Origin of the sequence: Cryptosporangium phraense, assembly GCF_006912135.1 — a bacterium.
In the GTDB taxonomy this organism is placed as follows: Bacteria; Actinomycetota; Actinomycetes; order Mycobacteriales; family Cryptosporangiaceae; genus Cryptosporangium; species Cryptosporangium phraense.
The window spans coordinates 115,344-171,673 of the sequence record NZ_VIRS01000009.1 but is presented as its reverse complement, the minus strand read 5'-3'; the positions used below and the strand labels follow the sequence as shown (position 1 = coordinate 171,673).

General features: G+C 71.0%; 54 protein-coding genes and 2 tRNA genes (2 of these 56 cut by a window edge). 21 read left to right on the top strand and 35 right to left on the bottom strand.

Features of this window, described 5'->3' with window-relative positions; genetic code table 11:
• On the top strand, positions 1-372 hold the 3' portion of the coding sequence (locus FL583_RS15095) for a DUF3515 family protein (protein WP_142705254.1). Its footprint begins 177 nt before the window's first position; 372 of the gene's 549 nt are visible here — the last part of the coding sequence; the start codon falls outside the window, past its left edge; the stop codon is at positions 370-372.
• A 3-nt stretch (positions 373-375) separates the two neighbouring features.
• On the opposite strand, the gene FL583_RS15090 is transcribed toward FL583_RS15095, so the two are convergent.
• The 4 genes from FL583_RS15090 to FL583_RS15075 are packed head-to-tail and all read right to left on the bottom strand — an operon-like array spanning position 376 to position 4,333.
• A complete protein-coding gene (locus FL583_RS15090) occupies positions 376-1,467 on the bottom strand; it encodes a D-alanine--D-alanine ligase family protein (protein ID WP_142705253.1) in 1,092 nt (363 codons plus the stop codon).
• A 33-nt stretch (positions 1,468-1,500) separates the two neighbouring features.
• Positions 1,501-2,610 (bottom strand): cystathionine gamma-lyase, encoded by a 1,110-nt coding sequence (locus FL583_RS15085; RefSeq protein WP_142705252.1) that lies wholly within the window; start codon positions 2,608-2,610, stop codon positions 1,501-1,503.
• Positions 2,607-3,623 carry an NAD(P)H-dependent glycerol-3-phosphate dehydrogenase gene (locus FL583_RS15080; protein ID WP_142705251.1) on the bottom strand — a complete coding sequence of 339 codons (1,017 nt, stop codon included), beginning with the start codon at positions 3,621-3,623 and terminating at the stop codon, positions 2,607-2,609. Before FL583_RS15080 ends, FL583_RS15085 begins: the two co-directional genes overlap by 4 nt.
• A complete protein-coding gene (locus FL583_RS15075; protein WP_205752153.1) occupies positions 3,620-4,333 on the bottom strand; it encodes a lysophospholipid acyltransferase family protein in 714 nt (237 codons plus the stop codon). Before FL583_RS15075 ends, FL583_RS15080 begins: the two co-directional genes overlap by 4 nt.
• Positions 4,334-4,429: 96 nt before the next feature.
• On the opposite strand from FL583_RS15075, the gene FL583_RS15070 reads away from it, so the two are divergent.
• From FL583_RS15070 to FL583_RS15050, 5 genes are all read left to right on the top strand, one after another.
• Positions 4,430-5,224 (top strand): CofC family guanylyltransferase, encoded by a 795-nt coding sequence (locus FL583_RS15070; protein ID WP_142705249.1) that lies wholly within the window; start codon positions 4,430-4,432, stop codon positions 5,222-5,224.
• Between the two features lie 19 nt (positions 5,225-5,243).
• Positions 5,244-5,444 carry a hypothetical protein gene (locus FL583_RS15065; RefSeq protein ID WP_142705379.1) on the top strand — a complete coding sequence of 67 codons (201 nt, stop codon included), beginning with the start codon at positions 5,244-5,246 and terminating at the stop codon, positions 5,442-5,444.
• Positions 5,445-5,605: 161 nt separating this feature from the next.
• Positions 5,606-8,035: an RNA degradosome polyphosphate kinase gene (locus FL583_RS15060; protein ID WP_420843145.1), complete on the top strand. Its 2,430-nt coding sequence runs from the start codon at positions 5,606-5,608 to the stop codon at positions 8,033-8,035.
• 15 nt (positions 8,036-8,050) lie between these two features.
• Positions 8,051-9,589 (top strand): CYTH and CHAD domain-containing protein, encoded by a 1,539-nt coding sequence (locus tag FL583_RS15055; protein WP_142705248.1) that lies wholly within the window; start codon positions 8,051-8,053, stop codon positions 9,587-9,589.
• Positions 9,586-10,527: an NUDIX hydrolase gene (locus FL583_RS15050; protein ID WP_142705247.1), complete on the top strand. Its 942-nt coding sequence runs from the start codon at positions 9,586-9,588 to the stop codon at positions 10,525-10,527. The genes FL583_RS15055 and FL583_RS15050 overlap by 4 nt, the downstream gene beginning before the upstream one ends.
• A 123-nt stretch (positions 10,528-10,650) precedes the next feature.
• On the opposite strand, the gene FL583_RS15045 is transcribed toward FL583_RS15050, so the two are convergent.
• The 3 genes from FL583_RS15045 to leuC all read right to left on the bottom strand — a co-directional run bounded on the left by FL583_RS15045 (position 10,651) and on the right by leuC (position 14,013).
• Positions 10,651-11,748, bottom strand: coding sequence for an HU family DNA-binding protein (locus FL583_RS15045; protein ID WP_142705246.1), 1,098 nt, complete (start codon positions 11,746-11,748; stop codon positions 10,651-10,653).
• A 244-nt stretch (positions 11,749-11,992) separates the two neighbouring features.
• Positions 11,993-12,592, bottom strand: coding sequence for a 3-isopropylmalate dehydratase small subunit (leuD, locus tag FL583_RS15040; RefSeq protein ID WP_142705245.1), 600 nt, complete (start codon positions 12,590-12,592; stop codon positions 11,993-11,995).
• Positions 12,593-12,600: 8 nt separating this feature from the next.
• Positions 12,601-14,013, bottom strand: a complete 1,413-nt coding sequence (gene leuC / locus FL583_RS15035; protein ID WP_142705244.1) for a 3-isopropylmalate dehydratase large subunit — start codon at positions 14,011-14,013, stop codon at positions 12,601-12,603.
• Between the two features lie 65 nt (positions 14,014-14,078).
• Between leuC and FL583_RS15030 the strand changes: the two genes are divergently transcribed.
• Positions 14,079-14,765, top strand: coding sequence for an IclR family transcriptional regulator (locus FL583_RS15030; protein ID WP_142705377.1), 687 nt, complete (start codon positions 14,079-14,081; stop codon positions 14,763-14,765).
• 207 nt (positions 14,766-14,972) lie between these two features.
• On the opposite strand, the gene FL583_RS15025 is transcribed toward FL583_RS15030, so the two are convergent.
• The 9 genes from FL583_RS15025 to FL583_RS14985 all read right to left on the bottom strand — a co-directional run bounded on the left by FL583_RS15025 (position 14,973) and on the right by FL583_RS14985 (position 23,952).
• The gene (locus FL583_RS15025) at positions 14,973-15,551 is read right to left on the bottom strand and encodes an LPXTG cell wall anchor domain-containing protein (protein ID WP_142705243.1); all 579 of its coding nucleotides are present in this window, start codon (positions 15,549-15,551) and stop codon (positions 14,973-14,975) included.
• Positions 15,552-16,507: 956 nt separating this feature from the next.
• A tRNA-Glu gene (locus FL583_RS15020) sits at positions 16,508-16,580 on the bottom strand.
• A 37-nt stretch (positions 16,581-16,617) separates the two neighbouring features.
• Positions 16,618-16,689, bottom strand: a tRNA-Gln gene (locus tag FL583_RS15015).
• Positions 16,690-16,798: 109 nt separating this feature from the next.
• Positions 16,799-18,295, bottom strand: a complete 1,497-nt coding sequence (gene gltX, locus FL583_RS15010; RefSeq protein WP_142705242.1) for a glutamate--tRNA ligase — start codon at positions 18,293-18,295, stop codon at positions 16,799-16,801.
• Complete coding sequence (locus FL583_RS15005; RefSeq protein WP_142705241.1) at positions 18,292-19,083, bottom strand: fumarylacetoacetate hydrolase family protein; 792 nt, start codon at positions 19,081-19,083, stop codon at positions 18,292-18,294. The genes gltX and FL583_RS15005 overlap by 4 nt, the downstream gene beginning before the upstream one ends.
• Positions 19,084-19,278: 195 nt before the next feature.
• The gene (locus tag FL583_RS15000; protein WP_142705240.1) at positions 19,279-20,892 is read right to left on the bottom strand and encodes a glycoside hydrolase family 43 protein; all 1,614 of its coding nucleotides are present in this window, start codon (positions 20,890-20,892) and stop codon (positions 19,279-19,281) included.
• Positions 20,893-20,900: 8 nt separating this feature from the next.
• Positions 20,901-21,785 (bottom strand): carbohydrate ABC transporter permease, encoded by an 885-nt coding sequence (locus FL583_RS14995; RefSeq protein ID WP_142705239.1) that lies wholly within the window; start codon positions 21,783-21,785, stop codon positions 20,901-20,903.
• The gene (locus tag FL583_RS14990) at positions 21,782-22,672 is read right to left on the bottom strand and encodes a carbohydrate ABC transporter permease (protein ID WP_142705238.1); all 891 of its coding nucleotides are present in this window, start codon (positions 22,670-22,672) and stop codon (positions 21,782-21,784) included. The genes FL583_RS14995 and FL583_RS14990 overlap by 4 nt, the downstream gene beginning before the upstream one ends.
• A complete protein-coding gene (locus tag FL583_RS14985; RefSeq protein ID WP_142705237.1) occupies positions 22,669-23,952 on the bottom strand; it encodes an ABC transporter substrate-binding protein in 1,284 nt (427 codons plus the stop codon). The genes FL583_RS14990 and FL583_RS14985 overlap by 4 nt, the downstream gene beginning before the upstream one ends.
• Positions 23,953-24,114: 162 nt before the next feature.
• On the opposite strand from FL583_RS14985, the gene FL583_RS14980 reads away from it, so the two are divergent.
• The 4 genes from FL583_RS14980 to FL583_RS14965 are packed head-to-tail and all read left to right on the top strand — an operon-like array spanning position 24,115 to position 26,685.
• Positions 24,115-25,128: a LacI family DNA-binding transcriptional regulator gene (locus FL583_RS14980; protein WP_142705236.1), complete on the top strand. Its 1,014-nt coding sequence runs from the start codon at positions 24,115-24,117 to the stop codon at positions 25,126-25,128.
• Positions 25,125-25,985 (top strand): RNA-binding protein, encoded by an 861-nt coding sequence (locus tag FL583_RS14975; protein WP_142705235.1) that lies wholly within the window; start codon positions 25,125-25,127, stop codon positions 25,983-25,985. The genes FL583_RS14980 and FL583_RS14975 overlap by 4 nt, the downstream gene beginning before the upstream one ends.
• A 23-nt stretch (positions 25,986-26,008) precedes the next feature.
• The gene (locus FL583_RS14970; RefSeq protein WP_142705234.1) at positions 26,009-26,296 is read left to right on the top strand and encodes a type II toxin-antitoxin system Phd/YefM family antitoxin; all 288 of its coding nucleotides are present in this window, start codon (positions 26,009-26,011) and stop codon (positions 26,294-26,296) included.
• On the top strand, positions 26,293-26,685 hold the full coding sequence (locus FL583_RS14965) for a type II toxin-antitoxin system VapC family toxin (RefSeq protein WP_142705233.1): 393 nt from the start codon (positions 26,293-26,295) through the stop codon (positions 26,683-26,685). Before FL583_RS14970 ends, FL583_RS14965 begins: the two co-directional genes overlap by 4 nt.
• 19 nt (positions 26,686-26,704) lie before the next feature.
• Here FL583_RS14965 and cimA read toward each other — a convergent pair whose 3' ends face one another.
• Positions 26,705-28,300, bottom strand: a complete 1,596-nt coding sequence (gene cimA / locus FL583_RS14960; protein ID WP_142705232.1) for a citramalate synthase — start codon at positions 28,298-28,300, stop codon at positions 26,705-26,707.
• Positions 28,301-28,540: 240 nt separating this feature from the next.
• Here cimA and FL583_RS14955 point away from each other — a divergent pair, with 240 nt between their 5' ends.
• From FL583_RS14955 to FL583_RS14940, 4 genes are all read left to right on the top strand, one after another.
• Positions 28,541-29,230, top strand: a complete 690-nt coding sequence (locus FL583_RS14955) for a PadR family transcriptional regulator (protein ID WP_142705231.1) — start codon at positions 28,541-28,543, stop codon at positions 29,228-29,230.
• Between the two features lie 155 nt (positions 29,231-29,385).
• Positions 29,386-30,324, top strand: a complete 939-nt coding sequence (locus FL583_RS14950; RefSeq protein ID WP_142705230.1) for an ABC transporter ATP-binding protein — start codon at positions 29,386-29,388, stop codon at positions 30,322-30,324.
• Positions 30,321-31,091 carry an ABC transporter permease gene (locus FL583_RS14945; protein ID WP_142705229.1) on the top strand — a complete coding sequence of 257 codons (771 nt, stop codon included), beginning with the start codon at positions 30,321-30,323 and terminating at the stop codon, positions 31,089-31,091. Before FL583_RS14950 ends, FL583_RS14945 begins: the two co-directional genes overlap by 4 nt.
• Positions 31,092-31,218: 127 nt before the next feature.
• Positions 31,219-31,794, top strand: coding sequence for a Uma2 family endonuclease (locus FL583_RS14940; RefSeq protein WP_205752150.1), 576 nt, complete (start codon positions 31,219-31,221; stop codon positions 31,792-31,794).
• On the opposite strand, the gene FL583_RS14935 is transcribed toward FL583_RS14940, so the two are convergent.
• The 9 genes from FL583_RS14935 to serA all read right to left on the bottom strand — a co-directional run bounded on the left by FL583_RS14935 (position 31,791) and on the right by serA (position 43,181).
• The gene (locus tag FL583_RS14935) at positions 31,791-32,555 is read right to left on the bottom strand and encodes a 3-oxoacyl-ACP reductase (protein ID WP_142705228.1); all 765 of its coding nucleotides are present in this window, start codon (positions 32,553-32,555) and stop codon (positions 31,791-31,793) included. The two genes, FL583_RS14940 and FL583_RS14935, sit on opposite strands and share 4 nt — an antisense overlap.
• Complete coding sequence (locus FL583_RS14930; RefSeq protein WP_240746693.1) at positions 32,556-33,941, bottom strand: aldehyde dehydrogenase family protein; 1,386 nt, start codon at positions 33,939-33,941, stop codon at positions 32,556-32,558.
• A gap of 16 nt (positions 33,942-33,957) precedes the next feature.
• Positions 33,958-35,298, bottom strand: a complete 1,341-nt coding sequence (locus FL583_RS14925; RefSeq protein ID WP_142705227.1) for a glutamine synthetase family protein — start codon at positions 35,296-35,298, stop codon at positions 33,958-33,960.
• A 115-nt stretch (positions 35,299-35,413) separates the two neighbouring features.
• Positions 35,414-36,130, bottom strand: a complete 717-nt coding sequence (locus FL583_RS14920; protein ID WP_170323653.1) for a FadR/GntR family transcriptional regulator — start codon at positions 36,128-36,130, stop codon at positions 35,414-35,416.
• Positions 36,114-37,457, bottom strand: coding sequence for a DUF2252 domain-containing protein (locus tag FL583_RS14915; RefSeq protein WP_142705373.1), 1,344 nt, complete (start codon positions 37,455-37,457; stop codon positions 36,114-36,116). The genes FL583_RS14920 and FL583_RS14915 overlap by 17 nt, the downstream gene beginning before the upstream one ends.
• Positions 37,458-37,504: 47 nt before the next feature.
• Positions 37,505-39,232: a gamma-glutamyltransferase family protein gene (locus FL583_RS14910; protein ID WP_142705372.1), complete on the bottom strand. Its 1,728-nt coding sequence runs from the start codon at positions 39,230-39,232 to the stop codon at positions 37,505-37,507.
• Positions 39,232-40,320: a branched-chain amino acid aminotransferase gene (locus tag FL583_RS14905; RefSeq protein ID WP_142705226.1), complete on the bottom strand. Its 1,089-nt coding sequence runs from the start codon at positions 40,318-40,320 to the stop codon at positions 39,232-39,234. Before FL583_RS14905 ends, FL583_RS14910 begins: the two co-directional genes overlap by 1 nt.
• A 175-nt stretch (positions 40,321-40,495) precedes the next feature.
• Positions 40,496-41,524, bottom strand: a complete 1,029-nt coding sequence (locus FL583_RS14900; protein ID WP_142705225.1) for a 3-isopropylmalate dehydrogenase — start codon at positions 41,522-41,524, stop codon at positions 40,496-40,498.
• Between the two features lie 10 nt (positions 41,525-41,534).
• Complete coding sequence (gene serA / locus FL583_RS14895) at positions 41,535-43,181, bottom strand: phosphoglycerate dehydrogenase (RefSeq protein ID WP_142705224.1); 1,647 nt, start codon at positions 43,179-43,181, stop codon at positions 41,535-41,537.
• Between the two features lie 75 nt (positions 43,182-43,256).
• On the opposite strand from serA, the gene FL583_RS14890 reads away from it, so the two are divergent.
• Positions 43,257-43,685, top strand: a complete 429-nt coding sequence (locus FL583_RS14890) for a hypothetical protein (RefSeq protein ID WP_142705223.1) — start codon at positions 43,257-43,259, stop codon at positions 43,683-43,685.
• Positions 43,686-43,726: 41 nt separating this feature from the next.
• Here FL583_RS14890 and ilvC read toward each other — a convergent pair whose 3' ends face one another.
• The 6 genes from ilvC to ilvD form a co-directional block, all read right to left on the bottom strand.
• On the bottom strand, positions 43,727-44,755 hold the full coding sequence (gene ilvC / locus FL583_RS14885; RefSeq protein WP_142705222.1) for a ketol-acid reductoisomerase: 1,029 nt from the start codon (positions 44,753-44,755) through the stop codon (positions 43,727-43,729).
• A gap of 29 nt (positions 44,756-44,784) precedes the next feature.
• Positions 44,785-45,315 (bottom strand): acetolactate synthase small subunit, encoded by a 531-nt coding sequence (gene ilvN, locus FL583_RS14880; protein WP_142705221.1) that lies wholly within the window; start codon positions 45,313-45,315, stop codon positions 44,785-44,787.
• Between the two features lie 18 nt (positions 45,316-45,333).
• Entirely contained in the window at positions 45,334-47,109 is a 1,776-nt protein-coding gene (locus tag FL583_RS14875; protein ID WP_142705220.1) for an acetolactate synthase large subunit, read from the bottom strand.
• Positions 47,110-47,359: 250 nt separating this feature from the next.
• The gene (locus FL583_RS14870; protein ID WP_142705219.1) at positions 47,360-47,617 is read right to left on the bottom strand and encodes a Txe/YoeB family addiction module toxin; all 258 of its coding nucleotides are present in this window, start codon (positions 47,615-47,617) and stop codon (positions 47,360-47,362) included.
• The gene (locus FL583_RS14865) at positions 47,614-47,865 is read right to left on the bottom strand and encodes a type II toxin-antitoxin system Phd/YefM family antitoxin (RefSeq protein ID WP_142705218.1); all 252 of its coding nucleotides are present in this window, start codon (positions 47,863-47,865) and stop codon (positions 47,614-47,616) included. The genes FL583_RS14870 and FL583_RS14865 overlap by 4 nt, the downstream gene beginning before the upstream one ends.
• Positions 47,866-48,011: 146 nt before the next feature.
• Positions 48,012-49,694, bottom strand: coding sequence for a dihydroxy-acid dehydratase (ilvD, locus tag FL583_RS14860; protein WP_142705217.1), 1,683 nt, complete (start codon positions 49,692-49,694; stop codon positions 48,012-48,014).
• Positions 49,695-49,906: 212 nt separating this feature from the next.
• Here ilvD and FL583_RS14855 point away from each other — a divergent pair, with 212 nt between their 5' ends.
• The 3 genes from FL583_RS14855 to FL583_RS14845 all read left to right on the top strand — a co-directional run bounded on the left by FL583_RS14855 (position 49,907) and on the right by FL583_RS14845 (position 53,264).
• Positions 49,907-50,326, top strand: coding sequence for a PH domain-containing protein (locus FL583_RS14855; protein ID WP_142705216.1), 420 nt, complete (start codon positions 49,907-49,909; stop codon positions 50,324-50,326).
• Between the two features lie 37 nt (positions 50,327-50,363).
• The gene (locus FL583_RS14850) at positions 50,364-51,512 is read left to right on the top strand and encodes a PQQ-dependent sugar dehydrogenase (protein ID WP_142705215.1); all 1,149 of its coding nucleotides are present in this window, start codon (positions 50,364-50,366) and stop codon (positions 51,510-51,512) included.
• A gap of 228 nt (positions 51,513-51,740) precedes the next feature.
• Entirely contained in the window at positions 51,741-53,264 is a 1,524-nt protein-coding gene (locus tag FL583_RS14845) for a metallophosphoesterase family protein (RefSeq protein WP_142705214.1), read from the top strand.
• Here FL583_RS14845 and FL583_RS14840 read toward each other — a convergent pair.
• From FL583_RS14840 to FL583_RS14830, 3 genes are read right to left on the bottom strand one after another with little or no spacing between them, the layout of a single operon-like run.
• Positions 53,236-53,955 (bottom strand): hypothetical protein, encoded by a 720-nt coding sequence (locus tag FL583_RS14840; RefSeq protein WP_142705213.1) that lies wholly within the window; start codon positions 53,953-53,955, stop codon positions 53,236-53,238. The two genes, FL583_RS14845 and FL583_RS14840, sit on opposite strands and share 29 nt — an antisense overlap.
• Positions 53,945-54,454 carry an RNA polymerase sigma factor gene (locus FL583_RS14835; RefSeq protein ID WP_205752149.1) on the bottom strand — a complete coding sequence of 170 codons (510 nt, stop codon included), beginning with the start codon at positions 54,452-54,454 and terminating at the stop codon, positions 53,945-53,947. The genes FL583_RS14840 and FL583_RS14835 overlap by 11 nt, the downstream gene beginning before the upstream one ends.
• A complete protein-coding gene (locus FL583_RS14830) occupies positions 54,451-54,807 on the bottom strand; it encodes a winged helix-turn-helix transcriptional regulator (RefSeq protein ID WP_142705211.1) in 357 nt (118 codons plus the stop codon). The genes FL583_RS14835 and FL583_RS14830 overlap by 4 nt, the downstream gene beginning before the upstream one ends.
• A 49-nt stretch (positions 54,808-54,856) precedes the next feature.
• Between FL583_RS14830 and FL583_RS14825 the strand changes: the two genes are divergently transcribed.
• Positions 54,857-55,408: a carboxymuconolactone decarboxylase family protein gene (locus FL583_RS14825; RefSeq protein ID WP_142705210.1), complete on the top strand. Its 552-nt coding sequence runs from the start codon at positions 54,857-54,859 to the stop codon at positions 55,406-55,408.
• A 32-nt stretch (positions 55,409-55,440) separates the two neighbouring features.
• Positions 55,441-56,330 carry the 5' portion of an aminotransferase class V-fold PLP-dependent enzyme gene (locus FL583_RS14820; RefSeq protein ID WP_205752148.1) on the top strand. Its footprint extends 145 nt past the window's final position, so 890 of the gene's 1,035 nt are visible here — the first part of the coding sequence; it begins with the start codon at positions 55,441-55,443; its stop codon lies beyond the right edge, outside the window.

The following is a 56,330-nucleotide window of genomic DNA, read 5'->3' as shown; positions in this document are numbered from 1 at the left end:
ACCGAGCAGACCGAGACCGTCTGCCGGGCGCTGCTCGCGAACCTGCCTACGACGCTGGGCGAGCACGCCAGCCGCCCGGTGAACCCGAAGTCGGCGGTCGAGCGGGCCGCGGTCTGGGGCGACCCGGCGATCGTGCTGCGCTGCGGCGTCGGCAAGCCGGCGACGACGGCCGGCAGCGCCGGCCAGGTGCTCACCATCAACGGCGTGTCCTGGCTGGTCACCGAGGGGAACAAGGTGACCTGGCTGCGCGCGCTGAACCTCAGCGTGGCGATCGACGTCCGGCTGCCCGCCCCGTACAACGTCGGGCAGCCCCAGTCGCTGGTGGGCCCCCTGAGCGCGCCGATCACCGACTCCGTCCCCGCCGCCAAGTAGTCGTCAGCGCAGCCCGGAGCCGCGGGCGACCGCGGTCCGCACCAGGCGGCCGACCAGCTTGTCGAACGGGAGACCGGTCTCGGCCCACATGCGGGGGAACATCGAGATCGGCGTGAAGCCCGGCATCGTGTTGATCTCGTTGACGATCAGCCCGCCGTCGGGCGTCACGAAGAAGTCGACGCGAGCCAGCCCGGCACAGCCGAGGGCCGTGAACGCCCGCCCGGCCGCGTTCCGCAGCGCGGCCGTCACGTCGGACGGCAGGCCGGCCGGGATGTCGAACTCGCAGGCGTCGTCGAGGTACTTGGCCTCGAAGTCGTACCAGTCGTGATCCGGGCTCACCAGGCGGATCTCGGCCGGGAGCGACGCCTCGGGCGGCCCGCCGAACTCGCCCTCGAGCACGCCGCACTCGACCTCGCGCCCGACGACCGCGGCCTCGACCAGCACCTTCGGGTCGGTGGCGCGCGCCGCGTCGAGCGCCGCGTCGAGCTGCGACCAGTCGGTGACCCGGGTGATGCCGATGCTCGACCCGCCGCGGGCGGGCTTCACGAACACCGGCAGCCCGAGGCGGTTCTTCTGCTCGTCGGAGAGCGAGCCGCCGTCGCGGAGCACCACGTAGTCGCCGACCGCCAGACCCTCGGCCGCGAGCAGCTTCTTCGTGTACTCCTTGTCCATCGCCGCGGCCGACGCGAAGACGCCCGACCCGACGTACGGCAGCCCGGCCATCTCGAGCAGGCCCTGGATCGTGCCGTCTTCCCCGTACGGCCCGTGCAGCACCGGGAACACGACGTCGACGCCTTCGAGCACCTCGCCACCGCGCGACGGCTCGGCGACGATCAGGCCGCCCCGGGTCGGGTCGCCGGGCAGCACCACGTCGGCGCCGTCCTTGACCGTGGGTAGCTCCCGGCCGGAGGCGCGCAGCGCGGCCGGGTCGTCGGGGGCCAGCACCCAGCGGCCCTCTCGCGTGATGCCGACCGGGATCACGTCGAACTCGTCCCGGTCGAGGCCGGCCAGCACGGCTCCCCCGCTCACGCAGGAGATTTCGTGCTCGGTACTGCGTCCGCCGAAGACCACGGCGACGCGGAGCTTGCTCGTCACCCGGCAGACCCTACCGGTCGGGCGCCAGCGGTATCACCCGGCGAGAGCGGCGTCCAAGGCGACCGTGAGGTCGGCCACCAGATCGGCCGTGTCCTCGATTCCACAAGAGATCCGGACGAATCCCTCCGGAACGACGTCACCGCCCCACTGCGCCCGCCGATCGATGCCGGTGCGGACGTCCCCGAAGCTCGTCACCGCGGCGGCGAGCCGGGACGCGGCCAGCATCCGCTCGACGAACGCCGCATCGGGCAGCACGGCCGAGAGCACGCCCCCGAACCGGCGCATCTGCTTCGACGCGACCGGATGGGCGGGGTCGTCCGGAAGCCCTGGGTAGCGCACCGCGGACACCTCGGGCCGCGCGGCCAGCAGCGACGCCACCGCCAACGCGTTCGACGCCTGCCGCTCGAGACGCAGATCCAGCGTCGCCAGCGACCGCAGCGCCAGCCAGGCCTCGAACGGCCCGGGGATCGCGCCGGTCCACGACCGCCACTGCCGGATCCGCCCGGCGAGCGCTTCGTCCCGGGTGCTGACGTGGCCGATCAGCAGATCACCGTGCCCGGAGAGCGCCTTGGTGTCGCTGGCCAGCACCAGGTCGGCGCCGAAGTCGAGCGGACGTTGCCCGAGGGGCGTCGCCGTGGTGTTGTCGACCGCGACCAGCGCACCGGCCGCGTGGGCCTCGGCACAGACGGCGGCCAGGTCGCAGACGTCCATACCGGGGTTGCTGGGCGTCTCCAGCAGCACCAGGGCCGCGCCGTCGAGCGAGTACGGCCCGGGGGTCGGCGCCTGCCGGACGGTCACGCCGAGCGCGTCCAACCGGTCGAGGGCCAGCGGCCGGGTCGCGTAGTAGCCGTCCGACGGGATCACGACCGTGTCGCCGGCCGTCAGCAGTCCGAACAGGACCGCGGAGATCGCCGCCATGCCGGACGCGAACGCGGTCGTGTAGACGCCACCGCCCTCGAGCTCGCCGATCGCCCGCTCGAGGTCGCGGTAGGTCGGGTTGTCGGCCCGGCCGTAGCTGTCGCTGGCCCCGGGCCCGAGGTGGAAGATCGAGGACAGCACCGGCCCGGGCCGGGCCGGCTCCCCCGCCACCGCGTCCCGCTCTCCGGCGTGCGACGCGAGCGTTCCGTCGCCGGGGACGCTCACGACCGGCGCTCCGGCTTCGGCTCGCGTCGCATCAGGTACTTCATGGCGACGGCGGGCGCGATGCCCTCGTGGCACACCTGCACGACCTGCTCGGTGATCGGCATCTCCACCCCGGCCGCGGCGGCCAGCTCGGAGATCGACAGGCACGACTTCACGCCCTCGGCGGTCTGCTTGGTGTGCGCCACCGCCTGCTCGAGCGTCTCGCCCCGGCCCAGCCGCTCGCCCAGCGTCCGGTTGCGGGAGAGCGGGGACGTGCAGGTCGCGACCAGGTCGCCGAGCCCGGCCAGCCCGGCGAACGTCAGCGGGTCGGCCCCGAGCGCGACGCCGAGCCGCGCGGTCTCGGCCAGCCCGCGGGTGATCAGCGAGGCCTTGGTGTTGTCGCCGAACCCCATCCCCTCGGCCATCCCGGCGGCCAGCGCGATGACGTTCTTCACCGCGCCGCCGAGCTCGCACCCGACGACGTCGGAGTTCGTGTACGGCCGCAGGTACCACGTCGTCGACGCCCGCTGCAGCAGCTCGGCCCGGGCCGTGTCGGTCGACGCGACGACGGTCGCGGCCGGCTGCTCGGACGCGATCTCCTTGGCCAGGTTCGGCCCCGACACCACCGCGACCCGGCCCGCCGGCACCCCGGTGACCTCGACGATCACCTCGGTCATCCGCTTGTGCGTGCCGAGCTCGACGCCCTTGGCCAGGCTGACCAGCGTCGAGTCGTCGCCCAGGGCGTCGACCCAGTGCTCCAGGTTGGCCCGGAGCGACTGCGAGGGGACCGCGAGGATCACCAGGTCGGCGCCGGACAGCGCCTCCTCGTGGTCGGCGGTGGCGGTGAGCCGGTCGGGCAGCCGGACGCCGGGCAGGTAGTCGCCGTTCTCCCGGGTCGCGTTGAGCGACTCGGCCAGCTCGGGGCGGCGGGCCCAGACCTTCACCTCGCACCCGGCGTCGGCCAGCACCTTGCCGTACGCGGTGCCCCACGACCCGGCGCCGAGGACCGCGGCCCGCACCGCGTCCGCGCTCACTGGGCCAGACCCTGGGCGGCCTCGGGGTCGTACAGCGGGCCGGTCGGCGCCGGTTCGCCGCGGACTTCGGCCAGGTCGTCCCGCAACCGCCGCATGATCACGTCGGTGATCTCCTTCAGTACCGCGCCGCTCGGCGGCGCGCCCTCGTACGCGGACAGGTCGACCGGCGGGCCCGCCGACACGGTGACCGGGGTGCGCGGCCGGAGCCGGATCTTCCCGTTGCGGTAGTCGTGCAGCGCGTGCGCGCCCCACTGCACGATCGGGATCACCGGGGCCCCGGTGTCCAGGAACAGCCGGGCCGCGCCGGTCTTGCCCTGCATCGGCCACAGATCGGGGTCGCGGGTGACGGTGCCCTCCGGATAGATCAGCGGGGCTTCCCCGGCGCGGATGCGGGCGGCGGCGGTCTGCAGCGCCTCGCCCGCGTTACGGGTCTTCCGGTACACCGGGATCTGGCCGGACGACCGGAGCACGGTGCCGACCAGCGGCACCGAGAACAGGCTCGACTTCACCAGCACCCGCATCTCGCGCGGCCGGTCGTACAGGAAGTGGGCGATGACCAGCGGGTCGGCCAACGAGGTGTGGTTCGCGACGAAGATCGCCGGCCCGGTGGCCGGGACGTTCTCGTACCCGAGCCACGTCCGCTTGGTGAACAGGAGAAGCAGGGGTCGAAGGATGACCTCCGCGAAACGAAGCCAAAATCCCCGGCGCACCGCAGTGCCGCCTCCTCGCCCTCTGCCGCACCCTGCAAGAAACCTCACCCTACGCCGCACGCGGGCCTTATTTCTGAATGGTGTGAGGATGGAGCTGTGACGGGATGGTCGATCGTGACGCCGGTCAAGCCTCTGGGTCTGGCCAAGAGCCGGCTGCGTGCGACGCTCCCGGCGGCCGCCGCGCTGTCCGCCTACTACCTCAGCGGCCCGGACCCGTTCGGCGCGCTGGACGGCGATTTCGGCCTGCCCGGCGACGGTGACGCCGACTGGCACGCGGCGATCGCGCTCGCGATGGCGCTCGACACGGTCACGGCCCTGCTCGGCGCCGTCCGCGTCGACCGCGTCGTCGTGGTGACCGACGATCCGGTGGCGACGGCCGCGCTCGGCGACCTCGGCGCGGTCTGCGTCCGCGACGCACCGGCCGACGGCCTCAACGCCGCACTGCGGCAGGGGGCCTCGGTCGCGGCCCTGTTGAGCGCGACCGACGGTCGCGGCCGGGCCGGCACCGCGTCCGTCGGCGCGGACCTGCCCGCCCTGAAAAGCACAGATCTGGACGCCGCCCTGCGCGCGGCCGAGCGCCTGGGCGCCCGCGCGTTCGTCCCCGACGCCACCGGCACCGGCACGACGCTGCTGGCCGCTCCGGGGCGGCTCGCGCTGGAGCCCGCCTACGGCCCCGGGTCGGCGCTGCTCCACGCCCGGGACGGCGCGCTCGACCTGACGAGCTCGCTGGTCGTCCCGTCGCTCCGGCAGGACGTCGACACCGCAGCCGACCTCGACGCAGTCCGGAGCCTCGGTTTGGGCCCTCGAACCGCGGCGCTGCTCGAAATCGGGGTCTCATCAGACGGACAGAAGGCACCAACCCCGGCGCGGACCGCACCGATCCACATTTAGAGTGAACACCGTGACGAGTATCCAGGGCACTGTGCGCCACTTCGCCCCGGATAGCCGGGACGGCAGCGTCCTGCTCGACGACGGCAGCGACGTTCCGTTCAGCACGGCGGCGTTCGACGCCGGCGGGCTGCGATTGCTCCGGCCGGGCCAGCGGGTCCGGCTGGAACGGGACGCCACCGGCGACGTGATCGCGGTGACGATCGTTACGTTCCCGAGCTGATTGGGATTTCTGGACAGGAAGCACCCGACAACGGGAAGGATGGGACCGTGAGCGCTCCGACCGACAGCACCGCGACCACCAGCGCCTCGGCGGCCCGGACGGCCCGTCAGCGAGACGCCAACGGCCGCTTCACCCCCCGCGGCCGCACCGCCTCCCCGTCCATCCCGAACGGCAGCACCCCGACCGAGGCCCCGGCCGAAGCCCCGGCCGGGGCCCCGGCCGAACCGCCGGCCGAGCAGGTGTCGGCCGCCGAGCGGGCGGCCGCCGGCGTGGCCCCGGCCGACCCGGAACCCGACCCGGGTGAGCTCGATGCGGGCACCCTGGGCGAGCCCGGCAACGGCCTGGCCGGCGTGAGCGCGGTCACCGCGTCGACCGCGGCCGCGGTCGCCGGGGACGCGACCGCGTCCGGCGTCGAGTCGGTGGCCGACAGCGACCCGACCTGGGACGTGCCGCCGGAGACGTTCCCGGTGCCACCGGCGGCCGAGCTCGCCGAGGAGATCGAACAGCTGGCCGAGGAAGATCCCTCGATCGACCAGCCGCTCCCCGACGGCCGGTTCCTCAACCGCGAGCTGTCCTGGCTCGACTTCAACGCCCGCGTGCTTGCGCTGGCCGAGGACCCGGCGGTGCCGCTGCTCGAGCGGGCCAAGTTCCTGGCGATCTTCGCCTCGAACCTCGACGAGTTCTACATGGTCCGGGTGGCCGGCCTGAAGCGCCGCCAGTCCACCGGCCTCTCGGTCCGGTCGGTCGACGGGCTCTCGGCGGGCGACCAGCTCGCGCTGATCGCCCAGCGCGGCGCCGAGCTGGTCGAGCGCCACGCCCGCTGCTTCTCCGACGACGTCCAGCCCGCGCTCGAGGCGGCCGGCGTCAAGATCCTGCACTGGGCCGAGCTCAACGACGACGAGCAGCACCGCCTGCACCGGTTCTTCCGCGAGCTGATCTTCCCGGTGCTCACGCCGCTGGCGGTCGACCCGGCGCACCCGTTCCCGTACATCAGCGGGCTCTCGCTGAACCTCGCGGTGGTCGTCCGCGACCCCGAGGGCGGGCAGGCCTCGGAGCGTTTCGCCCGGGTCAAGGTGCCCGACAACGTGCCCCGGTTCGTCGCCGTGCAGGGTGGGTTCCTGCCGGTCGAAGACCTGATCGCGGTCCACCTGTCGCAGCTGTTCCCGGGCATGCAGGTGGTCGAGCACCACCTGTTCCGGGTCACCCGCAACGCCGACCTGGAGGTCGAGGAAGACCGGGACGAGGACCTGCTCCAGGCCCTCGAACGCGAGCTGGCCCGGCGCCGGTTCGGGCCGGTCGTCCGGCTCGAGGTGGCCGCGAACGTCAGCGAGCACGTGCTCGAGCTGCTGGTCCGCGAGCTCGACGTCGCCGAGCAGGACGTGCTCCGGGTGCCCGGCCTGCTCGACCTCTCCGGGCTGTTCGCGCTGGCCGGCGTCGACCGGCCGGACCTGAAGTACGAGCCGTTCGTGCCCGCGACCCACCCGCGCTTCGCCGAGGGTGAGACCCCGCGCAGCGTGTTCGCGACGCTGCGCGAGGGCGACGTGCTCGTGCACCACCCGTACCACTCGTTCGCGACCAGCGTGCAGCGCTTCATCGAGCAGGCCGCGGCCGACCCGAACGTGCTGGCGATCAAGCAGACGCTCTACCGCACGTCCGGCGACTCGCCGATCGTCGATGCGCTGATCGACGCGGCCAGCGCCGGCAAGCAGGTCGTCGTCCTGGTCGAGATCAAGGCGCGCTTCGACGAGCAGGCCAACATCTCCTGGGCCAAGGCGCTGGAGCGGGCGGGCTGCCACGTCGTCTACGGCCTGGTGGGGCTGAAGACGCACTGCAAGACGTCGCTGGTCGTCCGCAACGAGAACGGGCGGATCCGTCGGTACGCGCACATCGGCACCGGCAACTACAACCCGAAGACCGCCCGGCTCTACGAGGACCTCGGCCTGTTCACGGCCGACCCGGACGTCGGCCGCGACCTGACCGACCTGTTCAACGTCCTCACCGGCTACTCGCGCCAGACCGACTACCGGACGCTGATGGTGGCGCCGTACGGCGTCCGCCGCGGGATCGTCGAGCGCGTCGAGCGCGAGATCGAGCACGTGAAGGCCGGCCGGCCGGGCCTGATGCAGCTGAAGGCGAACTCGATCGTCGACGAGGGCATCATCGACGCGCTGTACCGGGCGTCCCGGGCCGGTGTCCGGGTCGACCTGGTCATCCGCGGGATCTGCGCGCTGCGCCCGGGCGTGCCGGGGCTGTCGGAGAACATCCGGGTCCGGTCGATCCTGGGCCGGTTCCTCGAGCACTCCCGGGTCATCCGGTTCGGCAACGGCGCTCCCGGCACCGAGGCCGAGGAGTTCTGGATCGGCTCGGCCGACATGATGCACCGCAACCTCGACCGGCGCGTCGAGGCGATGGTGCGGGTCTCCGACGACCAGGCCAGGCGCATGCTCCGGTCGACGCTCGACACGTCGCTGGCCGCGTCGGCCGCCGGCTTCGACCTCGGGCCCGACGGCGCCTGGACCCGCCGCCAGGGGACGCCCGACCGCCCGCTGCGTGACGTCCAGGAAACTCTGCTGACCCGGATCATCGGCTGACGGGAACGGATTCCATTGCGCGAAGAAGAGCTGAAGTTCGGCGTCCACGGTCGTTTCGTCCTTCCGGACCTGACGGCGGCACTCGGCGACGGGCACCGGGTGGAGCCCCAGGGTCGCCAGACCCTCACCGCCGTTTACTACGACACCGCCGACCTTCGCCTGGCGCGCCTCGGGATCACGCTGCGCCACCGCACCGGGGAAGACGGGCCGCCCTGGCACCTGAAGCTGCCCAAGGGGGCCACCGCGGCCGGGGCGACCGTCCGCGAGGAGATCGCGGTCGACGGCCCGGCCGACACTCCCCCGCTGGAGCTGACCAGCCTGGTCACCGCCTGGGTCCGCACCGAGCCGCTGGTCGCGGTGGCGACGCTGCGCACCGACCGCGACCGGTACCTGATCCGCGACAAGAAGGGCACGCTGGCCGAGCTGGTCGACGACACCGTCGAGGTGTCCGAGGGCCGCGGGCTGCTCGCCGACTCCTCCGGCGTCCGCACGACGTTCCGCGAGCTCGAGGTCGAGCGGAAGTCCTCGCGCGGCGGCGCGGACGTCGTGATGGGCAAGACGGCCGAGGCGCTCGCCGCGGCCGGCGCCGCCGGTGGCGCGACGACGCCGAAGCTGGTGCGTGCGCTCGGCCGCCGGGCCACCGCACCGCCCGACCTGCCGGTCGCCGGTGAGCTCACCCCGAAGTCCTCGGCCGCCGACGCGATCGCGTTCGTGATGCGCCGGTCCGCCCGACGGCTGCTCGACTACGACGTCCGCGTGCGCCGGAACGAGAAGGACGCGGTGCACCAGGCGCGCGTCGCGTGCCGACGGATGCGCAGCGACCTCCGGACGTTCGGCCCGCTGGTCGACCCGGACTGGGCGGCGCCGCTCGACGCCGAACTGAAGTGGCTGGCCGCGGCCCTGGGCGGCCCCCGGGACGCCGAAGTCCTGCGGGCCCGGCTACGGTCGACGGCTGACACCGACCCACTCGCGCCCGTGGACGAGACGGCCATCCGACGGATCGACGCGATCCTCGAGACCCGCCAGCGTCGGGCGCTGGAGAATCTGGACGCCGCATTGAGTTCGGACCGCTATCCGGCCCTGCTTGACCTGTTGATCGACACCGTGCGCACCCCCCAGACCCACGACCTGGCCGAGCAGCGTGCGGTCTGGGTGCTGCCGTCGATGGTCGAGGTGGTCTGGGACAAGCTCGCGTCCAAGGCGGGCAAGCTGACGCTCGACGACCCGGACGAGACCTGGCACAACGCGCGGATCCGGGCCAAGCGCGCCCGCTACGCGGCCGAGGCCGTCGCTCCCGCGGTCGGGGCGCCCGCGACCCGGCTGGCCAAGGCCTGCGCGGAGGTCCAGGAGGTGCTCGGCGAGCACCAGGACGCCGCGATCGCCGCCGACGAGTGGCACGACATCGCGACCGCCCATCCGGACGACACCGACGTGGTGCTCACCTGCGGCCGGCTGATCGAGCGCGAGCGGGCGGCGGTGCGCGAGTCACGCGTCCACTTCCCGCCGGTCTGGGAACGCACCGACCGGCCGAAACTCACGTCCTGGTTGCGATGAGTACGGAGATCCGCGCGGCGGGGGGCGTCGTCTGGCGGACGGCGCCGGGCGGGCTCGAACTGGTGCTCGTGCACCGGCCGCGGTACGACGACTGGTCGCTGCCGAAGGGCAAGCTCGACGGCAACGAGCACGTGCTGGCCGCGGCCTGCCGCGAGGTGATCGAGGAGACCGGGCTGCAGCCGGTCGTCGGCCCGCGGCTGCCGTCGACGTCGTACCTGGTGTCGCCGCGGGGTCAGCACGACGGCCCGGCCGTGGTGCCGAAGGTCGTCGACTACTGGGCCATGCGGGCCGCCGGCGGTGAGTTCGCCCGCAACGACGAGGTCGACGGCCTGGAGTGGATGAGCCCGTCGCAGGCGGTCGAGCGGGTGACGCACGAACACGACGCGACCGTGATCCGCGCGTTCGCCGCGCTACCCCCGATCACCGGTTCGGTGCTGCTGGTGCGGCACGCGAAGGCCGGCGACAAGAAGACCTGGACCGGGCCCGACGCCGAGCGTCCGCTGGAGCCCAGCGGGCAGGCCCAGGCGGTCTGGCTGGGCGAGCTGCTGCCCTGGTTCTCGCCGGAGCGCGTGCACTCGGCCGACAAGGTCCGCTGCCGCCAGACGATCGAGCCGCTCGCGGCCGTTCTGGGCCTCGACGTCGTCACCGACCCGGTGTTCGACGAGGAGGCGTTCTGGGACGACTCGTCGGTGGTCGTCGCCCGGATCCGCGAGCTCGCGCTCAAGGGCGGGGTGACCGCGGTGTGCAGCCAGGGCGGGCTCATTCCCGGCGTGGTCTCCGAGCTCGCCGAGATCGACGACGCGGTGGTCGACGCCAATCCGGCCGCCCATCGCGACGGCGATCTGCGTAGCCGGAAAGGCAGCATCTGGGCGCTGCATTTCGCCGGCGAGCGGCTCGTGCGCGCCGATTACCTGGCGTCGATTCGTCCGGAGAGCTGAAAACGACGAACCGGGGTGTGAACCCCGGTTCGTCGTAGATCCCGGCTCGCGCGACCGGAAACGTCGCTTCCCCGCGACGTCTCGAAGGTCGCGCGCCCGGGTGTCCCGGTCGGATTCCGCGAATTACTTCTTCTTCTTGCCGGCCGGCTTCGCCTTCTTGCTGGTCGCCTTCGGCGCGGCGGCCTTGGCGGTCGCGGTCTTCGCCGGTGCGGCGGCGGGGCTCGTCTTCGTGGCCTTGGCCGGCGTGGACTTGGCCGTGGCCTTGGTGGCGGTGGCGGTGGCCTTGGCCGCGGTCGACTTGGCCGCGGTCGCCTTGGCCGCCGTGGACTTGGCCGCCGTGGCCTTGGCCGCGGTGGTCTTGGCCGCCGCCTTGGTCGCGGTGGTCTTGGCCGCGGTCGCCCTGGTCGCGGCGCTCTTGGCCGCGGTGTTCGCGCGCGCGGTCGTCGCCTTGGCCGCGGACGCCTTCGTCGCGGTGGACTTGGCGGCCGTCGCCTTGGTGGCGGTCGACTTCGCCGCGGTGGACTTCGCGGCGGTGGACTTCGCGGCGGTGGCCTTGGTGGCGGTCGACTTGGCCGCCGTCGCCTTCGCGGCCGTCGTCTTCGTCGCGGTGCGGGCCGGAGCCTTGGTGGCGGTGGCCTTCGCCGTCGACTTCGTGGCCGTCGATCGCGTCGCGGTCTTGGCCGGGGCCGCCTTCGTGGCGGTCGCGGTCGCCTTGGTCGCGCGGGTCGGGGTGCCGTTGACCGAGCGGGTGGCGGTCGTCCGGGCCGACGCCGGACGGGCCGCGCCGTTGCGGGCGGCCGTGGTGCTGCGGGTCGCGGTGGCGCGGGCGGTGGTGCCGGTGCTGCGGGTCGCGGCCGCGACCGGAGCGGACGTCGAGCCGGAGACCGCGGTCGACCCGGTGGACCCCGCCGACGCGGCCGGAGCCACCGGCGCCTTCGTCATCTTCTTGGTGCCGGTCACGATGTCCTTGAAGCCCTGCCCGGCCTTGAACGCCGGGGTGAAAGTCTTCTTGACCTTCACGGTCTCACCGGTACGGGGGTTGCGCGCGGTCCGCGCGTTCCGCACCCGCTTCTCGAAAGTCCCGAAGCCGGTGATCGCTACTCGGTCGCCACGGGCGACCGCCCGCTGGATCTCCTCGATCACGCCGTCGAGGGCCGCGGTCGCGGAACGACGGTCGCCGAGGCGCTGCACGAGCGTCTCGATCAGTTCGGTCTTGTTCACTAGTTCCCCCTCGAAGTGCGCATCCTAGGACGAATGCGCGCAGGCCGGACGCCTCGGCGCGAACGTTAGGCCCGCTTTCGAGAATGCACAATGACCATTGAGGGACGAATTTCGTTGTGTCGTAACGGTTTCGGGCGGTTGGGAGCTGATTTACGCGTGAGAAGCGCTGTTCGCCGTCGAAAAAGATTCGGCCGGAATCCGTTGCGAACAACGGATTCCGGCCGTGTCGAACCGGTTGAAGGCCTTACTTCGCCGACGTCAGCGTGCGCGGCAACCAGGCCGGACGCTTCTCTTCGAAGGCATCGACGGCATCCGCGTGCCGCAGTGTGAGGCCGATGTCGTCGAGTCCTTCGAGCAGCCGCCAACGGCTGTAGTCGTCGAACTCGAATTCCTCGACGCGGTCGCCGACTCGCACCTGCTTGGCTTCCAGATCGACGGTCACCGGGGTCGTCGGATCGGCCTCGATCGTCTTCCAGAGCGACTCGACGGTCTCTTCCGGGAGAACGACGGTCAACAGACCGGCTTTGAGCGAGTTCCCCCGGAAGATATCGGCGAACCGGGGCGAGATCACGACCTTGAAGCCGTAGTCCATCAACGCCCACACCGCGTGCTCACGCGAGGATCCGGTACCGAACTCCGGGCCCGCGACCAGCACGGTCGCGTTCGCGTATTGGGGCTGATTGAGCACGAAATCGGGGTCAGCGCGCCAGGCCGAGAACAATCCGTCCTCGAAACCGGTGCGGGTGACCCGCTTCAGGTAGACCGCCGGGATGATCTGGTCCGTGTCGACGTTGGACCGGCGCAGCGGCACCGCGGTGCCGGTGTGCGTGGTGAATTGCTCCATCGTTCTTCTCAGCTCCTCGTCGGCGGCAGGTCAGCGGGCGCGCTCAGGTGCCCGGTGATCGCGGTCGCGGCGGCCACCAGCGGCGACACCAGGTGGGTGCGACCGCCCTTGCCCTGGCGTCCCTCGAAGTTGCGGTTGGAGGTGGAGGCGGAGCGCTCGCCGGGCGAGAGCGTGTCCGGGTTCATGCCCAGGCACATCGAACAACCGGCCTGCCGCCACTCCGCGCCGGCCTCGTTGAAGACCTTGTCCAGGCCTTCGGCCTCGGCCTGCTGCTTCACCTGCATCGACCCCGGTACGACCAGCATGCGGACGCCGTTGGCGACGTGCCGCCCGTCGAGGACCTTGGCCGCGGCCCGGAGGTCTTCGATGCGGCCGTTCGTGCAGGAACCGAGGAAGACCGTGTCGACCGTGATGTCGCGCAGCGGAGTGCCCGCGGTGAGGCCCATGTACTCGAGCGCGCGCTCGGCCGCGGTGCGGGCGACCGGGTCGGTGATCGCGGCCGGGTCGGGCACGTTCTCGCCCAGCGGCAGCCCCTGGCCGGGGTTCGTCCCCCAGGTGACGAACGGCGTGAGCGCGTCGGCGTCGATCTCCACCTCGACGTCGAACGTGGCGTCCTCGTCGGTGGGGAGGCTGTTCCAGTACTCGACCGCGGCGTCCCAGTCCTGACCCTGGGGCGCGTGGTCGCGGCCCTTCAGGTAGGCGAACGTGGTCTCGTCGGGCGCGATCATGCCCGCGCGGGCGCCGGCCTCGATCGACATGTTGCAGATCGTCATCCGGCCCTCCATCGAGAGGTTCCGGATCGCCTCGCCCCGGTACTCCAGGACGTGGCCCTGGCCGCCGCCGGTGCCGATCTTGGCGATCACCGCGAGGATGATGTCCTTCGGCGTCACGCCCTCGTTCAGGCTGCCCTTGACGTTGATGGCCATCGTCTTGAACGGGCGCAGCGGCAGCGTCTGGGTCGCCAGCACGTGCTCGACCTCGCTGGTGCCGATGCCGAACGCCAGCGCCCCGAAAGCGCCGTGCGTCGACGTGTGGCTGTCGCCGCAGACGACGGTCATGCCCGGCTGGGTCAGGCCCAACTGCGGGCCGATGACGTGGACGATGCCCTGGCTGGCGTCGCCCATCGGGTGCAGCCGGACGCCGAACTCGGCGCAGTTCTTCCGCAACGTCTCGACCTGGGTGCGGCTCACCGGGTCGGCGATCGGCTTGTCGATGTCGACCGTCGGGACGTTGTGGTCCTCGGTTGCGATCGTGAGGTCCGGGCGGCGGACCGGCCGGCCGGCGAGGCGAAGACCCTCGAACGCCTGCGGGCTGGTCACCTCGTGGACGAGGTGCAGGTCGATGTAGAGCAGATCCGGTTCGCCCGGCTGCGAACGCACGACGTGTGCGTCCCAGACTTTCTCCGCAAGCGTTCGGCCCATGTCAGGCTCCCAACCTCATGACTTCCTGCGATGTGGGATGGTAGTTTCGTCTTGTGGGACAGACTATCAGCGGTGTCGGGGTACTCGACAAGGCCGTGGCAATCCTCGAGGCCACCGTCGACGGCGCCAGCCTGGCCGAGCTCGTCGAGCGGTCCGGCCTGCCCCGCGCGACCGCGCACCGGCTCGCGCAGGCCCTCGAGGCGCACCGGTTGCTGGTGCGCGACGAGGCCGGGCGCTGGCGTCCGGGCCCGCGGCTCGCGGAGCTGGCGAACGCGGCGCCGGACGCGTTGCTGACCGCGGCCGCCCCGGTGCTCTCGCAGCTGCGGGACGCGACCGGCGAGAGCACACAGCTCTACCTGCGGAGGGCCGACGAGCGGATCTGCGTGGCCGCGGCCGAGCGGTCGAGCGGCCTACGTGACACGGTGCCGGTCGGTACCGCGCTGCCGATCACCGCCGGGTCCGGCGCGCAGGTGCTGCTCGCCTGGGAGCCGCCGGAGTCGGTGCTTCCCTTGCTGCCCCGGTGCCGGTTTTCCGGGCGGACGCTGGCCGAAGTGCGGCGTCGCGGGTGGGCGTCGAGTGTCGCGGAGCGCGAGCCGGGGGTGGCGTCGGTGTCGGCGCCGGTGCGTGATCGTCAGGGGCGGGTGATCGCGGCGATCTCGATCTCGGGGCCGATCGAGCGCCTGGGCCGCCGTCCGGGCGAACGTCACGCGGTACAAGTCATCCGCGCCGGCCAACGGTTGTCGGGACTTTAAGGCCGAGCGCGTCCAGAACGACGCTGGCAGGCGAGCGCGCCTCCTTATGGCGCTTCGCTGATGCCACGGCGTCGGCGCGCTCGACTGCCAGCGCCGCCCTGGACGCGCTAGGTGGCACCACCGTTGTTGGGAAGACGAAGGGCCTCGGCTTCGCCGAGGCCCTTCGTCGTACGTGCGGGTGAGTTCGTGCGGTTCAGTTCGTGCGGGTCAGTTTGTGCGGCGACGGCGGCGGGCGGCCGCTACCAGGCCGGCGCCGGCTAGGACGGTCGCGCCGCCGATGGCGCCCAGGGCGGCGCCGTCCTTGCGGCCGGTGACCGGCAGCTGCGGCTGGTTCTCTCCTCCGGTCGGGCCGGCCGGCGGCGAGCTGCTGGGGACCTGCGGCTGGTTCCCGCTCTCCTCACCCGGCGTCTCGCTCGGCGAGGACGACGGCGACTCCGGCGTCACCGGCTGCGTGCCGGTCTCCTCCGGCGGGGTGGTCTCCGGCACCTCCGGCGGCGTGGACGCCTGCGGCTGCACCGGGTTGGCTCCCGACTCCTCGCCCGGCGTCTCGGGCACCTCGGGGCCGGTCGACGATCCCGGCTGCACGGGGTTGGCTCCGGACTCCTCGGCCGGTGGGCTGGCCTCGTTCGGCGTGGCCGCGAGCGGAGCGCCCGGCCGCCCCACCAGCGCGGCCGCCTGGGCCGCCGTCGTGCATTCGGCAGCGAGAGCCGTTCGGGTGGAGGAGCACTCGTCCGCGTTCGCGGTCGGCCCTCCCGCCAGAACGAATGCGACGACCCCCGCTCCCACGGTCGCAGCGCCTGCATATGCGAGACGTCGGAACCTGGGCTTCATATCAACACCTACCTGTCCACAATCGGGCCGGCCGGACGGCCTTGCTCAAACCTGTACATGGCTCTGTCATGGCCCATTTAACAGGATGAATCGGACACAGTTGATGTCAGCGAGCCGGACGGGGCAGGAAACTCCACCTGGGGCGAATCGACCCCTATTCGCCCGGCGTGTCACGAAACGACACGCGGACCCCTCAGCACCGAGGCGAGTGATCCCCATGCCTGTTCCGGGGCACCGGAAAGCCCTGGGCCCATTGGAAAGCGCTGCGCCGCTGGCCGCTGCCGAGCGAAGAGGCCCGCCCGGTCGAGCCGTTCGATCGCCCGAACCACCACCGAGGCGTGCCGGCAATCGGGTTTCAGCCGCAGTCGGCGACCGCCGCGCGCCGGGCACCCGGCCATCCCGGAGTTGCTGTCCCGCTCGGCGGACCCATCGGTCCAGCGAAGCTGCCCACCGTTGCTCGACCAGCATCGCGGCCAACAAGAACCGCGCATCGGCCAAGGTTCGCGCCCACCGTTGCCCGCCCCGGGCGAGCAGCCGCCGGGCGCTGCCGCCACCGGGACCGTGCTCCCGGAGCCGGCCCGATTCCCGTGACCGCGCCCGGAGCCGGCCCTCCAAGTCGAGGACCACCCGCTCGAATGAGTCCTGCCCTCGATGCTCAACTTCGGTGTCACGACCGCCCCCGAGTCCCGCCCGAAGTCGACGACGGCACCGCCTCACGAACCTCGAACGAGTGCTCTTCCGTCAGCCCCGCCAGCACCATCCGTCGAGCCCGTCATGCGGGCTACCCAGCCCCACGCCGGAGCGATGTCTCCGCGGGGCCCCGACCGCGATCTGGATCAGCGCCGGGCCTCGAACCACGCGCCGGCAACGACGAAGGGCAGGTCGCTCGGCGACCTGCCCTTCGTACTGCGTAGCCCCGACCGGATTCGAACCGGCGCTACCGCCTTGAGAGGGCGGCGTCCTAGGCCGCTAGACGACGGGGCCCTAGGACAACGTTCGGGACGGTCCGAACGCTGCTGAGCTGGGGTACCAGGACTCGAACCTAGACTAACGGAACCAGAAACCGTCGGGCTGCCAATTACCCCATACCCCAATGGCGCTGCTCGCGTCTGCTTGGCTGTCATCCGCTCGCAACGTCAGTAACTCTAGCCGAGGATGCGGGCCGGTCCCAAATCGGCCCCGGCCCACCCCTCGGGCGGCGTTCAGGCGGCGACGAGTTCGCGCGCGGCCCGGAGCCGGGCGAGCGACCGCTCCGACCCCAGCAGCTCCATCGACTCGTAGAGCGGCGGCGACACCGTCCGGCCCGTGATAGCCGCCCGGACCGGCGCAAACGCCTTCCTCGGCTTCAACCCCAGCCCGTCCACCAGGGCACCCTTCAGGGCCCCTTCGATGTCCGCCGCGGTCCACGACGCCAGCCCGGAGAGGGCCGAAACCGTAGCGTCCAGAATCGGCCCGGCGTCGGCTCCCAGGACCTTCGCCTGCACGTCGTCGTCGACAGTGATGTCTTTCACGAACAGGAACCCGAGCATCCCGGGAGCCTGACCGAGCACCGGCATCCGCTCCTGCACCAGCGGCGCAGCCGCGGTGAGCAACTTCTGCTCGGACGGCGTCGGCTCCGACGCCACCAACCCCGCTCCGGCCAGGAACGGCACCAGCCGCGAGGCGAAGTCGTCGGGCGCCAGCAGACGAAGGTGCGCCGCGTTGATCGCCTCGCACTTCTTCGCGTCGAAGCGGGCCGGGTTCGGGCTCACCCGGCGGACGTCGAACGCCTCGGCCATCTCGCGCAGCGTGAAGATGTCGCGGTCCTCGGCGATCGACCAGCCGAGCAGCGCGAGGTAGTTCAGCAGGCCCTCGGGGAGGTAGCCGGCGTCCCGGTAGTGCAGCAGGTTCGCCTGGGGATCGCGCTTGGAGAGCTTCTTGTTGCCCTCCCCCATCACGTACGGCAGGTGGCCGAACTCCGGCACCCGCTCGGAGACGCCGACGTCGATCAGCGCGCGGTGCAGCGCGATCTGACGCGGGGTGCTCGGCAGCAGGTCCTCGCCCCGGAGGACGTGGGTGATCCGCATCATCGCGTCGTCGACCGGGTTGACCAGCGGGTACAGCGGGTCGCCGTTACCGCGCACGACGACGTAGTCGGGCACCGTGCCGGGGGCGAACACGACGTCGCCGCGCACCAGGTCGGTCCAGCCGATCGAGTCGTCGGGCATGCGGAACCGCAGCACCGGAGAACGACCGTCGGCGCGGAACGCCTCCTTCTGAGCCTCGGTCAGCGACCGGTCGTGGTTGTCGTACCCGAGCTTCGGGTCGCGGCCCGCTGCGCGGTGCCGCGCCTCGATCTCCTCCGCCGACGAGAACGACTCGTAGAGATAGCCGGCCTCCTGCAGCTTCGAGACGACGTCGACGTAGATCGAACGGCGCTCGGACTGGCGATAGGGACCGTACGAGCCCCCGACCTCCGGACCCTCGTCCCAGTCCAGGCCGAGCCAGCGCAGCGAGTCCAGCAGCTGCTGGTACGACTCCTGGGAGTCGCGGGCGGCGTCGGTGTCTTCGATCCGGAAGACGAACGTCCCGCCGTGGTGCCGGGCGTAGGCCCAGTTGAACAGGCAGGTCCGGACCAGTCCGACGTGCGGGTTGCCGGTCGGCGACGGACAGAATCGGACCCGGACGGACGGATCGCGGGACACGGATGTTCCCTTCATGCGCGGTTGGCGACGGGGTTGGTGAGGGTGCCCAGGCCCTCGATGCGGACGCTGACCGCGTCACCGGCGACGATCGGGCCGACGCCGGCCGGCGTGCCGGTGAGGATCACGTCGCCGGGCAGCAGCGTCATGACGTGCGAGACGTACGAGACCAGCGTCGGCACGTCGAAGATCATGTCCTTCGTGCGGCCGTCCTGCTTGACGACGTCGTTGACGAGCGCCTGCACCCCGGCGTCGGCGTAGTCGAAATCGGTCTCGATCCACGGGCCCAGCGGGCAGAACGAGTCGTAGCCCTTGGCCCGGGTGAACTGGACGTCGGAGCGCTGCTGGTCGCGCGCGGTGACGTCGTTGGCGCAGGTGTAGCCGAAGATCGACTTGAGCGCGTCCTCGCGGGAGACCTGGCGGGCGCCGCGGCCGCCGATCACGATCGCCAGCTCGGCCTCGTGCTCGACCTGCTTGGAGTCGATCGGCAGCCGGATCGGGGCGCCCGGGCCGATGATCGACGTCGGCGGCTTGAGGAACAGCAGCGGCGCGGACGGGACCTCGTTGCCGAGCTCGCTGGCGTGGGCGGCGTAGTTGCGCCCGACGCCGACGACCTTGCTCGGCAGGATCGGCGGCAGGAGTTCGACGTCGGCCAGCGCCCAGCGCTCGCCGGTGTAGCGGATGCCGCTGAACGGCACCCCTTCGAGCTCGGCGATCGTCAGCGCTTCCGGATCGTCGGTTCCGGCCGGCCCCTCCACAGCGCCGAAGGCCCGGCCGCCGGGGTGAGCGAAGAGCGCGATGCGCACGGTTGAACTCCTCGGGTCGTTGTTGCCGCAACCCTAACCCCGAGTAGGCGCGCCGATTTTTGCAGCGGCCCCGACCCACCGCCTGGGTCGGGGCCCTGCGCGCGCCACGGCGGGGCACCACTGCCGCAGCGACGATCGCGACCGGCCCGGAGGCATGGCGGTAGCACCCCGGGCCGGCGCGGGCCTGGAAACCTTTCAGCGAGCTTCGTACGACGCGTACGCGAAATCGGCCGGCAGACCGCCACCGGTCAGGTCCTGGGCCCACAGCACGAAGAACGCCCCGGTGAAGCCCTGCACCCGCTCGACCGAGTCGAGCATCTCCAGCGCGTACTCGTCCGAGAGCACGCTGGCGTCGTGCGTCTCCGGCCACCAGCGCAGCTCTCCGCCGTCGATCGCGTACCCGAACCGCAGGCCGGCCCCGTCCAGCTCGGCCCGGAGCGTCACGCCGGCACCCGGGTCGGTGACCGGTACCGGCGCCGACGCCTGCAGCAGACGCCCCCGGTTGGACGCCAGTACGTCGACGACCGTCCCCAGGCCGTCGTGATGGGTCAGCCGGGCGTAGATCCAGTTGAGCGTGTTGTAGTACGCGGCGATCCCGGACATCTGGTTGTAGCTGCCCGGCGTCGACGTGACCCGGGTCTCGAACGCGCTCGTCGAGTGCTGCACCCGGCGTCCGACCAGGCTGGATCCGCGCAGCGACACCGGCGACTCGCCGCCGATCAACCGCAGCCGGCCGTCGGACAGCTGCAGCCAGTCGTCCGACGGCGGCCGGCGCAGCGTGCTCCACTGCGGGCCGAGGACGGACCCGTCGAACTCGTCGCACTCCGGCTCGGCCGGCCAGGGGTGCGGCTCCAGCCTCGGCGCGACCACCGAGTCGAGCGGCACGCCGCCGGGCACGCGCGGCCACCCGTCGGCACTCCATTCGACGCGCTGCAGCGCGGTCTCGCGTCCCAGAATGCATCGGCCGCGCTCGGTGATCGGCCGTCCGACGAGGTGGGCCAGGTACCACTCCCCCTCGGGGGTCGCGACGAGCGACCCGTGACCGGCCCGCTGCAGGGTGAGCGTCGGATCGCCCCAGGAGCTGAGCATCGCTCCCTCCGGGTCGGCCTCGTAGGGACCCTCGATCGTGCGGGAGCGCGCGACCGTCACCTGGTGCTTCCAGAACGTGCCGCCCTCGGCCGTGACCAGGTAGTACCAGCCGTCGTGCCGGTAGAGGTGCGGCGCCTCGACCAGCCCGGCCGAGGTGCCGGTGAAGATGTTCACCGGCTCGCCGACCAGGGCCGCGGCCGACCGGTCGTACTCCTGCAGCGCGATGCCCGCGAACGCCTCCCGGCCCGGCCGGTGGTCGGCGATCATGCTCAGCATCCAGCTGCGGCCGTCGTCGTCGTGGAACATCGACGCGTCGAAGCCGAGCGAGTGCAGGCGCACCGGCGCCGACCACGGACCGGTGATGTCCGGGGCCGTCGTCAGGTAGTTGGGCGTGTCCCAGAACCCGCCACCGTACGTGCCGACGTTCGAGTAGACGAGGTGGAACAGCCCGTCCACGTACGACAAGCAGGGCGCCCAGACCCCTCCCGAGTCCCGGACGCCCCGCAGCTCGAGTAGTTCCTCCCGGTCCAGTGCCCCGCCCAGCGAGCGCCAGTGCACGAGGTCGCGCGAGTGGTGCAGCGTCACACCCGGGAACCACTCGAACGTCGAGGTGGCGACGTAGTAGTCGTCTCCGACGCGGAGGATCGAGGGGTCCGGGTAGAAGCCGGTGAGGACCGGGTTGGTGATGACGGTCGGCGGGGCAGCGACTTCGATTGCCATGGAGATCCTTATTTGCCGAATCCGGCGGCCAGGCCGCTGAGTAGCTGGCGTCGGCCGAACAGGTAGAGGGCCAGAACCGGGAGCGCGGACAGCACGACGGCCGCGAGCAGGCCCGGAACATCGGTGCCGTACTGGCTCTGGAAGTTCCAGAGGCCGAGCGGGAGCACCCGCTGGCTCTCGCTCTGGGTGAGCACCAGCGGGAACAGGAAGCCGTTCCAGGCGTTCAGGCCGGAGAAGATGCCGACGCTGGCCAGCGCCGGCCGCGACAGCGGCAGCACCAGCCGCCGGAACAGCACCGCCGGGCTGGCTCCGTCGACGGTCATCGCCTCGTACAACTCGTTCGGCACGTCCCGCAGTGCGCTGGTCAGCACCAGCACGGCCATCGGCAGCGAGAACGCCGCGGTGGGCAGGATGATCGCGGTGAGGCTGTCGTAGAGGTGCAGGCGGGTGATGATCAGGAAGATCGGGATGATCACCGCCTGCGCCGGGATCGCCAGCCCGAGCAGGAACAGGTTGAACGCGTTGCGCACCCACCGGCTCTGTCCGCGCACGATCGCGTACGAGGCCGGCAGCGCGAGCCCGAGCGTCACGATCACCGTCGCCGCGGCGGCGATGACGCTGTTGCGCAGGAACGTCCCGAACCCGAGGTCGAGCACGTTCGCGTAGTTGTGCAGCGTGAACTTCGTCGGCAGGTCGAGCGGCCCGTCGGCGACGTACGCGTCCTGGGTGCGGACGCTGGTCACCACGATGAAGTACAGCGGCACCGCGACGATCAGGAACCAGAAACTCGCGGCGATCCCGGCCGGGACGTTGGCCCGGAACCGGCGCCGGCGGCGGGGCGGCGGCGAGGACGCGGTCTCCGTCTTCGGGCGGGACAGAACTGAGGTACTCACAGGCCCTCCCGGTCACTCGTCATCCGGTGGTAACCGGTCGCTCGCACGACGACGATCGAGAGGATCGTGCCGATGATCACGAGCAGCACCGCGAGCACGCTCGCGTAGCCCATGTCGAACGCGATGAAGCCGTCCTTGTACATCTCCAGCGGCACGACCTGGGTCGCGGTGCCCGGGCCACCGTTGGTCAGCAGCAGCACCGACTCGAAGTACGTGACCGAGCCGACCAGCATCATCACCGAGGACGCGACGATCGTGTTCCGCAGCTGCGGGAGCGTGATCGAGAAGAACTGCCGCACGGTGTCGGCCCCGTCGAGCTGGGCGGCCTCGTACAGCTGGGTCGGGATCTGCCGGGTCGCGGCTTGGTACAGCAGCGTGTGGAACGGTACGAACTGCCAGGCCAGCACGAAGATCACGGTGGGCAGGGCCCGTCCCGAGTCGCCCAGGAAGTTGCCGTCCGGGACGCCGAGGAACTTGCCCCACGTCGCCGCCAACCCGAAGTTCGGGTCGAGCAGGCAGACGAACACCAGCGCGATCGCCGCCGTCGAGAGCAGCAACGGCAGGAAGAACACGGTCGAGAGCACCGCGCGGAACCGCTGCTGCCCGGCCGACCAGACGCCCAGCAGCAGCGCCAGCGGCGTCTGCACGAGCCAGGTGCCGACCGTGAGCAGGATCGTCGTGCGTAGCGCGGGGAGGAACTCGCCGTCGTCGAGCAGTGCGGACCAGTTCGCCGACCCCACCCACTGCGGGGTGCCGAGCCCGTTCCACTTCGTCCCCGACAGGTAGATCACGACGACGATCGGCACCACGCCGAACAGTGCGAAGAAGAGTGCCGCGGGAGCGGCCCAGACGAATCCGGGCCGCTCCTTTGCGGCAACACTGCTCACTTGCGCTTGGCCATGTCGTCGACGAAGGCCTGTGGGGTGATCTGCTGGAGGAACAGCTTCTGCAGGTTGGTCAGCAGCTCCTTGGCGATGTCCGGCGCGATCGCCTGGTCCCACGACTGCGCGAACGACGGCGCGGTCGAGACCATCTTGAAGACGTCGCCGTTGAACTCGGCGTTCGGCTTACCGGCCAGCTTGGACTCGGCGTTCTTGGTCGCCGGGACCGCACCGCTCTTGATCAGGTCGTCGATGTAGCCGTCGGACGACACCGTGTTGATCAGGTAGTCGATCGCCGCGTCCTTGTTCTTCGAGTTCCCGTTCACCGAGAAGTAGTTGCTCGGGTTGCCGACCAGGTTGCCCGGCTGACCCTTGCCACCGGCGATCGACGGGAACTGGAACCAGCCCAGGTCCTTCTTGGCGAAGTCCGGGTTGTTGGTCAGCTGGGTCGGGTACTCCCAGGTGCCCATCAGGAACATCGCCGACTTACCGGTGGCGAGCAGCTTGCCCGCGCCGGCGTTGTCGTAGTTGATCGACGCGAAGTTCGTGCCGAAGGCGCCCTTCTTGGCGAGGTCCTGGCACATCTGCAGTGCCTTGACGACGTCGGGGTCCTTCCAGGCCGCCGGGTCCTTCTGGATCGCGTCGAACTTCTCCGGGCCGCCGATGCGGTCGAGGAAGTACTCGGCGTACATCAGCTCGGTCCAGCCCTGGGAGCCGGGCAGCGCGATCGGCGTGACCTTCTTCGACTTGAACAGGTCGACGAGCTTGAGGAAGTCGTCGTAGGTCTTCGGCGGCTGCGCGCCGGCCGCGGTGAAGACCTTCTTGTTGTAGAAGAAGATCACCGGCTGGGTACCGGTCATCGGGAGGCCGTACTGCTTCCCGTCGAGGTTCGCGGTCTTCAGCACCGCGGGCAGGAACGCGTCCTTGACCTCGGGCTTCTTCGCCAGCGCGTCGTCGAGCGGCGCGACCTGGTTGGCGTCGACGAACTGCTTGAGGTTTCCGCCGCCCCAGTTGTAGAAGACGTCCGGCGCGTTGGGCGAGCCCATCGCGACCTGGATCTTCTGCTTGTACGCGTCGTTGATGTACGTGGACAGCGACGCTTTGTTGTCGCCGTCCTTGTTGTAGCGGGTGATCGATGCCTTGACGACCGGCGTCAGACCGGCGTCCTGCAGGGACCAGACATGAACTTCACCGGACTTGGTGTCACCCGGTCCGGAGCTGCCACAAGCAGCGGTTAATGCGAGTGCGATGCCGGTGACTGCGGCGAGAAGCGCGCGTCGGCGCATGTTCCGCACCTGTCCTTCCCCACGTCATTGGGTTCGAAAGGTTTCGAGCGGGCTGAGGTGCGAGGAAATTAGGGGAAGCGCTTTCACAGGTCAAGCAAACCGCAAATCACGATCTCATAACGTTGACTTAGTTTCGAAAAGTTTCGGCCCTACGCTGCCCGCATGACCGGTCGTACGACTATTGCGGAGATCGCGCGGACCGCCGCCGTCTCGGTATCCACCGTCTCCAAAGTGCTCAACGGCCACACCGACGTCGCCGAGGACACCCGTCGGCGCGTCCAGCGGCTGCTGGACGAGCGCGGGTACCGCCGTCGGCGGGCCGCCCACCACCAGCGCTCGGGCGACCTGCTCGACCTGGTGATCAACGACCTCGACACCCCCTGGGGCCTGGCGCTGCTCACCGGCATCGAGGAGGTCGTCGAGTCGGCCGGCATCGGGCTGGTGATCTCGGCCGTGCACAGCCGGGCCGCGCTGACCCGTCGCTGGCTGGAGTCGCTGCTGGCCCGCGGTTCCCAGGGCGCGATCCTGGTGCTGTCGGACCTGGACGACGCCCAGCGCGAGCAGCTGCGGCGCCACGGCACGCCGATCGTCGTCATCGACGGGGTCTCCCAACCGCCGCCGGACGTCCCGTCGGTCGGAGCCACGAACTTCTCCGGGGCCTACTCGGCCACCGAGCACCTGCTGCAGCTCGGGCACCGGCGGATCGCGGTCATCGGCGGGCCCGAGCAGCTCGCCTGCACCCGGGCGCGGATCGCCGGCTACCGGGCCGCGTTCGACGCGGCCGATCTGGTGGCCCCGCGTGGGCTGCTGCGATACGGCAACTTCTACCACGACGGCGGGTTCCGGGCCGCGCGCTCGCTGCTCGAGGACGACGACCCGCCGACGGCCATCTTCGCCGGCAGCGACATGCACGCGATGGGCGTCTACGAGGCCGCGAGGAAGTCCGGCCGGACCGTTCCCGACGACCTGTCGGTGGTCGGGTTCGACGACCTGAACTTCGCGTCCTGGACCGCGCCCGGGCTCACCACCGTGCGCCAGCCCCTGCACGAGATGGGCGCGACCGCGGCCAGGACCCTGCTGCGCCTGGTGGCGGGCGAGGCGCTCGACTCGACCAGCATCGAGCTCGCGACGAGCTTGGTCGTCCGCGACAGCACGGCCGTACCCTCGGGCACGTGAGGTTTCTGGCGCGCGAGGAGTGGAGCGCGCTGCGCGCTGCCCACGAGACGGCGGTCGACGCGCTGCTGCGCGACCACCTGGAGCGCCGCCGCCGCGGACGCAAGCACCCGGTCGAGGACTTCCTCTTCGAGTACTACTCGTTCCGCCCCGGTCAGCTGCGCCGGTGGCACCCCGGCGCCGGGGTGGTGCTCCAGGATGCTCCCCCGGAGGCTGGGTACACCGCCGTCGAGGGCGGCGTCGTGCTTGATCTGGACGCCTTCCTGGCGCGCCGTTCGGCCACCGTGGATTTCGTCCGGAGCCTGTTGACGGCCACCGCGTCGCGCCCGGCCCAGCTCGGCTGCTTCGGGCTGCACGAGTGGGCGATGGTGTACCGGTCGCCGGAGACCCGGCACGAGTGGCCGCTGCGGCTGGGCGGCGCGGCCACCGACGCCGTCGTCGAGGGGCGCGGGGTCCGCTGCAGCCACTTCGACGCGTTCCGGTTCTTCACGTCGCCGGCCCGCCCGCTGAACGTGCTGCAGCCGTCGCGCGAGACGCAGGTCCAGCTCGAACAACCCGGGTGTCTGCACGCGACGATGGACCTCTACAAGTGGGCCTACAAACTCTCGCCGCTCACGCCGTCGAGCCTGGTTCTCGAGTGTTTCCGGCTGGCCAAGAACGTCCGTGAGCTGGACATGCGGGCGAGCCCGTACGACTTCGCCGCGCTCGGCTACGAACCGGTCCGAATCGAGACGCCCGAGGGCCGCGCGGAGTACGCCGCCACCCAGCGAGGCTTCGCCGAGCGCGGCGCCCGGCTACGCACAGCCCTCCTCGACGTCTGCGCGCACGCCGCCGATGTGGGTACAATCGCTCCGATGTAAGTACAGCGATCGGAGGCCCAGTCATGAGCACTGTCTCGATCCGCGAGTTCTCCCACAATCCCAGCGCGATGTTCGCCCGGGCCGAAAAGGGCGAAACCATCGAGGTGACGCGTCACGGCAACGTGATCGCGATCCTCGTTCCCGGCGACGGTTGGCATCACGACCGCTACGCGTCGCTGATCGCCGACGGCACCCTCCGGCTCGGGTCCATGTCGACGAGCGACATCGACCAGATCACCACCTTCGAGGTCCCGCCCGGCGTCGAGCCGCTCGACATCCTGCTCGCCGCTCGCGAGGAAGAGGATCGGTGATCTATCTGGATTCCAGCGCGCTCGTCACGCTGATCGCCGAGCGGACGTACGCCGCCGAGCTCCGGCACTTCCTCGGCCTCAGACCCCACCGGCCGCAGGGAACGAGCACGGTCGGGTTCGTCGAGACCGTGCGGGCGCTGGACCGGATCGGCGACTTCCCCTCGGCGATGCGCACCCTCACTACCGAGTACACCGAGGTGGAGGTCACCGCCCGCGTCCGAGACCGGGCCGCTCGCCTACCGGCCCGAGTCCGCACCCTCGACGCCATCCACATCGCGAGCGCGCAGGTCCTCGGCCCGGCGCTCGACTGCCTGGTCACCTACGACAAGCGGCTGCTCGAGGTGGCCCGGTCGGTGGGGCTGCCCGCCGAGGCGCCCGGCCTGGCCTGACGCCTCGGCGGCTCGCCGGTCACACCAGGGTGGCCGCTCCGGCGCGGCGCAGGCCGTAGTTGAGCGCGTCGATCAGCGCCCGCCAGGACGCCTCGATCACGTTGCCGTGCACGCCCACCGTGGTCCATTCGCCCTTGTGGTCGGTGGTGTCGATGAGCACCCGGGTCACCGCGTCGGTGCCGAACCGGCCGTCGAGGATGCGGACCTTGTAGTCGGCCAGCTCGACGTCGGCCAGCGACGGGTAGAACGTCGTCAGCGCCTGGCGCAGCGCACGGTCGAGCGCGCTCACCGGGCCGTTGCCCTCGGCGGTCGCGATGACCCGCTCGCCGTCGACCGCGAGCTTCACGGTCGCCTCGCTGATCGCCTCGCCACCGTCGTGCTGCTCGACCAGCACCCGGTACGACTCGAGCCGGAAGAACGTCGGGCCGTTCTCGCCCTCGAGCTCCGACCGGACCAGCAGCTCGAACGACGCGTCGGCGGCCTCGAAACTCGAGCCCCCGGCCTCCAGCTCCTTCACCTTGGCGACGACCCGCCCGACGGCCTCGGGCTCGTCGGTGAGGTCGATGCCCAGCTCCTTGGCCTTCAGCTCGATCGACGCCCGACCGGCCATCTCGGTGACGAGGATGCGCATGTCGTTGCCGACGACCGCCGGCTCCATGTGGTTGTAGAGCTCGGGCGACACCTTGATCGCGCTGGCGTGCAGGCCGGCCTTGTGCGCAAACGCGCTGGCCCCGACGTAGGGCTGGTGGGTGTCGGGCGCGATGTTGGCGATCTCGGCGATCGCGTGCGAGACCCGGACGAGCTCGGGCAGGCACTCCTCGGGGACCACCTGGCGGTTCATCTTCGTCACCAGGCCTCCGATGACCGCGAACAGGTCGGCGTTGCCGGCCCGCTCGCCGTAGCCGTTCGCGGTGCCCTGCACGTGGGTGGCGCCGGCCTCGACCGCGGCCAGCGTGTTGGCGACCGCGCAGGCCGTGTCGTCCTGGGCGTGCATGCCGACGCGGAACCCGGTGCGCTCGATGACCTCGGAGACCACCCGCCCGACGCCCATCGGCAGCATCCCGCCGTTGGTGTCGCACAGCACGCCGACGTCGGCCCCGGCCTCGAAGGCGCTGGCCAGCACCCGGACCCCGTAGTCCCGGTCGTGGGCGTAGCCGTCGAAGAAGTGCTCGCAGTCGAGGAACACCCGGCGGCCCTCGCCGACCAGGTACGCGACGGTGTCACGCACCATCGCCAGGTTCTCCTCGTACGTCGTCCGGAGCGCGTCGGTGACGTGCCGGACGTCGGACTTCGCGACCAGGCAGACGACGGGGGTCTGCGCGGCCAGCAGGGCGGCGACCTGCTTGTCGTCCTGCACGCGTACGCCGGCCTTGCGCGTCGCGCCGAACGCCACCAGCTGCGCGTTCTTCAGCGCGAGCTCGCCGGCCGCGGCCCGGGCGAAGAACTCCGTGTCGGTCGGCAACGCGCCCGGCCAGCCACCCTCGATGAACCCGACCCCGACGTCGTCCAACAGCCGGGCCACGGCGATCTTGTCGGTGGCGGAGTACGAAATGCCCTCGCGCTGGCCCCCGTCCCGCAACGTGGTGTCGAAGACGTGGAACGTGTCATCCAGCATGTCGAAGACCTTTCCTCAGCAGGGTTCCGGGGCCTGTGCGGGGCCACAAAAAAGACCCCCCACCGAAGCGTGGGAGGTCTGCGCGTCAGCGACGAGCTGACGCGCTAGCTGGTAATGCAGAACCCAGTCATGAGCCGATACTGACACATCGAGGCCGTTCCTGGGACCTCACGTCCACATGCTGGACCTCTTGCGGTGCCGAGTACTCTGAGTCGAGTATTCGCCCTCGGAGGTGATCGCATGGCGCGGCGACGGGTCTCCAATCCGCTCGCGCTGGCCGCGTTGACGCTGCTGCAGGAGCGTCCGATGCACCCGTACGAGATCTCGTCGAACCTGCGCGAGCGGCGCAAGGACGAGAGCATCAAGCTCAATTACGGGTCGCTGTACTCGGTCGTCGAGTCGCTGGCCCGGCACGGGCTGATCGAGGCCCTGGAGACGACCCGCGAGGGCCGTCGCCCCGAGCGCACGGTCTACGCGATCACCGACGCCGGCCAGCGCGAGGTCGAAGACTGGCTGAGCGAGCTGATCAGCCGCCCGGTCAAGGAGTTCACGCAGTTCGAGGCCGGGTTGTCGCTGCTCGGCGCCCTGCCGGTCGACGACGCGATCCGCCTGCTCCGGCTCCGCCTGGCCTCGCTGACGATGGCCGCGCGGTCGGCGGCGGCGATCCAGGAGGCGGTCGCCGGGTTCCCCCGCATCTTCATGCTCGAGAGCGAGTACGAGGCCGCGGTCCGCGACGCCGAGATCCGGTTCGTCACCGGCCTGCTGCGCGACATCGAGGACGGCACGCTGAGCGGCCTCGACGGCTGGCGCCGGATTCACGAGCTGCGTGCGTCCGGGCTCTCGCCCGAGGAGGTCGACGCGAAGCTCGCGGCCGAGTTCCCGGTCGTCTTCACCGGCCCGCCGGAGGTGAGGCCACCGGAGAGCCGCTGAGCGGACGGCCCCCGAACTCGGCGCGCCAACGCCGGGCCGAGGGCCGTCCCGAATCCCCGAACCGAACCCGTTTCGCTCTCGCTGAGCGGGCGACGATCCCGAGGGTCGCAACTTCAGGGTATCCGTCGCCGGCTCGGCGTCCCTGGAGGATCGACATGACCGTCATCCGTGCCACCGACCTGACCAAGTCCTACGGACGCGTCCAGGCGCTGAAGGGCCTCAGCCTGGAGGTGCCGGCCGGCACCGTCTTCGCGCTGCTGGGCCCGAACGGCGCAGGCAAGTCCACCACCGTCAAGATTCTCAGCACGCTCAGCCGTCCCGACGGCGGCACCGCCGAGGTGGCCGGCTTCGACGTGCTGCGCCGACCGGCCGCGGTCCGGGCCGCGATCGGCTACGTCTCCCAGCGGCCGGGCTTCGACCCGATCGCGACCGGGCGGGAGAACCTGGTGCTCACCGCGCGGCTCCGGGGCATCCCCCGGCGGGCCGCGGCGGCCCGGGCCCGCGAGCTGCTGGCCACGTTCGACCTCGAGGAGCCCGCCGACCGGCAGGCCGGGCGGTGGTCGGGCGGAATGCAGCGCAAGCTCGACGTCGCCATGGGCCTGGTGCACGCACCGGAGGTGCTGTTCCTCGACGAGCCGACCACCGGGCTGGACCCCGAGGCGCGGACCCAGCTCTGGGCCACGGTGTCGACGCTGACCCGCACCACCGGGCTCACCGTCGTCCTCACCACGCATTATCTCGACGAGGCCGACCAGATGGCCGATCACCTCCTGATCGTCGACCGCGGTCAGGCCGTGGCCGAGGGAGCGCCGGAGGCGCTCAAGGCCGACCTGGGTGGGGACACCGTGCAGATCGACCTGCGGTCGGCCGAGGACGGTGGCCGGGCCGCCCGCGTGCTGGAGGCCCTGCCGGACGTGGTGCACGTCCGGCGCGACGGGCTCCGGCTGCGGGCTCAGGCCCGCGACGGCGCGCGTGTCCTCCTCGAGCTCCGGAACGCGGGCGTCCCGACGGTCGCCGCGAGCGTCGCGCACGCGTCGCTCGACGACGTGTACCTGCGGTACGCCGGCCGCGCGTACCAGGAGGCGGCGGCATGACCCTCGCGCTGACCCAGACCGGGTTGCTCACCGTCCGGGCTGTGCGGACGCTCGGCCGCCAGCCGGTCTATCTGGCGTTCTCGCTGGTGCAGCCGTTGATCTGGCTGCTGTTGTTCGGTTCGGTGTTCACCGCGATCGGGAAGCTGCCCGGGTTCGAGGGCTCGTACCTGGAGTTCCTGACGCCCGGGGTCGTGGCGATGACCGCGATGCTGACCGCGACCTGGGCCGGGACGTCGTTCATCCAGGACATCGATCGGGGGGTGATGGATCGGACGCTCGCGTCGCCGACCCGGCGGGGGGCGATCGTGGGGGCGTCGATCGCGTATCAGGGGATCTCGATGGTGATCCTCGGGGCGATCGTGTTCGGGGCGGCCTGGCTCGCCGGGGTGCGGTACTCCGGGTTCGTGGGGGTGCCGGTGACGATCGGGCTGGCGGTGTTGCTGACCGCCGCGTTCACCGGGTTGTCGGACGCGTTGGCGCTGCTGTTGCGGTCGCAGGACGCGCTGATCGGGCTGTCGCAGTTCCTGACGCTGCCGTTGTCGTTCCTGTCGTCGGTGATGCTGGCGCCGTCGTTGTTGCCGGGGTGGGTGGCTCGGGCGGCGGCGTGGAATCCGTTGAACTGGGCTGCCGAAGGGAGTCGGTCGGCGTTGTCGGTGGCGCCGGATTGGGGGTTGGTGGGGCGTGACGCCCTGCAGTTGGCGGGGCTGGCTCTGGCCATGGCGGTAGCCGCCTCCGCCGCCTTCCGCGCCTACCAGCGCTCGACGTGAAAGCGGGACCCGACGCCACTGACACCAACGTACACACGAGTGCTACGGTCATGGCGTCGGGTCCCCGAGATCAGGCACAGTGGCGTGCATGACTGATGGGGACGAAACGCCGCCGGAGGGAGGCGCAATGAGCGCCGAGGCGATTTCGAGTCTGATGCACATTCCTCAGGGCGCATGGACCGCGGACGACCTGGACCGCGTGCCCGAGGAGGTCGGCCGCTGTGAAGTACTCGACGGAGTACTTATCGTGATGGCCCCCCAGCGGGACTTTCATTCGGCGGTGATGTGGCGACTGGCCGCTGCCCTCGACGGGTCCGCACCGGAGGGGTGGCGGATTCGCACCGAGATGACGGTTCGATTGGGCGGAAAGAGCCGGCCCGAGCCCGATCTGGTCGCTGTCGCACCTTCGGCCGTGCTCGGGCCCCAGCGGACGTGGTATCTGCCCACAGAAGTACCTCTGGTCGTCGAGATCGTATCGCCGGACTCCGAGCACCGCGACCGGGTGGCCAAACACCTCAAATATGCCCGGGCCGGCATTCCCCACTACTGGCGCATCGAGGAAGACCGGGGCGAGGCCGTAGTGCATGCCTTCGAGCTCGACGCCGCGGCCGGCTACTACGTGGAAACGGCCGTCGAGCGTCGTAAGTTGGTGCTCGAGCGGCCGTTTCCGATGACTATTGACGTCGACCGGCTGTATCCCTAGAGGGGCGTGACGTAGGCTCCGCTGATTCCGCCGTCTACCAGGAACTCACTGGCGGTGATGAAGCTCGAATCGTCGCTGGCCAGGAACGCCACCGCGGCGGCGATCTCGGTCGCGTCGGCGAAGCGACCCATCGGGATGTGCACCATCCGCCGCGCCGCCCGTTCCGGGTCCGACGCGAACAGCTCACGCAGCAACGGCGTATCGACCGGCCCGGGAGACAGCGCGTTCACCCGGATCCCCTCGCGCGCGAACTGCACGCCGAGCTCCCGCGACATCGCCAGCACCCCGCCCTTCGACGCGGTGTACGAGATCTGCGACGTCGCCGCCCCCATCCGCGCCACGAACGACGCGGTGTTGATGATCGACCCCTTGCCCTGGCGCTGCATCACCGGAATCTGCGCCTTGCAGCACAGGTACACCGAGGTCAGGTTGACCTCCTGCACCCGACGCCAGGCCTCCAGGCCGGTGCTCAGGATCGAGTCGTCGTCCGGCGGCGAGATCCCCGCGTTGTTGAACGCGATGTCCAACCGCCCGTACGTGTCGACGGCCGCCGCCACCATCGCGTCCACGTCGTCCGACGACGTCACATCGGTGCGCACGAAGATCCCGCCGGCCTCGGACGCCGCCGCCTTTCCGGCCACGTCGTCCACGTCCGCGACGACGACCCGCGCCCCCTCGGACGCGAACCGGCGCACGGTCGCCAGCCCGATACCGCTCCCCCCGCCGGTGACGATCGCCACCCGGTCAGCCAGCCGATCCATCTAGTCCTCCGTTGCGATGAACACGTTCTTGACCTCGGTGAACGCCGACAGCGCGTCCGGGCCGAGCTCGCGCCCCAGACCGGAGCGCTTGAACCCCCCGAACGGCGTGGAGTACCGCACCGAGGAGTGAGAGTTGACGCTCAGGTTGCCCGCCTCGACACCGCGCGCGACCCGCAGCGCCCGCCCGACGTCCCGCGTCCAGATCGACCCGGACAGCCCGTAGAGCGTGTCGTTCGCCATCCGCACCGCGTCCGCCTCGTCGTCGAACGGGAGCACCGCGACGACCGGGCCGAAGACCTCCTCGGTCACGATCCGGTCGGAAGGACCGGAGGGCAGCACGACGGTCGGCGGGAACCAGAACCCCGGGCCGGACGGCGCCTCGCCGGCGAACGCCACCGAGGCCGACGACACGAACCCGGCGACCCGGTCGCGCTGGCCGGCACTGATCAGCGGCCCCATCTCGGTGTCGGCGGCCGTCGGGTCGCCCACCCGCACGGCTTTCACGGCCGGCTCCAGCAACGAGAGGAACCGGTCGAACACCGACCGCTCGACCAGGATCCGCGACCGCGCGCAGCAGTCCTGACCCGCGTTGTCGAACACCCCGCCCGGGGCGGCCGCGGCCGCGCGTTCCAGGTCCGAATCCGCGAACACGATGTTCGCCGACTTCCCACCGAGCTCCAGCGTCACCCGCTTGACCGTGGCCGCGCACTTCTCCATGACGTGCTGCCCGACGGCAGTCGACCCGGTGAACACGATCTTCGCCACGTCGGGATGCGACAGGAGCCGCTCACCCACGACCCGCCCGGCCCCGGGCAGCACCGTGAAGACGCCCTCCGGGATCCCGGCCTCGAGCGCCAGCGCCGCGAGACGAACCGCGGTCAGCGGCGTCAGCTCGGCCGGCTTCAGAACGACCGTGTTCCCGGCCGCCAGCGCCGGCGCGAACCCCCAGCCCGCGATCGGCATCGGGAAGTTCCACGGCACGATGATGCCGACCACACCGAGCGGCTCGTGGAACGTGATGTCGACGCCACCGGCCACCGGGATCTGCTTCCCGAAGTTCCGCTCCGGCGCGGCCGCGTAATACTCGAGGACGTCCCGGACGTTCCCGGCCTCCCAGCGCGCCGAGCCGATCGGGTGCCCCGCGTTGCGCACCTCCAGCGAAGCCAGCTCCTCCAGATGCGAGTCGACGACGGACGCGAACCGGCGCAGCAGCCGCGCCCGGTCGGCCGGGGAGACGTCCCGCCAGGCCGGGTAGGCGGCCCGCGCCTTCGCGACCGCGTCGTCGGTCTCGGCGACCGACGCCAGCGAGACCGTGGCGACGACCTCCGCGGTCGCCGGGTTGATCACGTCGTGGGCGCCGACGGCGTCCAACGTGTTGGTGCTCAAAGGTGTTCTCCAGCGATCAGAGGCGCTCGAAGCCGCGGCGCAGCTCCCAGTCGGTGACGGCCGCGTCGAAGGCCTTCAGCTCGACGTCGGCCGCGTTCAGGTAGTGGTCGACGACGTCGTTGCCGAACGCGGTGCGGGCCAGGGACGACGACGCGAACGCCTCCCGGGCGGCCCGCAGCGTGGTGGGCACCCGCGGGGCGTCCGAGGTGTAGGCGTTGCCGACCAGCTCCGGCTCGAGTTCCAGCTCCTCCTCGACGCCGGCCAGCCCGGCCACGATCATCGCCGCCGACGCCAGGTACGGGTTGACGTCCGCGCCCGGCACCCGGTTCTCGAACCGCAGCCCGGACCCGTGCCCGACCACCCGCAGCGCGCACGTCCGGTTGTCGTGCCCCCAGGCGATCGCGGTCGGCGCGAACGACCCGTCCGCGTAGCGCTTGTACGAGTTGATGTTCGGCGCGAACAGCAGCGTCAGCTCGCGCAGGTACTTCAGCTGCCCGGCCAGGAACTGGTCGAACACCGCCGGGGAGTCCGCGAAGACCGGAGAACCGTCGGTGCCCCGCACCGACATGTGGATGTGGCACGAGTTGCCCTCGCGCTCGTTCACCTTGGCCATGAACGTAAGGCTCACGCCGTCCTGGGCCGCGATCTCCTTGGCGCCGTTCTTGTAGATGACGTGGTGGTCGCAGGCCGCGGTGACCTCGTCGTACAGGAACGCGATCTCGTGCTGCCCGGGGTTGCACTCGCCCTTGGCCGACTCGACGGTGAGGCCGGCGCCGGTCATCGCGAGCCGGATCCGGCGCAGTAACGGCTCGATCCGGGCCGTGCCGAGCAGCGAGTAGTCGACGTTGTACTGGTTCGCCGGGGTCAGGTTCCGGTAGCCGGCGTTCCAGGCCTCCTCGTACGAGTCCTTGTAGACGACGAACTCGAGCTCGGTGCCCGCGTACGCCTTCCAGCCGCGCTCGGCCAGCCGGTCGGCCTGCTTCCGCAGGATCTGCCGGGGCGACGCGACGACCGGCGTCCCGTCGAGCCACTCCAGGTCGGCGAGCACGCCGACGCTGCCGGGGTGCCACGGGATGCGGTGCAGCGTCGAGAAGTCGGGCTGGAGCACGAAGTCGCCGTAGCCGGTGGACCACGAGCTCATCGCGTAGCCGTCGACGGTGTTCATCTCGACGTCGACCGCGAGGAGGTAGTTGCAGCCCTCGGCCGCGTGCCCGACGACGTCGGACAGGAAGTACTCGGCGGAGAGCCGCTTCCCCTGCAGTCGGCCCTGCATGTCGGTGAACCCGAGGACCACCGTGTCGATGGTTCCGTCGGCGATCTCAATTCGGAGCTGCTCCAGGTCCAACCGGCCCGCCATGCCCACCTCCGGTTTTCGTACGTTGCTGCGCAACGTAGATCGTGTGGCGCCGCCGCGCAATGGTCTCCGCTCAGACCTTTTATTTACGCTATGCGGCGAACCACCGCAGGCGGGGTCAACGCAGGAAGCCGCGCAGCAGGGCCGCCGTGGCGTCGCAGTGCTCGCGCATGTGCCTCTCCGCGGCCGCCCCGTCGCCGCGCCCGATCGCGGCGACGATCTCGGCGTGCTGGGCGTCGGAGTGGGCGATGTTCGAGCGCAACACCGGGATCAGCTCCAGCAACCCGGAGAGCCGGGCCTGGACGTCGGCGACCGCGGCGATCAGCGGGGCGTTGCCGGTGACGCTGGCGATCGCGAGGTGGAAGCGCGAGTCGGCCCGCCGCCGGGCCGCGTCGTCGGGAGCGGCCGAGATGTCGGCCAGGTAACCGCGCAGCCCCTGAACGTCGGCGCACGAAGCCGCCAGCGCCGCCGCTCCCGGCTCGATGATCCGGCGGTAGTCCAGTGCATGGGTGAGCGACTCCCCCATCGACCGGGCGACGGTCTCGGCATCGTCCTCCGGCGGCGGCCGGTGACGCACGAACGTGCCGCCGCCCCGCCCCCGCCGGGACGTCACGAAGCCCGCGTCGGCCAGCGCTCCCAGCGCGTCGCGCAGCGTCATCCGGCTGACCCCGAGCATCGCGGCGAGCTCCCGCTCCGGAGGAAGCCGGTCGGTGACCGCACCCAGCCGGATGGCGGTGGCCAGCCGCTCGACGGTCACCTCGAACGGGTTCCCGTCCCGGACCGGCCGGAACAGCACCCGGGCGAGTTCCTCCGCCGGCTCAGCCCCCGTCGACACCTGGGATCCGGCCGTTGCGGAACGCGTCGACGAAGTGGCGGTGGTCGTCGCGGACCTGGCGGGCGTAGCCGAGCCCGAACGCCACCAGATCGGCCGCGAACTCCTCGTCCCGGTCGCCCACCGCGGCCACGATCGCGTCCTCGGTCTGGAACTTCACCAGGCTCTGCTCGCTGTCGGCGTCGGACACGCAGTGCACCTTGGCCACGGCCTGCCCGAGCTGGTCGAGCAACGGCATGATGTCGTCCGGCTCGTTGACGTCCGACCAGTCGATGTCGTTCTCGTACGGCGAGAGCTCCTGCACGACCTGGCCGACGCCGTCGATCTCGGTCCACCCGAGCCATGGGTCGGCGTGCGCCTGCAGTGCCCGCTGCGACACCACCGTGCGGTGCCCGTGGTGCTCGAAGTAGCTCTTGATGTCGGGGTCGGGCACGACCCGGCTCGGCGCGGCCACGTTGCCCTGCTTCATCGACAGCACGACGTCGTTCTCCAGCGCCTGCGTCGCGCCCTCGACCAGCAGGTTGTACGCGGGCAGCCCGGCCGAGCCGATGCCGAACCCGGACCGCCCGACCACGTCCTTGACGACGTAGCTCTGGACGTCTTTCCGCTTCCCCTCGGGGATCGTCTCCAGGTACTTCCGGAACGCCTTCTCCACCTTCGCTTTCTCGGAGTCGTCGAGCAGCCGCACGCCCGGGCCCTCCCGGAACACCCGGTCGGCTTCGCGGATCGTCGTCGTGCGCTGCAGCAGCGCGATCCGGGTCTGCATGCGCGAGTCGAGCAGCACGTCCCGGAGCACGCCGGTCGCGCTGTCCAGCGTCAGCCGGAACTCCTCGTCCCCGGTGTGCTCGGCGAAGCGTCGGACCGTGCGCAGGTAGGCGTCCGACACCGTGCGGATCATGCGCTCGATCGTGGCGTCCGACAACGCTTTACCGAAGCCGAGCAGAGCGAGGCTGGCCGCCAGACGCTGCAGGTCCCAGGTGTAGTGACCGACGTAGGCCTCGTCGTAGTCGTTGACGTCGAAGACCAGGACGCCGGAGCTGTCCATGTACGTGCCGAAGTTCTGGCAGTGCAGGTCGCCCTGGATCCAGACCCGACGGGTGCGCTCGTCGGTCCACGGGTCCTCGACGTCGATCCGCGGGTCGGTGACGTCGGCGTAGAAGATGCAGGCGCTGCCCCGGTAGAACGCGAACGGGTCGGCCGCCATCTTCCGGAACTTCGTGCGGAACGCGGCCGGCGCGGCCTCGATCAGCGGGTGGAACGTGTCGACGAGGATCTCGATGAGCTGGTCCGACCGCTCGTCGGCGTTCCGCGCGGCGATCGCGTCGATCAGTGCCGAGGCCGGAGTCTGTTGTGCCACGAAACGGAGGGTAGACGGTCCTAGCGACCCACCGCGTAGCCTTGCGCGCCGCGCGGGTTGGCGGCGGCACCCAGCCGGCCGGTCGCCGGGTCACGGCTCACCGACGAGAGCCGCCCGAGCGTCCAGTCGCCGGCCCGGGTGACGACGTGGCCCCGGGCCTCGAGTTCGTCGATGCCGGTCATCCGGTCTTCGACCACTGCGCCGCCCGGCGTCCACCAGCGCGGCCAGAAGCTGCCGGGAAAGCTCGTCGTGTGGAACGCCGGGGCCTCGATCGCCTGCTGCGGGGTCAGGCCGCCGGCCAGCACGCGCACGACGTAGGCCGCCTGCCACTGGTCCTGCTGGTCGCCACCGGGGGTGCCGAACGCGCTGACGACCTCGCCGTCCTTGACCAGCAGCGAGGGGGTGAGCGTGGTGCGGGGCCGTTTCCCGGGGCGCAGTGCGGAGGGACTCTTCGCGTCGAGCCAGCTCATCTGCAGGCGGGTGCCGAGCGCGAACCCGAGCTCCGGGATCGTCGGCGAGGACTGCAGCCACCCGCCGGACGGCGTCGCCGAGATCACGTTGCCCCAGCGGTCGACCACGTCGAGGTGACACGTGTCGCCGCGCACGGTGGGCTCGCCGGTGGTGCGGTCGAGGATCCGTTCTCCCTCGAGGAGCGGTGGCCGGTAGGTCGACGCTCCGCCGGGTCGGAACTCGGCCGAGGCCCGCTCGCCGATCAGCGTCCGCCGCTGTGCGGCGTAGGCCGGGCTCAGCAGCTCTCCGAGGTCGGCGTCCTCGCCGTAGTAGACATCGCGGTCGGCCAGCGCCAGCTTCAGCGCCTCCAGCACCCGGTGGACGCCTCCCGGCGTACCGAGGTCGAGTTCGACGTCGGTGAAACCGTCGAGGATCGCCAGCGTCTGGAGCAGCACCGGACCTTGCGACCAGGGGCCGGCCTTGAGCACCTCGTGGCCCCGGAACGAGCCGCGGACGGGTTCCTCGTAGCCGGGCTCCCAGGAGGCGAAGTCGTCGAGGCACAGCACCCCGGCGAAGTCGCCTCCGGACGAGTGCCGGTGCGGCGTGGTCACCGATTCACAGATCGCGGCCGCGACGAACCCGGCCCGCCATTGGCGCCGTACCGCGTCGATGCGCGCCTCGCGGCCGACCGCGCCGGGCCCGCGGGCGGCGTCGGAGAGGCGGGCGAGGGTGCGGGCCCAGGCCGGGTTGCGGAGCACCTCGCCGACGCCGGGCACCCGGCCGCCGGGCAGCCATAACGCCGCTGAGCTCGGCCAATGATCCCGGAACAGGTCCGCCGCACCGGCGATCGTCGCCACCTCGGCCGGCAGCAGCGCGTGCCCCTTCGACGCGTAGTGCTCGGCGAATTCGAGCACCTCCGGCACCTCCCAGGTGCCGTGGTCACGCAGTAGGACCAGCCAGGCGTCCACCGCTCCGGGCACGGCCGCGGCCAGGGCCCCGGCGCCCGGCACGAGGTCGAGGCCGAGCCGCCCGAAGTGCTCGATCGTGGCCGCGGCCGGGGCCGGCCCCTGCCCGGCCAGGGTCTTCGGGGCTCGTCCGGCCGGGGCGACGAGCGCGACGAGATCGCCGCCCGGCCCGTTCAGGTGCGGCTCGACGACATGCAGGACGAACGCCGCCGCCACGGCCGCGTCGAACGCGTTGCCCCCACGTTCGAGCACAGCCTGCCCGGACGCCGAAGCCAGCCAGTGCGTGGAGGCGCACATCCCGAACGAGCCGGTGAGATCCGGGCGCGCCTGCATCAGAGGGTCGTGATCCACCCGTGGGTGTCGTTCACCCGGCCGTGCTGGATGTCGAGCAGCGCGCTGCGCAGCTTCATCGTCACCTCGCCGGGCCCGCCGTCGGCGACCGCGAACTCGCCGTCGGTGCCCTTGACCGTCCCGACCGGCGTGATCACCGCGGCCGTGCCGCAGGCGAACGCCTCGGTCATCCGGCCGCTGGCCGCGGACTCCCGCCACTCGTCGGTGGAGATCTTCCGCACGTCGGTCTCCAGGCCCAGCTCCTGCGCCAGTTGCAGGATGCTGTCCCGGGTGACGCCGGGCAGCAGCGACCCGTTCAGCTCCGGGGTGACCAGCGTCGTGCCCTCGAAGACGAAGTACAGGTTCATCCCGCCCATCTCTTCGATGTACTTGTGCTCGGTCGCGTCGAGCCAGACCACCTGGTCACAGCCCTGCGCGGCCGCCTGGGCCTGGGCGACGAGGCTGGCCGCGTAGTTGCCAGCGCACTTGGCCTCGCCGGTGCCACCGGGCGCGGCCCGGGTGTAGTCGGTCGACAGCCAGACGCTCACCGGCTGGACCCCGCGCGGGAAGTACGCGCCGACCGGGGACGCGATCAGCACGTACAGGTACTCCAGGGCCGGGCGGACGCCCAGGTACGGGTCGGTCGCGAACATGAACGGCCGCAGGTAGAGGCTGGTCTCCGGGGCGCTCGGCACCCAGTTCTGGTCGCGCTCGACGAGCAGCCGGATCGACTCGAGGAACAGCTCCTCGGGGATCTCGGGCATCGCGAGCCGGGCCGCCGAGCGGTTGAACCGGCGGGCGTTCTGCTCCGGCCGGAACAGCCCGAGCGAGCCGTCGGGGTGCCGGTAGACCTTGAGGCCCTCGAAGATCTCCTGGCCGTAGTGGAGCGCGGACGTGGCCGGGTCGAGGCTGATCGGCCCGTACGGCTCGAGCCGGGCGTCGTACCAGCCCTTTCCCTCGGCGTAGCGGATCGTCACCATGTGGTCGGTGAAGATCCGGCCGAAGCCGGGGTCGGCCATCAGCGCGGCGCGCTCCTCGTCGCTGGCGGGCTTCGTGGCCGGGATGATCTCGAAGTCCAGGGTGCTGCTCATGGCGGTCCTTCCGCATCGCTGGGGTGGGCCTGACCACGAAGGGGGCCACACCCGAATTTACCGCCCGTTCGAGCGGCGGGGGTGGGTGCGGGCGCCAGAACGGCCGACCGAGCGTCGTCAGATACGACGAAGACCCGGGCGCCGTGTGGCGCCCGGGTCTTTCGGTACGACGGGGCTAGCTCACACGCGCGGCGATCCGGTCGCCTACCTCGCTGGTGCGTACGCCTGCGCCCGGTTCGCGCGCGGCCAGGTCGTCGGCCACCGCGGCCTCGACCTTGTCGGCCTCGTCGGTGTGGCCCAGGTGGTCGAGCAGCAGCGCGACCGACAGGATCGTCGCGGTGGGGTCGGCGATGCCCTTCCCGGTGATGTCCGGCGCCGAGCCGTGGACCGGCTCGAACATCGACGGGTACTCCTTCGTCGGGTTGATGTTGCCGCTGGCGGCCAGCCCGATGCCGCCGCTGATCGCGGCCGCGATGTCGGTGAGGATGTCCCCGAACAGGTTGTCGGTGACGACCACGTCGAACCGCTGCGGCTGCGTCACGAAGAACATGCTCGCCGCGTCGACGTGCTGGTACTCGGTGACGACGTCGGGGAACTCCTTGCCCACCTCGGTGAACGTCCTCGACCACAGGTTGCCGGCGTTGACCAGCACGTTCTGCTTGTGGACGAGCGTGAGGTGGCGGCGCGGGCGGCTCTGTGCGCGGCTGAAGGCGTCCCGGATCACGCGCTCGACGCCGCTGCGCGAGTTCAGGCTCTCCTCGGTCGCGACCTCGCGCGGAGTGCCCTTGGCCAGCACGCCACCGGCGCCGACGTAGAGGCCCTCGGTGCCCTCGCGGACGACGACGAAGTCGATGTCACCGGGCTTCACACCGGCCAGCGGGCTGGTGACGCCCTCGTAGAGCCGGGCCGGCCGCAGGTTGACGTAGTGGTCGAACGCGAACCGCAGCTTGAGCAGCAGCCCCCGCTCGAGGACGCCCGGCGGCACGCCCGGGTCGCCGACCGCACCCAGCAGGATCGCGTCGTGCCCGGCCAGCTCGTTCTGCACCGAGTCGGGCAGCACCTCGCCGGTGGCGTGGTAGCGGCGGGCACCCAGGTCGTAGTCGGTGGTCTCGACGCCCGGCAGGACCGCGTTCAGGACCTTCAGGCCCTCGGCCACCACCTCCGGACCGATGCCGTCGCCGCCGATGACCGCCAGGTTCGTCATGGGGACGAGCTTAGCGAAGCGTCCCATCTTCCGGTACACCGGTCCCGCTGCTCGGGACGGGCTCGACTTCGCTGAGGTCAACCGTGTTGGCGTCGTGCGCACCGATCGCGGCTGCGAGCCGCTGGAGCAGGTCGCCGGGCACCGCCTGGTCGACCGCGAGCGCCATCAGGCTGCGGCCACCCGACTCCGAGCGGGCCACCTGCATGCCGGCGATGTTGACGCCGGCGTCGCCGAGCAGCACCCCGAGCGTGCCGACCACGCCCGGGCGGTCGGCGTACTGCAGGAACAGCAGGTTTCCGTTCGGGACCAGGTCGATGTCGAACGCGTCGATGTTCGTCAGCTTCTGGACCCGCCGCTGGCCGGACAGCGTCCCGGAGACGCGCAGCGTGCGTCCGTCGGCCAGCACGCCGGAGACCGTCACCAGGTTGCGGTACTCCGGGCTCGCCGACTCCGTCGTCAGCCCGACCTCGACCCCGCGCTCCTTGGCCAGCAGCGGCGCGTTCACGAACGTCACCGACTCCTCGACGATGTCCGCGAACACCCCCTTGAGCGCGGCCAGCTCGAGCACGCTGACGTCGAACTCGGCGAGGTCGCCCCGGACGTCGACCGTGATCGACCGGGCCAGCCCGCTGGCCAGCGCGGTGAACACCCGGCCGAGCTTCTCGGCCAGCGGCAGCGACGGCCGGACCTCTTCCGCCACCACCCCTCCGGCCTGCACGTTCACGGCGTCCGGCACGAACTCGCCGTTCAGCGCCAGTCGGACGCTCCGCGCGACGGCGAGCCCGGCCTTGTCTTGCGCCTCCACCGTGGACGCCCCGAGGTGCGGGGTGGCCACGACGTTCTCCAGCGCGAACAGCGGCGAGTCGGTGCACGGTTCGGTCGCGTAGACGTCCAGGCCGGCGCCGGCTACGCGGCCTTCGGTGATCGCGTTGAACAGGGCCTGTTCGTCGACCAGCCCGCCCCGGGCGGCGTTCACGATGCGGACGGTCGGTTTGACGAGACGGAGCTCCTTCTCGCCGATCAGCCCGAGGGTCTCCGCGGTCTTCGGGAGGTGGATCGAGATGAAGTCGCTGTCGGCCAGCAGCTCCTCCAGGCTCACCAGCCGGACGCCGATCTGCGCGGCCCTGGTGGGCTGGACGTACGGGTCGTAGGCGATCAGACGGGTGCCGAACGCGGCCATGCGCTGGGCGAACAGCACGCCGATGCGGCCCAGCCCGACGATGCCGATCGTCTTGTCGGAGATCTCGACGCCGGTGAACTCGGAGCGCTGCCAGCGGCCGTCGCGCAGCGCCGCGTGGGCCGGGGCGATGTTGCGGGCGGTGGCCAGCAGCAGCGCGATCGCCTGCTCGGCCGCCGAGACGATGTTCGACGTCGGCGCGTTCACGACCATGACGCCCCGGGCCGTCGCCGCCGGGACGTCGACGTTGTCGAGTCCGACCCCGGCCCGCGCGACGACCTTGAGCCTCGGGGCGGCGGCCAGCGCTTCGGCGTCGATCTGAGTGGCGCTGCGGACCAGGACGGCGTCCGCTTCGGCCAGGGCCGGGAGCAGCGCGGCGCGGTCGGCGCCGTCGACGTGGCGGACCTCGAAGTCCCGGGCGAGGACGTCGAGCGCGGACGGTGCGAGTTCCTCGGCGACGAGGACCACTGGCTGAGGCACGTCGTTGTCCTTACCGGCGGAGAGTGCGGCATTCCGATACTAAGGAACGTGGCATCGCCGGACGGAGGTTCAGTTGTGAGTACCAACAGCGAGCAGCGCACCACGGGTAGCCGGGGATGGGCGGTCGCCGGGCTGCTCGGCGGGGCGCTGGCCCTCGGCTGGGCCGCCGTCGCGGTGGCGTTCCTGCTCACCGGCTCGGTGCCGTCGACGATCGGGGACGCGCTGGCGCTCGGCATCGTCGTCGTGGGCGTGCTGGTGCTCGCCGCGCTGAGCGCCGTCGGCGCCCGGGCCGCCTGGAAGTACGCCTACTACGACGAGCCCGACGAACCCCGCCGTCTGATGATCGCGAGCCTGTGCACGGTGGTAGTGGCGGGCTGGCCCGCCGTGGGCGCCCTCACCCAGGGTGTGGACGGCGTCCTGGACCCGGTGGGCGCCGGCGCCCTGGCCCTCACCGCCCTCGGCGGCGCCACGCTGATCGTGATGCACCGCGCCCGGAACACGTAACGGGGGCGCGGGCGAGCGCCCACACCCCCGTCAGCGGTAGCTCAGGCCGTCTCGGTGATGGGGCGGTCGACCCACGACATCATGTCGCGGAGCTTCTTGCCGGTGACCTCGATCGGGTCGGCGGCGTTCTCCTCGCGGAGCTTGGTGAAGTTCGGACGCCCGTTGTCGTCCTCGGCGATCCAGTTACGGGCGAACGTCCCGTCCTGGATCTCGGTGAGGACCTGCTTCATGGCCTTCTTGGTCTCGTCGGTGACGACCCGCGGCCCGGACACGTAACCGCCGTACTCGGCGGTGTCGCTGACCGAGTAGTTCATCCGCGCGATCCCACCCTCGTACATGAGGTCCACGATCAGCTTCAGCTCGTGGAGGCACTCGAAGTACGCGATCTCCGGCTGGTAACCGGCCTGGGTCAGCGTCTCGAACCCGGCCTTCACCAGCTCCTCCACGCCACCGCAGAGGACCGTCTGCTCGCCGAAGAGGTCGGTCTCGGTCTCTTCCTTGAACGTCGTCTTGATCGCGCCGGCGCGGGTGCCGCCGATGCCCTTCGCGTACGACAGCGCCAACTGCAGAGCGTTACCGGTCGAGTCCTGCTCGACCGCGACGAGCACCGGCACACCCTTGCCGTCGACGTACTGCCGACGCACGAGGTGACCCGGGCCCTTCGGCGCGATCATCGCGACGTCGATGTTCGCCGGCGGCTGGATCAGGTCGTACCGGATGTTGAAGCCGTGCCCGAACAGCAGCGCGTCGCCGTCCTTCAGGTTCGGGGCGATGTCGTTCGCGTAGATCGTGCGCTGCGCGGTGTCGGGCGCGAGCACCATGATCACGTCCGCCTCGGCGCTGGCCTCGGCCGGAGTGACGACGCGCAGACCGGCCTCCTCCGCCTTCGGGCGGCTCTTGGAGCCCTCCGGCAGGCCGACGCGGACGTCGACGCCGGAGTCACGCAGGCTGAGCGCGTGGGCGTGACCCTGGCTGCCGTAACCGAGCACGGCGACCTTACGGCCCTGGATGATCGACAGGTCCGCGTCGTCGTCGTAGAAGAGCTCGGCGCGGAGGTTTTCAGAGGCCATGACTAGTACTTCGTCCTTCCGTAGTGAGATCAAGCGCTGCGTTCGACGCTACGCAATGCAACTGAGGGTGCTGCGATCGACCTGGGTCCCCGGCCGATCGCGACCATTCCGGACTGCACCAGTTCCTTGATGCCGTACGGCTCGAGCACCCGGACGAGCGCCTCGAGCTTCTCCGCGGTGCCGGTCGCCTCGACGGTCACCGAGTCGGTGGAGACGTCCACCACGTGGGCCCGGAACAGCTCGACGGTCTCCAGCACGTGCGAACGGGTCTGCGGGTCGGTGCGGACCTTGCACAGCATCAGCTCGCGCTGCACCGACACCGCGGTGTCGAGCTCGACGATCTTGATCACGTTGACCAGCTTGTTCAGCTGCTTGGTGACCTGTTCGAGGGCCAGCCCCTCCACCGTCACGACGACGGTCATCCGGGAGATGTCGGGGTGCTCGGTCGGCCCGACCGCGAGCGAGTGGATGTTGAACCCGCGCCGGCTGAACAGGCCGGACACCCGGGCGAGAACACCCGGCTTGTTCTCGACCAGAACCGACAGCGTGTGCTTGCTCATCGTCAGTGTCTCTCTCGATCAGGTCTGGTCCTCGCCCCACACGGGGCGGACATCACGGGCGGCCTGGATGTCGTCGTTGCTGGCCCCGGCCGCGACCATCGGCCACACCATCGCGTCGGCCCCGACCACGAAGTCGACGACGACCGGCTGGTCGTTGATCTCCATCGCCTTCTCGATCGTCGCGTCGACGTCGCCCGCGGTCTCGCAGCGCAGTCCGACGCAGCCGAGCGCGTCGGCCAGCTTCACGAAGTCGGGCACGCGCTGCTTGTGGGTCTTCAGGTCGGTGTTGGAGTAGCGCTGCTCGTAGAACAGCGTCTGCCACTGCCGGACCATGCCGAGGTTGCCGTTGTTGATGATGGCGACCTTGATCGGGATGCCCTCCAGGGCGCAGGTGGCCAGTTCCTGATTGGTCATCTGGAAGCAGCCGTCGCCGTCGATCGCCCACACGGTGGTGTCGGGCTTACCGACCTTGGCGCCCATGGCGGCGGGGACGGCGTATCCCATCGTCCCCGCGCCGCCGGAGTTCAGCCAGGTGTACGGGTTCTCGTACGAGATGAACTGGCTGGCCCACATCTGGTGCTGGCCGACACCCGCGGCGAAGATCGTCTCCGGTCCGGAGATCTTCCCCAGCCGCTCGATGACGTACTGGGGTGCCAGCGTGCCATCGGCCTGCTCCTCGTAACCCAGCGGGTAGCGGTCACGGGTGGAGTTCAACTGCGCCCACCAGGGCTCCAGGTCGGCGCGGTGGCCGGCCTGGGCCTCGGCCTGCAGCGCGACGACCAGCTCGGCGATCACCTCGCGGGCGTCGCCGACGATCGGCACGTCCGCGGTGCGGTTCTTGCTGATCTCGGCCGGGTCGATGTCGGCGTGGACGATCACCGCGTGCGGGGCGAAGCTGTCGAGGTTGCCGGTCACCCGGTCGTCGAACCGGGCGCCCAGCGCGACGATCAGGTCGGCCTTCTGCAGCGCCTGCACCGCGGCGACGGTGCCGTGCATGCCCGGCATCCCGAGGTTCTGCCGGTGGCTGTCGGGGAACGCGCCCCGCGCCATCAGCGTCGTGACGACCGGCGCGCCGGACAGCTCGGCCAGTACCTTCAGCTCGGCCGAGGCCCGGGCCTTCAGCACGCCGCCGCCCACGTAGAGCACCGGGCGCTTCGACGTGGTCAGCAGCCGCGCGGCCTCGCGCACCTGCTTGCCGTGCGGGTGGACGGTCGGCCGGTAGCCGGGCAGGTTCAGCTGCGGCGGCCAGGTGAACCGGGTCATCGCCTGCTGGACGTCCTTGGGCACGTCGACCAGGACCGGGCCGGGGCGACCGGTGGAGGCCAGGTGGAACGCCTCGGCGATCGTCTGGGGGATCTCTTCGGGGTGCTTGACCAGGAAGTTGTGCTTGGTGATCGGCAGCGTGATGCCGCAGATGTCGGCTTCCTGGAACGCGTCCGTGCCGATCATCGGGGTGCTGACCTGGCCGGTGATCGCGACGATCGGCACCGAGTCCATGTACGCGTCGGCGATCGCGGTGACCAGGTTCGTCGCGCCCGGGCCGGACGTCGCCATGCAGACGCCGACCTTGCCGGTGGCCTGCGCGTATCCCTCGGCCGCGTGGCCCGCGCCCTGCTCGTGACGGGTCAGGATGTGCCGGACGCCCTGCGCGTCGTAGAGCGGGTCGTAGGTGGGGAGAATGGTGCCGCCCGGGATACCGAAGACCACCTCGGCGCCGACCGCCTCGAGCGAGCGGACGAGCGACTGGGCACCCGTGACCGATTCGTGGGCCGGTGGGGTGGCTGGTGCATTCATGGCAGGCCTCTTCGTGTAGCGGTGACGCGGTCTCGAGTTCTCGGGCAACAAAAAACCCCTCGTGCCTGCGGCACGGGGGGTGAGCGCGTCGATGTGGTGCGGTGTCGACGCGCTAGCTGAGTACGAGAATCAGGGTGGATCGCACGATGGTCACGCTATGCCGCTTCCCACCCCCCGTCAAACCCATCCCACTCTGTGGTCTGCGCGCCGAGCGGCGGGGCCGCTGCCCGGCTGGGCGGCCCCGCGTCGGTCACTCGTAGTGATAGCGGCATTCGGCGATGCGGACGTCCTCGTCGACGACTTTGTAGACCAGTCGATGCTCGAGCGTGATTCGGCGAGCCCAGTACCCGTGGCGCTCGTACTTCAGCGGCTCGGGCTTACCGATCCCGTCGTTGCCGTTACGCAGGATGTCCTGCAGGAGCAGGTTGATCCGGTTGACGACCTTCCGGTCGTGCGACTGCCACCAGACGTACTCGTCCCACGCACGCGTGCTCCAGACGAGCTTCATTCGATGATGTCCCGGACGATGCCGCCGCCGCCCTCGAGCTCTTCGATCGACTCGATCAAGTGACGGGCGTTGGCGGGGTTGCGGAACAGGTAGAGCGTTTCCTTCATGGACTCGTACTCGTCCAAGGGGACGATGACTACTGGGTCGTGCCCAGAGCGGGTGATCACGATTTCCTCTCGGTCGTTGATCACGGCGTCGAGCACCTCGGCGTACCGCGCGCGTGACTCGGAGTAGGACATGGTGCGCATGAGGGACCTCCGGCGTTGCAATACGACTTGTACAAAAAATTGTACGTCGCTCCCGCCGGTCGCCTCAACATATACACACGTACACTTCAGTGGCAAGCGCAAAAGAGGGCCGCCCGTCGCCGGGCGGCCCTCTCAGGTACTACGGCTCAACCGCAGACGGCGCCGTTGGCGGCGCTTCCGACGAGCTTGGCGTACTTGGCCAGGACTCCGGTCTCGTAGGCCGGCGGCAGCGGCTTCCACTGCGCCCGGCGGCGCTCGAGCTCCGCGTCATCCACCAGCAGGTCGAGCGTCTGGGCGTTCAGATCCAACCGGATCCGGTCGCCCTCCTGCACCAGCGCGATCGGCCCGCCGTGCGCGGCCTCGGGGGCGACGTGCCCGATGCACGGGCCGGTCGTCCCGCCCGAGAAGCGGCCGTCCGTCAGCAGCAGCACGTCCTTGCCGAGGCCGGCACCCTTGATCGCCCCGGTCACCGCGAGCATCTCGCGCATCCCCGGCCCACCCTTCGGCCCCTCGTTCCGGATCACGATCACGTCGCCCTTGTTCAGCGTGTTGTGCGTGACCGCGTCCATCGCGCCCTGCTCGCCGTCGAAGACGCGCGCGGTGCCCTCGAAGACGTCGTACTCGATGCCGGCCGACTTCAGCACGGCCCCGTCCGGGGCCAGCGAGCCGCGCAGCACGGTGATGCCACCGACCGGGTGGATCGGGTTGTTCATCGCGTGGATGATCTTGCCGTCCGGGTCCGGCGGCGCGATGTCGGCGAGGTTCTCGGCCAGCGTCTTCCCGGTCACGGTCAGGCAGTCACCGTGCAGCAGGCCGGCGTCGAGCAGCGCCTTCATGACGACCGGCACGCCACCGATCTCGTCAACGTCGGTCATCACGTACTGACCGAACGGCTTCACGTCGGCCAGGTGCGGGGTCCGGTGGCCGATGCGGTTGAAGTCTTCCAGAGTGATGTCGACGCGCGCCTCGTGGGCGATCGCCATCAGGTGCAGCACCGCGTTCGTCGAACCGCCCAGGGCCTGCACGACCGTGATCGCGTTCTCGAACGCCTCGCGAGTCATGATCTGCCGCGCGGTGATCCCCCGCTTGATCAGGTTGATCACGGCCTCGCCGGACTTCACCGCGTACGAATCCCGGCGACGGTCCGGCGCCGGCGGCGCGGCCGACCCCGGCAGCGACATCCCCAGCGCCTCCGCGGCCGACGCCATCGTGTTGGCCGTGTACATGCCACCGCACGCGCCCTCACCGGGGCAGATCGCGCGCTCGACCCGGTCGACCTCCTCCCGGGTGATCAGGCCCCGGGCGCACGCCCCGACGGCCTCGAACGCGTCGATCACGGTGACGGTCCGGCCGTCGAGCTTGCCCGGCAGCGTCGACCCCGCGTACAGGAACACCGACGCGAGGTCGAGGCGCGCCGCGGCCATCAGCATGCCGGGCAGCGACTTGTCGCAGCCGGCCAGCAGCACGCTGCCGTCGAGCCGCTCGGCCTGCATCACGACCTCGACCGAGTCGGCGATGACCTCGCGGCTGACCAGCGAGTAGTGCATGCCGACGTGTCCCATCGAGATGCCGTCGGACACCGAGATCGTGCCGAACTCCATCGGGAAGCCGTCGGCGGCGCGCACGCCCTCCTTGGCCGCCTTGGCCAGCCGGTCCAGCGAGAGGTTGCAGGGGGTGATCTCGTTCCACGACGAGGCGACGCCGATCTGCGGCTTGGCGAAGTCCTCGTCCTTCATGCCGACCGCGCGGAGCATGCCGCGGGCGGCGGCCTTCTCCAGCCCGTCGGTCACGTCGGTGCTGCGTGGTTTCAGTGGGTGATCCTGGGTCATTCGGCTTCCTCGGCAGGGCCCTCCGGACGTGGAGGGCGCGGGTGAAGCGGGCAGCCGGCCGGGCCGACCGTCCGCCGCGGGGAGCGTCCCGAGGCCGGGCCGCGGTGGCGGCAGGGCACCGAGAGGGGTGCCGTCGGTCCGGGGCGGGAAGGCGGCGCGGTGACCCGAGCCTACGCCGCCGCCCGGGCACGCGACCTGCGACACTGGGATGCGTGACCACCCACTCCCCGGCCCGCCCGGTCCGCGTCCGCTTCCGGCAGAGCTTCGCCACGGTCGCCGCGGTCCTCGTGCTGGCGATCGGCGCGTTCACGATCGCCGGTCAGGCCTGGGTGTACGCCCCGATCATGCTGGTCCCGATCGCCGCGCTCTGGTGGACGGTCCGCACCGGCGTCGATGTCGACGCCGAGCACCTGACGGTCCGCGGCGCGCTGCGTACCCGCCGTTTCCCGTGGAACGACGTCGAGGGCTTCGTGTCGATCCGCGGCCGGGTGTCGGCCCAGCTCACCGAGGCCGCCGGCGGCGGCCTGGTCCGGCTTCCCGCCGTCACCCCGTCGACGCTCCCCCGCCTGCTGGAGGGCGTGAACCTGGCCCGTACTCCGGTGGACGCTCAGGAAGTCGTGCCCGACGCGTGACCGACGACGCTGGGGGTCGCCGGTTAGGCTCGTTGGCATGCCCGGGCCTACACGGACGCTGGTCGCACTCGCGACGGCGCTGACCCTCGCGCTGACCGGCTGTTCGTTCGGTGCCCCCGATGAGACCGACCAGGGCCAGCCGCCGAACCTGCCCACTCCCAGCGCGTCACCCACGACGCCGGGCGGGTCGGCCGAGGACGACGGGGTCGGCGTCCAGGTCCTGGTGAAGAACCTGCAGGTGCCGTGGGGCCTGGCGTTCCTGCCCGACGGGAACGCGCTGGTCACCGAGCGGGACACCCGTCGCATCCTGCAGGTCACCCCGGGCGGCCGCTCGACGCCGGTGCAGACGATCGAGGACGCGTACTCCGGCGGCGAGGGCGGGCTGCTCGGCATCGCGGTGTCGCCGAAGTACGCGACCGACAAGACCGCGTACATCTACTACACGACCCGCACCGACAACCGGATCGCCAAGCTGGTGCTGGGCCAGCCGCCGGTGCCGATCGTGACCGGCATCCCGGTCTCCGGCATCCACAACGGCGGCCGCCTCGCCTTCGGCCCGGACGGCTACCTCTACGCGGGCACCGGCGACGCGTCCCAGCGCGGCCGTGCGCAGGACGTCAAGAGCCTCGGCGGGAAGATCCTGCGGATGACGACGGCGGGCAAGCCGGCCCCGGGCAACCCGTACCCGAACTCGTTGGTCTGGTCGCGGGGCCACCGCAACGTCCAGGGCCTGGCCTGGGACTCGCAGAAGCGCCTGTACGCCACCGAGTTCGGCCAGAACCAGTGGGACGAGGTCAACCTGATCACCAAGGGCGGCAACTACGGCTGGCCGACGGTGGAGGGCAAGAGCACCGACAAGCGCTACACGAATCCGCTGGTCACCTGGAGCACCGACGAGGCGTCCCCGAGCGGCGCGGCGATCGTCGGGAACAACCTGCTGGTCGCCGCGCTGAAGGGCCAGCGGATCTGGGTCGTGCCGCTGGACGCCGACACCGGCAAGGTCAAGGGCGAGCCCCGGCCGCTGCTGCAGGACCGGTACGGGCGGCTGCGCACGATCATGTCGGCGCCGGACGGCTCGGTCTGGGTCACCACGTCCAACCGGGACGGCCGGGGCAAACCGAGCGTGGACGACGACCGGATCCTGCGCATCATCCCGCCCGGCGCCAGCGGCGTGGATGTGCTGTAGGCGTTAGTGGACCGACAACTTCGGCAATGAGATTCCTTCGTGGCCTCTGATTCGATTCCGAACCCCTCCGGCGACGGCTCCGCCGCCGAGGACGCGTCCGGCACCGTGCCCGGGACGACCGCACCAGCGGACGACAGTGCTGGGCAGGCGTCGATCAAGGCGGAGACGGAAACCGAACCGCCTGCGCACGGCAGACATCGGCTACGGAGGTTCATCCCACCGCGGTGGATGCGGACCAGCGTGGCGATCTTCCTGGTCGCGCTCGTCGGAGCGACGATCGGGATGCAGCTCGGCGGGCGCGCCGAGGTCGAGATCGGGCCGTTCCAGATGCAGCTGGCGGCGCAGCCGTCGCTGCACGGCGGGTCCCAGCTGCGGATCCCGCCGCTCGGCGCGATCTCGATCCAGGATCACGCCGGTCCGGTCCGGCTGGTCGCCCGGGTCGACGGGCTGAACGAGTCGGAGACCCGGCAGCTGATCGCCGACCCGGCGCGCATCGAGGAGGCCACCGACCTCACGACCGGCGACGTGAAGTCGGCGATCACCACGCTCGCGCTGCGCGCGGTCGGCGCCGGCTTCCTCGGCGCGCTGCTGCTCGGCGCGGTCGCGTTCCGGGACGTCCGGCGGACGCTGATCACCGGCGGGGTCTCGCTCGTGCTGCTGGCCGGCAGCGGTGGGATCGCCGCGGCCACGCTCAACCCGGCCAGCCTGAGCCAGCCGCGCTACGAGGGCCTGCTGACGAACGTCCCGGCGCTGATCGGTGACGCCCGCTCGATCTACGACAACTACGGCCACTACCAGAGCCAGCTGGTCGGGATCCTGACCAACATGAGCAAGGTCTACGAGGCCGTCTCGACGCTCCCGACCTACCAGCCGGACCCGAACACGATCCGGGTCATGCACGTCAGCGACCTGCACAACAACCCGACGTCCTGGCGGGTGATCAGCACGATCGGCAGCCAGTTCCAGGTCAACGCGGTGTTCGACACCGGCGACCTGACCGACTGGGGCAGCGCCGCCGAGGCGAACCTGTACGCGTCGAACATCACCGCGCTGAAGGTCCCGTACGTCTTCATCCGCGGGAACCACGACTCCGACGACGTGGCCCGGGCGGTCGCGGCGAACCGCAACGCGGTGGTGCTCGACGACCAGGTCCGGGAGGTCGCCGGGCTGGTCGTGGCCGGGGTCGGCAGCAGCCGGTTCACCCCCGACAAGACGACCGGCGACGACAACGCGGGCAAGGCGGTCGAAGCCGAGGCCGGCGAGCGGCTGGCCAAGACCGTGCTGCGCTACAACCGCGAGAACGACAAGTCGGTCGACGTCATGATGGTGCACGAGCCGGCCGCGGCCGAGCCGCTGAAGGACCACGGGCCGCTGATCCTGGCCGGGCACACGCACGAGCGGAAAGTCGAGGCGCTCGACAAGGACACGCTGCTGATGATCGAGGGGTCGACCGGCGCCGCGGGCCTGCGCGGCCTGCAGGGCGACACCCCGAAGTCGTTCGAGATGACCGTGCTGTACTTCGCGCAGGACGGGGAGCTGAAGGCGTACGACGAGATCACGGTGAGCGGGTCGGGGCAGTCGCAGGTGGAGCTGCGGCGGGTGATCGTCGGGCAGTCGAACGGCGCGTTCCCGTCGGCGACGGTGACCGCGACGCCGAGCGGCACGGTCACCGCCTCGACGCCTCCTCCGGCGAACACCGCGCCGGTGATCCCGTCTCCCACGCCTACTTCGTCGGTGTCACCCACCTCTTGATGACTTCCATGTGCCCGTTGCGGTAGCCCCAGATCAGGATGTAGCCGGGGTCGTTGTCCTGCTCGATCCGGATCAGGCCGTCGGGGCGGATCGTGAGGTGGAGCTGGCTCGGGTCCATCATCGTGGTCATCGCGCGGATGCCGCCGATCGAGGTGAGGTTCTCCGGAGTGCCTCGCAGAACGAAGAGCTGCATGACTCCGATGGTCGAGGGCGTCCCCGGGTCGCCCGGCTGGGGAACCCGCCGGCACCCGACCGAGACGAGGTAGTCCACCCGGCCGTCGCGGTCGATGTCGGCGGTGAGCATCGGGTAGCGGCTCTCGATCGTGTAGGTCGTGAGGTCGCCGATCGGGTCGCGCGCGGTGCCCGTTCCGTCGTGGAACTGGACCACCGGGCCGGTGCAGTTGCCGTTGCCGTCGTCGCGGAGGTCGAGTCGCGCGTTGCGGACGGTCTGCTTCCAGTCGGCCGGAGCCTGGTCGGTGGCCGGGGTCAGGCGATCGGGGGCTTGGCCTGGGCGCAGAATCACCGCGCTGATCGCGGTGAGGACGAGCAGCACCGCGGCGACGGTGATCAGGCCGCGCCTCTTCTGCCGGGCACCCAGCGCGCGTGCTTCCGGCGCACCGGGGCCGGCCATCGGCGTCGTCGCCCGGAATCGGTCGAATCGGGTGGTGACCTCGTCGTGGTCAGTAGTCACGGGACACCCTCTCTCGGTGCGCGATCTCGTCGGGACCCAACTGCGTGGCCAGGCGTCCGCGGGCCCGGTGGAGCCAGGACTTGACCGTCCCGGCCGCGACCTTCTCCCGCGCGGCGATCTCGTCGACCGACAGATCGCCCAGGTAGTGCAGGACGACCGCCCGACGCTGCGCCGGCGGCAGCGTGGCCAGCGCCCGGACCAGGTCGAGCCACTCCGGATCAGGTGGCGGCACCGGCTCGGCCCGTTGCTGGCGGCGGTGCGCGAACGCGACCCGGGCCCGCCGCCACCGGCTCACCGCCAGCCGGTAGGCGACGGTGCGCACCCAGGCGGCCGGGTCGGCGTAGCCGGAGAGGCGTGGCCACCGCCGCCAGGCCCGCGCGAACGCCTCCTGGGTGATGTCTTCGGCCTCGGCCCGGTCGCCCAGATAGGCCGCGATCTGCGTGCCGATGCCCGGGAAGTGCCGGGCGTAGAAGTCGTCGAACTCGCTCTCACGGGTCACCACGACCTCTTGTCACGCGGTGGGGTGGCCGGCGGTTGCAGTTCGTCGGCCCAGATGTTCGCGAAGTCGTTCAGGGGCCCCAGGGCGGCCATCAGTTGGTCGCCGAGCGGGGTCAGGCGGTTGACCTCGTCGGTCGCGACCAGGCCGGCCTCGCGCAGCTCGGTCAGCCGGGTCGCGAGCACGGTCGGGCTCATGCCGTCGCAGGCCCTCTGCAGTGCGCGGAAGCCCTGGGCGTCGGTGCGCAGCTCCCACAGGATCCGGAGCGTCCAGCGGCGCCCGAGCAGGTCGAGCAGCGCCATGACCGGCCGCCCGGTCGTCGACCCACGAACAGGTTTCCCGGGCAGCGGAGTCATGCTACGAATTATGTATCGCTACGTTTTCCGTATCGCTCGGAGGTAAGCAATGCTGGCCCCGCTGGAACCGCCGTACCCGCCGGACGTGGCGCGATTCCTGGAGAAGTGGATGCCGCCGGGGTTCGACGCCCCGCCGTTGGCGCTCTTCCGGCTCTTCGCCGTTCACCAGGAGCTGTGTGACCGGGTCCGGCCGATGGCGTCCGGGCTGCTCAACCATGGTCTGCTGCCGGCCGCCGACCGGGAGCTGCTGATCCTGCGGACGACGGCCGCGCTCGGCGCCGAGTACGAGTGGGGCATCCACGCCGTCGTGCAGGCGCCCGCGGCCGGGGTGGGCGAGGCGGCGCTGCACGCCACGGTCCACGGCTCGCCGGACGATTTCGACGACCCGCCGTTGATCCGGGCCGCGGACGAGTTGCTCGCCGGATCCCTCACCGCGGCGACGGTGACCGCGCTGGCGAGGACGCCGGAACAGATCATCGAGATCGTCCTGGTCGTCGGCTGGTACCGGACGCTCTCCACGCTCATTCGGACGGCGGACCTGGCGCTCGAGGAGTGGGCCGCGCGATTTCCCCGGCCAGTTGGACCCCGAATGGCCCGGTGATCCGGTTCCGGGACCGGCTAGCGTCGGACCACGTGGACCTCGATACGGTGCGGAAACAGTTCACCCCGGACCCCGGCTTCTTCAACACGGCGAGCCTCGGCGCTCCCCCGCGCGTCACGGTCGACGCCGTGCGCGACGCGATCGACGCCTGGTCGCACGGGCGGGCGACCGCCGGGGACTTCGACGTCTCGGTGGTCGGCGCCCGGGAGGCGTTCGCGCGCATCGCCGGGGTGCCGGCGGCGTCGGTGGCCGCCGGGTCGACGGTCTCGCCGCTGGTCGGGCTGATCGCCGCCGCGGTGCCGACCGGGGCCGAGGTGCTGGTCGCCGACGACGACTTCACGTCGCTGCTGTTCCCGTTCGCCGCGCAGGGCCGCCTGAACCTCCGGTCGGTGCCCCTGGCGTCGATCGCGGCCGAGGTGCGGAACTCGACCGCGCTGGTGGCCGTGTCGGCGGTGCAGTCGGCGGACGGGGCGCTGGTGGACCTGCCCGCGCTCCGGTCGGCCGTCGAAGCCTCGGGCGCCCAGTTGCTGCTCGACACGACCCAGGCGACCGGCTGGCTGCCGCTGGATCTGTCCTGGGTCGACTACGTCGTGTGCGGCGCCTACAAGTGGCTGCTGTCCCCGCGCGGGAGCTCGTTCCTCGTCGTCCGCCCGGACCGGGTCGACTCGCTGGTGCCGCACGCGGCCAACTGGTACGCCGGGGCCGACATCTGGGCGTCGATCTACGGCCTGCCGCTGCGCCTCGCGCCGGACGCCCGCCGCTTCGACACCTCGCCGGCCTGGTTCTCGTGGGTGGGTACGGCTACGTCACTGCAACTTCTCGCCGACCTCGATCCGGACGAGATCCACGCTCACAACGTGGCCATGGCGAACCGCCTCCGGACGGGCCTGGGACTGCCCGACGGCAACTCGGCGATCGTCTC

What these genes read in the sequence shown, in the direction of transcription:
- FL583_RS15050 (WP_142705247.1), top strand. Translation starts at nt 9,586, where the DNA reads ATGAGTACGGAGATCCGCGCGGCGGGGGGCGTCGTCTGGCGGACGGCG.
- leuD (WP_142705245.1), bottom strand. Translation starts at nt 12,592, where the DNA reads ATGGAGCAATTCACCACGCACACCGGCACCGCGGTGCCGCTGCGCCGG.
- leuC (WP_142705244.1), bottom strand. Translation starts at nt 14,013, where the DNA reads ATGGGCCGAACGCTTGCGGAGAAAGTCTGGGACGCACACGTCGTGCGT.
- gltX (WP_142705242.1), bottom strand. Translation starts at nt 18,295, where the DNA reads ATGAAGGGAACATCCGTGTCCCGCGATCCGTCCGTCCGGGTCCGATTC.
- FL583_RS15000 (WP_142705240.1), bottom strand. Translation starts at nt 20,892, where the DNA reads ATGGCAATCGAAGTCGCTGCCCCGCCGACCGTCATCACCAACCCGGTC.
- FL583_RS14985 (WP_142705237.1), bottom strand. Translation starts at nt 23,952, where the DNA reads ATGCGCCGACGCGCGCTTCTCGCCGCAGTCACCGGCATCGCACTCGCA.
- FL583_RS14980 (WP_142705236.1), top strand. Translation starts at nt 24,115, where the DNA reads ATGACCGGTCGTACGACTATTGCGGAGATCGCGCGGACCGCCGCCGTC.
- FL583_RS14970 (WP_142705234.1), top strand. Translation starts at nt 26,009, where the DNA reads ATGAGCACTGTCTCGATCCGCGAGTTCTCCCACAATCCCAGCGCGATG.
- cimA (WP_142705232.1), bottom strand. Translation starts at nt 28,300, where the DNA reads ATGCTGGATGACACGTTCCACGTCTTCGACACCACGTTGCGGGACGGG.
- FL583_RS14955 (WP_142705231.1), top strand. Translation starts at nt 28,541, where the DNA reads ATGGCGCGGCGACGGGTCTCCAATCCGCTCGCGCTGGCCGCGTTGACG.
- FL583_RS14950 (WP_142705230.1), top strand. Translation starts at nt 29,386, where the DNA reads ATGACCGTCATCCGTGCCACCGACCTGACCAAGTCCTACGGACGCGTC.
- FL583_RS14945 (WP_142705229.1), top strand. Translation starts at nt 30,321, where the DNA reads ATGACCCTCGCGCTGACCCAGACCGGGTTGCTCACCGTCCGGGCTGTG.
- FL583_RS14940 (WP_205752150.1), top strand. Translation starts at nt 31,219, where the DNA reads ATGAGCGCCGAGGCGATTTCGAGTCTGATGCACATTCCTCAGGGCGCA.
- FL583_RS14935 (WP_142705228.1), bottom strand. Translation starts at nt 32,555, where the DNA reads ATGGATCGGCTGGCTGACCGGGTGGCGATCGTCACCGGCGGGGGGAGC.
- FL583_RS14925 (WP_142705227.1), bottom strand. Translation starts at nt 35,298, where the DNA reads ATGGCGGGCCGGTTGGACCTGGAGCAGCTCCGAATTGAGATCGCCGAC.
- FL583_RS14910 (WP_142705372.1), bottom strand. Translation starts at nt 39,232, where the DNA reads ATGCAGGCGCGCCCGGATCTCACCGGCTCGTTCGGGATGTGCGCCTCC.
- FL583_RS14905 (WP_142705226.1), bottom strand. Translation starts at nt 40,320, where the DNA reads ATGAGCAGCACCCTGGACTTCGAGATCATCCCGGCCACGAAGCCCGCC.
- FL583_RS14900 (WP_142705225.1), bottom strand. Translation starts at nt 41,524, where the DNA reads ATGACGAACCTGGCGGTCATCGGCGGCGACGGCATCGGTCCGGAGGTG.
- ilvC (WP_142705222.1), bottom strand. Translation starts at nt 44,755, where the DNA reads ATGGCCTCTGAAAACCTCCGCGCCGAGCTCTTCTACGACGACGACGCG.
- ilvN (WP_142705221.1), bottom strand. Translation starts at nt 45,315, where the DNA reads ATGAGCAAGCACACGCTGTCGGTTCTGGTCGAGAACAAGCCGGGTGTT.
- FL583_RS14875 (WP_142705220.1), bottom strand. Translation starts at nt 47,109, where the DNA reads ATGAATGCACCAGCCACCCCACCGGCCCACGAATCGGTCACGGGTGCC.
- FL583_RS14870 (WP_142705219.1), bottom strand. Translation starts at nt 47,617, where the DNA reads ATGAAGCTCGTCTGGAGCACGCGTGCGTGGGACGAGTACGTCTGGTGG.
- FL583_RS14865 (WP_142705218.1), bottom strand. Translation starts at nt 47,865, where the DNA reads ATGCGCACCATGTCCTACTCCGAGTCACGCGCGCGGTACGCCGAGGTG.
- ilvD (WP_142705217.1), bottom strand. Translation starts at nt 49,694, where the DNA reads ATGACCCAGGATCACCCACTGAAACCACGCAGCACCGACGTGACCGAC.
- FL583_RS14850 (WP_142705215.1), top strand. Translation starts at nt 50,364, where the DNA reads ATGCCCGGGCCTACACGGACGCTGGTCGCACTCGCGACGGCGCTGACC.
- FL583_RS14845 (WP_142705214.1), top strand. Translation starts at nt 51,741, where the DNA reads ATGCGGACCAGCGTGGCGATCTTCCTGGTCGCGCTCGTCGGAGCGACG.
- FL583_RS14830 (WP_142705211.1), bottom strand. Translation starts at nt 54,807, where the DNA reads ATGACTCCGCTGCCCGGGAAACCTGTTCGTGGGTCGACGACCGGGCGG.
- FL583_RS14825 (WP_142705210.1), top strand. Translation starts at nt 54,857, where the DNA reads ATGCTGGCCCCGCTGGAACCGCCGTACCCGCCGGACGTGGCGCGATTC.